Here is a 43,390-nt window from a genome sequence, read left to right on the forward strand (position 1 = left end):
GGTGCATCTGGAGAAAAGAGTGTTGTCTATACCGAGATGATCCCTCTTCTTATCGAGGCTGTCAAGGAACAGCAGAAGACCATTGAAAAGCAGAATAAAGAGATAGAGGAACTGAAAGCAGGCGTTAAGAAAGCCCTGTCACCCAATCTGACGGCAGAACAACGCTGGCAGTAGGAAAGTTGCAAGGGAGTAAATAACTGTTGTGAATGAGCAAATGGAAGGCCTTTCTTGATTATATAGAAGGGCCTTCCATATTTTTTTGCAGCATCAAATTTCCCATAGCCTTCTTGCAAAATCTGTCATATTCGGATAGTATTTTATACATTCGCAATTAAAAATAATTGATATGAAAATTAGTTTACAAAATCTCCTCTTACCCCTGAAGGGTAAATAAATATCCCAGGGAGAAAGAGAGATTTTTGCAGGAGATATTAATTGAAGGCATCATATAAATGGCTTAAGGAATTTGTTGATTTTAAATTATCACCTGATGAACTGGCCCATGCCCTTACAATGTCCGGGTTTGAAGTTGAGGGCATGGAGGAGATCGAGGGCGATGCCATTCTTGATATCAACGTCACTCCTAACAGGCCTGACTGTCTCAGTATCACCGGCATTGCGCGCGAGATATCCGCGATCTTAGAAATTCCTTTAAATATAAAATCTGTTGAGATCCGGGAGCAGGAGGGCAGGGGGCCTGAAGTTGAGATCAAAGATCCTCACCTTTGTCAGAGATACGCATCAAGATTAATTCACGGTGTGAAGATCGCACCTTCACCTGAATGGCTTACAAAGCGTCTTGAGTCTCATGGGGTTAAAGTAATCTGTAATGTTGTGGACATTACAAACTATGTTCTTATGGAAATGGGGCAGCCCCTTCACGCGTTTGATCTTGATAAATTAGCAGGTGGGAAAATAGTCGTCAAGACAGCGGGCACTGAGAAAAGTTTCCGGACTCTCGATAGCGAAGATAGGAATTTAAAGGAAGATATGCTTTTGATATGGGACGCTGAAAAGCCGGTTGCTTTAGCCGGGATCATGGGCGGATTGAATACCGAGGTGTCTTCCGAAACAGTTAATGTACTTCTTGAAAGCGCCCATTTTGATCCTGCGTCAATAAGACCTACTGCCAAGGGTGCTAATCTCACAACCGAATCCTCTTACAGGTTTGCCAGGGGAGTGGATATAAACAATATTACAAAAGCCCTTGACAGGGCTGTAAAGATGATCGCTGAAATTGCGGGAGGACGAGTTTCACAATTGACTGATGTTTATCCTGAACCATATGTTCCCAGGCAGGTTCCGGTAAACTTTAAAAAGATAAATTCCCTGCTTGGAATTCAAATTGATGAAACGATTATCCAAAACATCTTAAACAATATCGGTCTTGGCATTAAAAGAGAAGGGGATGTTCTTCTCGTTACTCCTCCAAGTTTCAGGCAGGACATTCAGAGAGATGTTGATATCGTAGAAGAGATAGCGCGATTGTACGGATACGACAAAATTCCTGTAACGCTGCCGAGTATCAAAATGCGTCCCGCCCCTGTGAACAAGAGGCAGGACCTCATCAGGACCATAAAAAATTCCATGTCCAAATCAGGATTGTCTGAGGTGATCAATTACAGCTTTCTTAATCCGGACACTCTCGATAAACTGAATATTCCATTTGGGGATAAAAGAAGAAATTTGATATTAGTAAAAAACCCGCTAAAAAAAGAAGAGGCGGCGATGAGGACCACACTTTTGCCTTCGCTGCTGAATAACGTGAGACTGAACCTGAACCGGGGTGAAAAAGCTCTACGCTTTTTTGAAGTGTCAAAGGTCTTCCTTCCCTCAGACAATAAGCTGCCGGATGAAGTCATTCAGTTAGCTGCTATATACAACAAAGACATGTCCGCATCTTTATACGGAAACAAACATGACGGGTTTTATGATTTAAAAGGCGCTCTTGAAAACCTACTTCGGGATATAAATATAACAGGCTACCGTTTTGAACAGGGCTTAACACCAGTTGAGCCATATCTGCATCCTGGAAAATCTTGTTCCATATCGATAGGCAGTGAAACCATGGGCTCTCTTGGCACAATCCATCCACGTGTCCTTGAGTCATTCGACATTAAAGGCAATTTAATCATGTTTGAAATTTATAACGTTGAGAAGTTACTGGAATATATTTCATACAAAACAACGTTTATATCATTGCCCAAATTTCCATATGTTGAGAGAGATGTTGCCATAATCGTCTCAAAGGACATAACCGCTGAGCAGGCACAAGAAGAAATATTGAATGTGGATTCGGACCTCATTGAGTCTGTTACTCTATTCGATATATACACGGGCAAGCCGATTCCCGATGATAAAAAGAGCCTCGCTTTTTCCATCCGCTACAGGATGGCTGACAAAACCCTCACAGACGAGGAAGTTGATTCACTGCATTCAGTTATTGTAGAGAGACTTAAAAACATCCTTAACGCAGAGATGCGCAGCTAAAATTACTTCTTCCTTGCATCTTCCATTCAGAATCTTGTATCGTTTTGTATGGATATCACAAAAAAAATCCTGTCTGACCCTGTTAATAAATGGATATTCAGTAATTTTAAAAAAGATATCTATCTTGTTGGTGGATACATACGCGATCTATTACTCGGTTACAAGTCTAAAGATAAGGATTTTGTTTTAAAAGGCAACGTAGAAAATATCGCAAAGAAAACTGCAAAGAACTTTACTGGCACCTTTATTGTTCTGAAAAGGAATCAGACCTATCGAGTAGCTTTAAAAAATAGTAGTTTCATAGACTTCTCGTATTTTTCCAATAGTATTCTTGAGGACTTATCCAAGCGTGATTTTACGATAAATGCAATAGCATGGTCGCCTGAATCAGGAATTATTGCGCCATTTGGGAGCATCAAAGATATTGAAAATAAATTAATCAGGATGATCAATCCCAAAAATCTCGAAGATGATCCGCTGAGGATTCTCAGAGCTTACAGGCTTGCAGCGCAATTGAGTTTTACAATAGATAAAAACACAAGGAAGTTTCTCAAAGAATATTCTCCACTAATTACTAAGGCCGCTCCCGAAAGGATTACTGAGGAAATAATAAAACTTTTAAACAGTGGCATTTCTCATTATGCGCTTAGATTGTGTATTAAAGATAAAGTTCTAATTAATATCTTTAAGTTAAGCCAACACATCTTAACAACTAATATAAATTTCATAGATAACTTTAACGTTCATCTGGACAGGATGCATAAGGAAAAAAAACTATATCGCTTTCTCGATACTGAAATTAGCCAGGGCTTAAAATCAGCCGGACTTATTCGGATTGCCTTGCTTCTGCTCAAAGAAAATAGTGGAGATCTACAAGAAATTACTCAGAGACTAAGATTGAGCAACTTAATAAAAAAGAAACTGAAGGGCATTTATGAAAGTAATCAATACTGTGGGGGAAGCCCTACAGATAAAAAGTTATTCAATATATTTGACATAGCAAATGACAGCGTTTACGAGATAGCTATCATATTAGCTATCCGCAATAAGAAAAAAATGTTACCTCTACTTGAAAGGGCACGTTATTTTATGAAAATAAAAACTCAACCTCTTATAAGAGGAAATGAAATACTAGGACTTATGAATATCGAATCCGGGCCAATCGTAGGAGAAATTCAGCAGAAGATACGAGAAAGACAGTTCCTTAACTTTATAAGAACAAAGGCAGATGCAAAGAAATGGATAGCATCTAACTTTACATAATATATCTTGTCAAGCAAAATCTTCACCTCCACAACAAATATTTTCCCCGAGATAAAATATTTCAGCGCCAAAATATCTTAAACGCGAAGGTGTCTGTGTCTGATACCGCGCCTTTCAGGAGCTAAAAAATCCCGCCAGACTTGATTGCATCTTTAATTGACCCCTGAAGCAAACATAAATCTATATCTTCTTTTTCCGTCTGTCATGATTTTTTTACCTGGACGACACAGACAGAAAATTTGTCACAGTTCAATTTTTACTTACCTTAGTGAAAGTAAAAATTTGAAAGGAGATTTAAAGATGAAAAAATGTGTGATTTGCGGAAAGCCTCACAACAACGAAGGCCAGCTTTGCACCGACTGTCTACTTGGACCAGTCAGAAAGGAGTTCTACAGATGATAATCTTTAAAGTCAAACGTTACCAAAAATCTTTAATACAGTGCGACGCTTGCAAAGAGATATTAAAAGTAAGAAGTAAATATGTATACGTTTCTTTCAAACCATACCGCTACGAAGTTCACAAAAGAGTATGCCTAAAATGCCTACCAACTTACCTTAAAACTAAAGAGGAGGTGGACAGATGAGAACCTTCACGATCAGAACAATTATACCTGAACGTAACTGTGACATTTGCGATCGCATATTAAAGCTCATGGACAGATACACGATTATACAAGTTCAACCATTTGTATATAAGCGTGTATGCGTAAAATGCCTTGAAGATTTCTTGAAGGTATACGGTAAACCTTAACAGGGTTTGCCGTTCAAGTACGGTTCAATTTTTTCTCTCACAGCACCCAAATTATAACCAGACTTTACCTGAAAGCGAACAAGAGGGATTCCAACTGTCTTAAACACCCGGTCTTTTATTTCATCGCTTCTTTTTCTGTCTTCTCTATCATGGCTTGAATCATCAAGCTCGATAGCAAGAATAGGGGACACAGAACTTTTATCACAGACCAAAAAATCTAAATGCTTTGCACTGATTCTATTAAAATAAAAATAATCCCAACTTACAGTTTTGACAATATCCTTTATTCCTACCTTGCAAAAAACTTCAACATTCTTATCTTTCAAAACAATATTCAACACACCATAAAAAGACCTCTCTGAATTCGTCAAAATAGAATCTCTTTTTACATAGGGGAATTTTGATTTATCATCAAGACGCTTCTTAAAATTAGCAGCATAATAAAGCAGAGCAACAATGAAGAACACCAACACGACAGAAATCCACAAAACCAAATTCAGCACAACCCCTCCAAATATTTTAGACCTAAATTGTATATCGGAAGGAAAACAAAAATACTTTAGAAAGCATCACCAGAATACCTTGTAACAACTTCCCAACGCTTAGGCTTTCGATAAATATAAATCCGACCTCGTTTATATTTGTCGTCTTCATACAAAAAAGCATTTCCACGATACCAGTAAAAGTCATCTAATTCAGCCCCCATATTCGCAAAAGAGATGATAGCATCACACAAAAGGTTAAACCCCTGCCTAAGATATGCCTTTATCTGTGATGAGCCTATACGACGCACTTTATCGTAACCATCACCAAGAGACTTTGTTATATATTTCATCAAATAAGACATTGACGGTTTACGAACTGGTCGGATATCAACGTTTCCATACTTCCAGTATCTTTGTATACGAAGAACATCTTCTTTCCCAAACTCAATATCAATAGGAAACCCAATGATCACATGCCAATGAAGAACCGCCTCACCTGTACTTTCAAGACGCTTTTCTTGTATTTCAGCAGTCCAGATATAAACTATCTTTCCATAGTAACAACGCATATTACTAAAAAAAAGATTAAGAAATTTAGGTTGATAATTTTCTTTTGCTTGAGTAAGAGTAATATGCTTTAAAAAATACGGCTCAATTCTGACTTTATTTAAAAAACCTTGAGCAAGTCTTTTTTGATTGCCGGCAGTAATGTCAAGAATGACTTCTTCACCTGTTTCTTTGTGACGCAGATGAACATAATCACCCTTTGTACTACTCTCATAAGTATCATATTTATATCCATTTATATCCAATCTTGCCCTCTACTTTCTTTAACTAACTTTGACTTGATATACATAATATACTAAATCCCCAGGGGAGCACGGTTTCCGAATCCTATCGGATTTTCGGAACCCGTGCTCCTTTCCTGTTTTTATCCTTTCTATGCCTTTTAGCATTCTTTTTAGTAACCTTACTTTTAGACACCACAGACTGAAAAGAAAATAAGCTTAATTGTTCCATATTCATGAACCTAACAACGCCTTTTAATTTTCCCATGTCCTACCATTGCCCCTTTCCTTAAAATCGATTACACGCAATCCTACGCATCCACTTTTTCGCTGAATCGACCTAAAAACGTCATGATCATCACAAGCAACAGAATAATCAAAAATAAAATCAAACACATTTAAACCACCTTTTCCTATTCAACATTAACTGAGTATCAACCTTCTTAATCCAATCAGCGTTATCTTTAAAAGGCCCCTTACAAAAATATCGTCTCTGATGTTCTGTCAACAAACATTCATAGACACGATGACACTTATTACATTTGCACTCATAAACATTCGGCATTAATCCCCCCTTTTACATAGACCAAAATCAAAGTCTTTATTTTGCGGCCCATACTCTTTGATAAAGTTTCCGTACTTCAAACGAAACTCATAATGCAAACACCGGGAGCACAAGCCTGATTGCTTTTGACCAGACCAGAGGACAGGCGTATTATTATTGATCTCTGAAACGAGCTGCTTTGTATCATAGAATTGTCCTATTTCAGCAGAGTAACGAACAAGACCAGCACCAATAAAAACTGTCTTACTATCTGATGACTCAAACCCCTTATTAGCCCAGCGCTTAGTCAGTAGACCTGCATTAATAGGGAATACAGGAATACCCATCGGACGGAAGTGTTTAAGATTCTTGAATTCAAAACCAACATCCGCAAGCTCTCTCATTTGTCGATCTACAGCCCCCCTTAGTTGTGAGGTCATGAGGATATCAAAGCCGAGCTTTCGAGACATAGAGAAAAACTGTATATTGCTTTGTGTTGTGGTTTTCCACATCCGAGCATTTAAATCCAAGTGTATTTCATCCCACACAAAGAGGCGCGAAGACTCAGGAGCAGTACCAAGCTCAAAGCAAATTTTTATTGCTTCTGACAAGTCCGGTATATAGTGATACCGAGCAGAGGCATTGACAGCAACCCACAAACGATAGTCATACATTGTATTGAAAGGCAGAATAAAAAAGCGCAGGAAAGAAAGAGCACCACGTGTTTTAAACTTTGCAAAAAGATGATCCCAACAATCCACAAACCTGATATTAGTATAGATATGCTTATCAGTATACAGAAGGGTATCAATTATTTTGTTCACACAGTAAAGAGTTTTCCCGGAGCCAAGACGGCCGGCTACATGATAGACCATTTTATAGCAACCTCCGTATAAGAGAATTTACAATCATGAATATAACGAACACCAAAATCAAAACACGAAACCACGCCATGTCAGGGAAAGTAAGAACGACCGGGCCGACATAGGGAAAATTTATCTCTGATGACGCTTGCTGAAACCCAGAGATATCAAAAAAACTATAAGCCGCAGACAAAAGAGAAAAAGGAGCACGAGACACAAGATCAGAGATAAACAAATCATAAGACGTAGAATCAAACGAGGCATCAGAGCAAGCACCCTCACTATAACAAAGATTAACTATTTCAGACTTATTTAAAGTAGCCGCACCATCACCACATTCAGAGTCAACATTAAGACTAAAACTCCAGAAATAATATCCGGGAGTAAGCCTATACATTGTATTGACATAAAACCTGTCATGGCCCCACTGATAAGGAATTATTTCTTTTCCAACACATTCTGAATCATCACATTTATAAATCATAAGATTATATCCAGGCTTGTAAAAAACAGCATCGAAAGCAACATAAAGGGCAGGTGTAAATTCTTCTTGAGCATAAGCAACAGACACAAAGGGATTAATATTATAAGTAGGAAGAATATCAGGCTCGCATTGCATATAAGTATAAGGCTCATATTCAGAACCTATAATCGAAGGGCAGGGCGCACAATCACAAGAGTTTTCATCCCAATGATAATTACCTTCATCACATACAGGACAATTCAGAGGCCAAGACAAACCAGAACTATTTGTTAACACCATTAAAAAACGAGCCTGAACATAGTTAGTATAAATCCACTCAGTACAAACCAAAGCCCCGCCAATATATTCCTGATTACCACAGTGACGAAATTCAGTAGCATAACCAATAATATCCCCTGTAGGGCAGTATTCCCACCAATCATTAGCACGGTAAAAAGTTTCACAAGGAGGCGAAGAAACCAAACTTGCATCTTGACAAGTATAAGGCCCAGGACTACCAACAGTTTCTCTTGTAGTAAACCCAGTATTCCAATAATAATAAAGATGATCAACTTCAGTTATTGAAGGAAAATGACTCGATAGCCAAGAGAGAACAGCACCCTGATAATCCCAAGAATCACCTTCACAATGAACCAAAGCAAATGAAGAGGAAGGAAACAAAAAGAGGAGAACAAAAAATATTATCTGATAACTTTTAGCCATCGAAGGACTATCCTTCCAAACCAAAAAGTAAGATAAAAAGAAATCAGATATCCCATGAGAGTTGCGATTTCAACGATAGGAAGGAAGTACGCCGCATATTGAAAAAACTCATACTGCGACAAAGAAGGTATATTGACCGTATACACAGGAAGGACACTAACAAGACCTAACGCCATAGCTAAAAAGAAATCAACAAGCATTTGAATGAAGCCCATAAAAATTGTATAGAACCAACAAATAATCGGTTGTAAATAAGTCTCAATGAGACTGGCAAACCACAACCAGACATCATCAATAGTATCAGTGAGGGAACAAGATTGAAGTAAGAAAACAAATGGGACATACAAAAATACTTTCTTTCTCATAGCACATACTCCAAAAGATGCCGAACAATCTGCAAACACACAAGAGCCAACAACACCCATCGAAACGAGATCATAAAGGCATCAACAACAGGATTATCCATAAAAGCAAGAGGAACATAAGTTGACCCAAAAAAAGTAAAGGTAAAATCAGTTGGAGACTTTTGAGAGACACCCTGAATATCTACAAAAATATCAACAGCCGCCATAAGTAGAGAAAGAGGAAAATATTGAGTAGCAGAATCCTTCCAAGCATTAAAAGAAGTATCATCAAACGTGACAAGTGAAGAATCACACTCGGCATATGACACGGACGAAATAAGAACCAAAAAAATTACTATTAAAACTGCTTTCATAAAATATTTCCTTTCTGTGAATTTTTAGAATCTTGAACAGGTTGGCCAGACCCATCCAAGTTAAGTCCACTGCTTACCTTGCAATTCTACGGACAACCTTAAACGCAAGCGGAACGCCCACGATAAGGCCAACCAGCGTAACAAACGCAGGGATAGCAGTGTTAATCTCTGAGGTTATCGCGTCAGCTACGCCAGCGTAATCAACAACAGCAAAAGCCATTGAAGACATGGCAAGCATGGCAACGAGAACCAAACCAAGACTTAACTTTTTCATTTTGACACCCCCTTTCATTTTGAATTTCTTCCAGCTAAGCCAGAAGATTTTTGATAATACGTATGACAAAATAAAAAGCAAGCATAGGAGCAACAACTTTAACAAAAACCTGAAAACCTTCAACCACAATATCCACAGCTTCACCTCACCGCCAAAAGAAATAAACCAAGGAACACAAAACCAAAAAAAATACCTAAAGCTAACTTACTATCATTCTGAGTAGTTACAGCCATAGAGCAATCATAAAAAGAAGGAAACAGAAGCTCAACTGAAGAAACACCCCTGACAATAATGCGGCCAAGTTCATCAGATGTACCCCTATAAAAAAACCTCATATCAGAAGCTACAGGCATTGTCTGATTGCTACCATCACGGCCATTAAAATTTATCTCCCCGGAAGATAATGTAGAAGCTTCAAAACCGCAGTTATATTCAACTCCATTTCTCAACCCTGTAACAGTAAAAATATAAACCCAAGCACTACCGGGGCTTAAAGGCGCGTAACTTTGATTATCATAAAGAACAACAGAACCCGTACCCTCTGCATAACAAAAAGACACAGAAACAAAAAGAGCAAAAAGAACGCCGAGGATTTGAACAAACAAATCCTTGACGTTCTTTTCCGGGGAGAGGGTAGTGACGCTTAAACAAGCCCCAAGCATACGTTTAGCACTACCTCGCAACATTGTGAATATCCTGTTCTTCATTTAAACCTCAAAAGCCATCTTTACAAGAGCACTGCATTTGAATTTCTTCACTTCACCAGGCCTTTGACCCGGTTGTTTTGCAAAAACCATGATGACATCTTTCCCGGACTTATCAGGCCTCGAAACCAGAAGATTAACCCAATTTTTACCCTTTTGACTTATTCCTGCACTAATTACCTCACCTTCTACATCAAAGACCATTCTTCAGTACCTCCATTTAAATTAATTTTTATTAACTAAGGGTGAACAGGACACCACATCTTTGTAAGAACCTCGAATCTCATAACCACGCTTTTCAAGAACTTTGATAACCTCTTGAATTTCAAGGTCATCATTGCGTTTTTTGACCTTAAAACCATAAAACTGAAGAAATTCAATAAGAGCACCATCATTGTATTTATCTTCAACGCTAAGCTTAAACTGAGACACTTCAATAGGGTAGCGTTTATCAAGAAGCCTTAAAATGCAACCAACACGCTTGGAGGAAAAGCCGATATCTTCTAACAATTCACGGAAGGTTTGACGGGTAAAGGTTACATCAATGTCTTCATCCTTATGGATAAGACGGAACCTTGATTTAAGATTGCAGAGCTGTTCGTCTAACTTGATAATTAAGAAAGCCATTCCCGATAAGAACCTTTCGGACAAATCTTAAAAGACTTAAGTTAGAGACAGTATAAGTTTACATAATATATCTTATCGGACATTGGAGATGTCAAACTTTTGTTGAGAAGATGTGAAAACCCTTCGCGACCCTCCTTTTGAAATGGCTTTTAGAACAGGGTTTCCGGTGATTGCATAATTATTAGGCACATTAAAAATGATTAAAAAACAGGAGGTTGGTTTAATTTCAGTGTTTTTTATAGGGGTTCTGATAATAATCCGGAATCAGTCAAGGAAATGACTTTTACTTTTAGTCTATGCCCCCTCGCAAGGTTATCAGCTTTTATGAAGACTTTCATATAATTACTTGATATTCCTTTATAGATACCATGAGTTTCAGTTTTATTCTCAACTATTACATCCAATATATTCTCTAACTTATTATTTATATATGCATTCTTCTTTTTGGTTGATATATCCAATAAAATATTTACCCTTCTGTGTTTTATGTGAGGATCAACTTGAGAAGCTAATAATGAAGCGCTTGTGTCAGGTCGCCTTGAATAAGGAAATACATGTAAATAACTGAGTGATAAATGCTCGATAAATTTTACAGTGTCATTAAAATCCATTTCACTTTCTCCGGGGAAACCAACTATAACATCTGTTCCAATTGAAATATACGGGCAAGCTGATATAATTTTGTCGATAATATTTTTGAAGAATGTAGTGGAATAACTTCGATTCATTTCCTTAAGTATCTTGTCAGATCCGCTTTGAAGAGGAATATGCAGGTGAGCACAGACTGATCCGTCCTTTATGAATGTCAAGAACTCTTCTTTGAATTCGTGTGGTTCAATGGAGCTCAACCTGAAACGAATATGGGGATAAGATGTTATCAACATTTGCACAATGCTTAGCAAAGAACATTTAGGCTGGATATCTAACCCATAAGAACCAATATGAATTCCTGTTAACACAATTTCATTGTAACCGTCATTACTTAATTTGCCTGCAGACACTAAAACATCCTCAGGACTTAGACTGCGGCTTTTTCCTCTTGCCAATGGCACTGAACAATATGAGCAGCGGTTATTGCAGCCATCCTGTATCTTAAGGAATGCCCTTGACTTGGTTGAATAGTATGGCTGAGGCGATAATAACGTATTTGGCGAATCAATAGCTATTGATGGTTTGTTGTTTGTTTGCAATTTCTCAATATAATTTAAAATTTGCCCCTTTGCAGAATTTCCAGTAATTAACCCAATTCCATCTAATCCCGATAACTCATCAGGTCTTAATTGCGCATAACACCCCGTGGCAATTACCTTAGCCCCGGATCTTGCAGCTTTTCTTATAAGTTGTCTTGACTGATAGTCACTCTTTGCCGTTACCGTGCAAGTGTTCACAATGCATATATCCGGATTGTCAGCATAGGCTACAATTTCATAGTTGTTATTTCGAAGCATTCCCTCCATTGAAGCGCTTTCCGACTGGTTAACTTTACATCCCAATGTAGCAATGGCTATTCTCATTTTAATGCAAAGATTTTTCTCCATACAATGAGTGCTGCTTAGCTTTCAGGATTTTAATTTTTACAATTTTGCCTATCTCCTGGATATCACCCTGAAAGTTCACTATCTTGTTGGAGCTTGTCCGTCCAGTTAGTTTGTCGTTATTTGTTTCACTTGAACCTTCAATCAAAACTTCAAGTATTTGTCCTTCAAGTCTTTTATTTATATTAAAAGTTATTGCCTCTTGTAAATCCAGAACCTCGGAAAGTCTTTTTGACTTTTTCATTTCATCAATATGAGCTGGGAGATTGATGGCCGCGGTGCCGGGCCTTTTTGAATATTTAAATGCGAAGACCCCATCGAATTCAATTTCCTTCAATGCATTCATCGTACATCGAAAATCCTCTTCGCCTTCACCAGGGAACCCGACGATAATATCAGTTGTAAGCGCAATATCATTCAAGCCCTTTCTCAACATAGTGATCTTCTCTCTGTATTGTTCGTAAGTGTATCCTCTGTTCATCTGCGATAAAACCTTATCAGACCCGGACTGGACTGGTAAATGAAGGTGATTGCATATCTTCGGCAGGCTGCTCATTGTCTCAACGAGTTTTTCCGAGAGGTCCCTCGGATGAGAGGTCACAAATCTGATCCGCTGTATTCCATCGATTTCATGAATCGACCTTAGGAGATCTGCGAAGTCTGTGGCTTCCGGCAAGTTCTTGCCGTATGAATTTACATTTTGCCCAAGAAGGGTAATTTCCTTAAAGCCATCGTTTGAAAGAGCTAATACTTCATTGTAGATATCCTTGGCGGGCCTGCTTCTCTCCCTGCCTCTTGTATACGGCACTACACAATACGCGCAAAAATTATCACAGCCGTACATTATGGATACCCACGCCCTAACCTGCCCTTCCCTTTTCATTGGAAAATTTTTGAAATGGTATTCAGGATTATGTTCTAATGCTGAGCCGTTTGTATTTCCATCTATCAATGCTTGCAGGTTGTCAATGTTGTCGGGCCCGAATACAAGATCAACATACGGGAATCTCTTAAACAGGGACCTTCCTTCCTGCTGTGCAATACATCCTGCAACCACGATTTTCAGATCGGGATTATTTTTCTTTATCATCGCAAGCCTGCCTAATTCACTGTAAAATTTATGTTCCGCCTTTTCCCTGATGCTGCATGTATTTAAAACGATCACATCTGCTTCTTCAATAGAATTAGTATTCCCGTAACCTGATTCCGACAAAGTGCCTGCGATCTTCTCAGAATCATGGACATTCATCTGACAACCGAAAGTATGGATGTGATATTTCTTCATATATTCAAAAAATTACAATTAAAGACTTATATTATTTCTTTCAATCAGATTGCCGCAGGATGTTTTATCAATCTGAATCAATTATTTTAATGAATTAGCGTTTACAAAATAAAGTAGCGGGTTATTCTTTCTTCTCACTTTACAGTTCTTCTCGAATTTCACTGAAGGAATTCCAGGATGTTAAACAAAACTCGAAAGCATTATCTGTATCAGATTGATCAGGGGCGCGGGATAAACGCCGATCCAGATCAGAAGCAGCGCAAGAAAGGTCATGACAATATTTCCCGTCAATGCTACTGGCGACTCCAGCGGCCTGGTTTTTTCTCCTGCCGGGTGTGAATACAAAGCGATGAGGACCCTTAGATAATAATACAGGCCGATGGCGCTGTTTATCACAAGGACAACCAATAGCGCCCACAACGATGAATTAACGCCTGCGGTAACGATATAAAACTTGCCAAGAAAACCGGCAGTCAGCGGAACGCCCGCGAGAGACAAAAGCATGGCTGTGAAAACTCCTGCCAGCCAGGGGCGTTTCCATGCCATGCCATGATAATCTTCCAGAGCGTCCGCGTCTTTCTCCTTGCCTGACAAGACAGTAATAATTCCAAATGCGCCGAGTGTGGTAATAAAATATGCGACAAGATAAAAACTTACCGCGGTAATTGCAAGTGCGCCGGAAGCGAGAAATGCCACAAGGAGATAGCCCATATGCGCTATCGATGAATATGCGAGAATGCGTTTTATATTGGTTTGCTGCAATGCAAGCAGGTTGCCCACGAACATTGAGGCTACTGCTATGATGGCGAAGATGGAAAAAAGGGCTGTATGGCCGCGGAAATCTATTAACGTAAAATATCGAAGGAGAAGGGCAAACACCGCGCCCTTTGACACAGTAGCAATAAACGCGGTAACCGGCGCGGGAGCGCCTTCATAAACATCAGACGTCCACATGTGAAAGGGGACTACCGCAAGCTTAAAACCTACCCCGGCTATTATCAGTGTCAGTCCGGAAAAGAGCAGAAGGTTTTTCCCCTCACCAAATTTTTCTGCGATCTGAGCGAATTCCATAGCGCCGAGCTGTGCATAAACAAGGGCCATTCCCATGAGCAGAAACGCTGATGAAGCCCCGGCAAGCACAAGGTATTTTATTCCTGCCTCATTGCCGCGTTCACTTGCGCGAAGATAAGCAATAAGGGCATAGAGGGAAACGCTGAGTATCTCAAGGCCGAGGAAGAAGGACGCGAAATGGCTGCTCGCGACAAGCACCGCTGAACCGAGCAATGCCATAAGCAGGAGAAGGTAATATTCTTCGAGATTGCCTTTATGTCCCTTGAGATAATCAAATGATAAGAGCGAAACAACAAAACCTGCGGCGAGAATAAGCCCGATGTAAAAAAGCGCATAGCCGTCAATGATCATGAGCGCTGTCACCTTGCGTGGAATCAATGAAGCCGCAAGCGGGACAGTTATTAGCGAGACAGCAAGACCTGAAAGCGTCAATACAAGTGTCAATAAATGATTGCGAAAAAAAGCGATTGTCATCATGACAATAACCGCGGTCAGAGAAATTATAATGAGAGGAAAGATCACCAAAAGGTCAGAGAGATCCATCGACTGCCTCCTTTGCATTTTTCATCTTTTTCTCAACTTCAAAACCTCTTATCTTCGTAACTTCTATTTTATTGTCTCTCAATCTCTGCTCACTTTGCGCATTCAGCAGGTGATGAAATGCGTCACGGCTTTTTTCAAACACAGGCTGCGGATAGAGTCCCAGCCACACAAGCGGAAAGATCATTACCGACATTAACAGCATTTCACGGATGGAGAAATCGTGTATCTTCAATTTCTCCCTTTGCTCACCATGAAAGGCGCGTTGTATAATCCACAGAGCGTAGACTGTTGCGATGATGATCCCTGTTGTCGCCAATACCGTCATTACCGCGCTCTTTTGATACGAGCCAAGCAGAACGAGAAATTCGCCGACAAAATTCCCGAGGCCCGGAAGTCCCAGTGACGCAAGGGCGAAAAACAACGCCACTGCGCCCATGCGCGGGGCTACTGTCCATAACCCGCCCATGCGTTCCATGTCGCGGGTATGTATGCGCTCCTGCAAAGCCCCGGCGATCATGAAGAGAGCGCCGGTTGCGATGCCGTGGCAGATCATCTGCATAAGCGCGCCCTGCAAGGCGAGCTCATTCCAGGCAAAGATGCCGAGAAGGACAAACCCCATGTGGCTGACGCTCGTATATGCGACAAGACGTTTGAGATCGGTCTGTGAAAAAGCGAGGACAGCGCCGTAGAGAATGCCGATGAAGCCAAGTGTTATTGCAGCGGGTGCAAAATCAAAGGCGGCTTGCGGAAATAACGGCACAACGAAGCGGATAAGCCCATACGCCCCGGTCTTCAAAAGAAGTCCCGCAAGTATGACGCTCCCGGCAGTCGGCGCCTCGGTATGAGCATCAGGCAGCCATGTGTGAAAAGGCACGGCAGGCAGCTTCACCGCAAAGGCGATGAAAAACCCCAGCATCAGCCACGCTGCTTCACTGCTTGTCAATGAAGTCCCCAGCAGGTCCATGTAATTGAATGTATAAACCCCGGTATTGTGCCCGTGGATAAAGTACAGGCCGATAATTGATATCAGCATGAGCAGGCCGCTGAGCTGGGTGAACAGGAAAAATTTAAATGACGCGTAACGCCGGTTTTCATGTCCCCACAATGCGATCAAAAAGTACATTGGCACAAGCATCAATTCCCAGAAGAAGTAAAAGAGGAAGAGGTCAAGCGCAGTAAATACCCCGATGATCCCGGCCAATATCCAGAGGAGATTGAGATGAAAGAACCCTACTCTCTCCTTGATCTCAGTCCATGAAATCCCAACCGACATGATGCCTAAAAATAAGGTAAGCATGATGAGCGGGAGGCTCAGACCGTCCAGCGCGAGATGGAACCTGACGCCTAATTGCGGTATCCATTCCTTGTTCATTTCAACAAGCCACATGGTTTTCATAGGAACAGTCCGGGAAGGTAACTGCATCCATAAAAGCAGCACGAGTGCGAAGACAAAGATCAGGCTGATGAGCGATATAACGCGTGGCCATACAGGATTGAAGCGTTCCGAATACCATGCGGCAAGACCGCTGATTAAAAGAATTATGATCAACCAGCCGAGTATCATAAAAACATCACCATCGCAAGAGTTATCATTACCCCGATAACAATTCCCATTGCATACAGCCGTACTTTTCCTGTTTGAGTTAAAACGAGAGAGCGGTGCAGTCCACGGCTGACCCACGCGATCCCGAGGTAAAAGAGGTCAATGAAATCGTCTTTGTTAATTCGCGCCATCCAGACAAAAGGACGCACGAACAATGTGTCGTATATCCGGTCGAAGCCCCAGCCTGATAACAAGAAGCGATGCAATAGAGCCGCCGCAGGTTTCAGCATCAGGCTATTAACGTATCGCGGATTTCGCATGAAAAACAGATACGCCAGATATATTCCCGCCAATGAGACCACGGATGAAATAATAAGCAGGAGCGTTCCAGCGCCTGCTCCTTCGCGTGTCCCGCTCATTTCAGGCAATGCGGTTTGAATGAAATTTGAAAAGACCGGCACGTTCGGCAATTCGACAAAACCACCGGTCACGGACAAAAAGGCCAATATAACGAGAGGGATTGTCATACGTTTACCCGGAGATTTGCTTATCTGCTGCTTTGCTTCCCCGAAAAAAGTGATAAACACCATGCGGAAAGAATATACAGATGTAAGCAGCGCGCCTGACAGTCCTGCTGCCCACAGCCAGGTGTTCCCAATGTTTGATGACCATGTTTGAGAGAGTATCATGTCTTTGCTGTAAAAACCCGCGGTGATCAGCGGAAGGGCGGACAAAGAAGACGCGCCGACAAGAAAGGTCCAGAAAGTAAGCGGCAGTTGTTTGCGAAGCCCTCCCATTTTAAACATGTCGTGTTCATGATGAAGTGAATGGATGATAACGCCTGCGCCGAGAAAGAGGAGGGCCTTGAAAAAAGCGTGGGTCATAAAGTGAAAGATCGCTGCTGACCACGCGCCGACACCGAGCGCGAGGAACATGTAGCCTATCTGGCTTATGGTTGAGTACGCGAGTACGCGCTTGATGTCTCTTTGTACTAACGCGCTGAAACCCGATATCAATAATGTTGCCGCGCCAATCACTGCGACAGAGGTTTGCACCACGGGGGCCAAAGTAAAAAGCGTGTTGGTGCGCGCGATGAGATAGACTCCAGCCGTTACCATTGTGGCGGCGTGAATGAGTGCGCTTACGGGAGTGGGACCAGCCATTGCATCCGGCAGCCAGGTTTGCAGCGGCAGCTGCGCTGATTTCCCAAGCGCGCCGCCAAGCAGAAGCGTTGCTGCCATAATAGCGATTCCTGAACCGGCAGCCCACTGCTGTCCCGCACGGTGCATTAGCTCCTGTATCTGTAACGTGCCGAGATTAGTGAAAAGCAAAAAGAGCCCGACAGTCATCGCTGTATCGCCGATGCGCGTGACCACAAAAGCCTTTCGCGCGGCAAAACCGTTTGCAGGGTCTTTGTACCAGAAGCCGATGAGGAGATAACTGCACAGCCCTACCCCTTCCCATCCAAGATAAAGCAGCAGGAGATTGTCCGCAAGCACGAGCGTCAGCATGGAGCCGACAAAGAGATTCATATACGCAAAGAACCGCGCGTATCCTTCCTTGTCGATCATGAACTCCGAGGAATAAAGATGGATCAGGAAGGCGACAAAAGAAATTACGAGCACCATGACCAACGAAAGCGCATCAAGGTAAAGGGCGATCTCCGGTTTAAACCCCGCGACATCCATCCATGTCCAGAGTGTCTGCGTAAAAGAATGGTCTTGCGGCGGAGCGCTGATAAAACTGATGCCTATAAGAATTGTGACGAGAGCGGAAAGCCCCACAGAGCCAACGCCGATCATTGCCGCTGTATTTCGCGATAGCCTGCCGCCTGCCAATGCCAGGACAATAAATCCGGCAAAAGGCAAAGCAGGGACCAGCCACAAAAGCTCAAACATACTATCCTTTCATCTGACTTGCTTCATCAGTGTCGAGTGTTTTATGCGAATGATAAAACTGAAGCGCGAGCGCAAGGCCCACCGCAACCTCAGCTCCGGCCATCGCAAGTATAAAGATAAACATCACCTGTCCGTCAGGCTGAGCCCATCGCGCACCCGCTATTACAAAGGCAAGACCCGCGGCATTGAGCATGATCTCTATGGACAGCAGAATGAAAATAATATTCCTGCGCACAAGAACACCTGTCAGTCCGATTAAAAAAAGGACGACAGACAAAATAAGGCCGTGCTCCATCACCATCGCAGGCATCATAATTCTCTCCCTGCTTTTTCTTCCGGCATATACCGCCTTCCAAGATGATACGCGCCCACAAGCCCGGCAAGAAGCAGCATTGACGCAAGCTCAACGCCAAGAAGATATTTGCCGAGGAGACTGATCGCAACCTGTTTTGGCGCGATGGCGCTGACCTCTGATATTTCCTTCGGGCCTTGAGTGAGCAGATAAATGAATTCGGCAAATAAAATTGCTATCAGGACCGCGGGCCCGGTCCATATCTCAGGGCTGATAAGCTGTCTCTCCTTTTTTACAGTTTGCGGCCCCATGTTCAGCATCATAATGACGAATACAAAAAGCACCATGATGGCCCCTGCATAAATAATCAATTCCAGCACGGCGGCAAACGGAGCCCCGAGGATAAAGAAGATCACCGCTACCGACATCAGGGACACGATCAGATACAGAAGCGCGTGCACCGCGTTGCTTTTCACGATCACCATAATGGTTGCTATTACGGCCACTGCCGCGGATATGTAAAAAACTGTATTCATAATAAATACCTCACGGCATGATGTCCCTTACATCAACTGGCGGCGTTTCATTTTCGGCCTCGCCTTTGTCCTTGCCTTCAATTGATGACCCGGCCACCCGGTAAAAATTATAATCATGATATTTCCCCGGCCCGTTTATCAGGAGGTCTTCTTTTTCATAGACAAGTTCCTGCCTCTTGTATTCACCCATTTCAAAATCAGGTGTAAGCTGTATCGCGTATGTCGGACATGCCTCCTCGCAAAACCCGCAGAAGATGCACCTTGAAAAATTAATGCGGAAAAATTCAGGATAGCGCCTGCCGTGTCCGTCTTCAGTTGCCTGAAGGGAAATACAATCAACAGGACACGCGGCCGCGCAGAGATAGCACGCCACGCAGCGTTCTTTTCCGTCCGGGTCGCGCGACAAAATTATGCGCCCCCTCCATCTCGGCGGCACATAAGGCTTTTCTTCAGGATACTGGACCGTCTCTCTCCGCCTGAACATGTGCAGGAACACCAGCCACATTGATCTCAATAAACTGAACATTGCTTCTCCTCTGATGCCCATAGGTTGAAGGGCGGATGCTGAATAAATACAATGACGACACCTTTAAAAAATAGAACAAGAACATGCCGAACATACGTTTGAATATTTTGCAAAAGCGGTTTCTCTTGCAAAATATTTATTGGTATCTCAACTTCCTGTCGATTCAGAGTGTTTATGAAGTATTCGCCCTTCAAAGATTTATCATTTTGGTACAGACAGATATCTATCATTTTTAATTTCCTGTTGCAAGCAAAATAGCCGCTGTCACCATCAGGTTCGCCAATGAAAGCGGCAGCATCACTTTCCATCCGAACGCCATCAACTGGTCATAACGGGGACGAGGAAGCGAAGCCCTGAGCAGGATGAACCCGCATATAAAAATAAAGGTCTTTATGAAAAACCAGACAGCAGGCGGAAGCACCGGCCCGAGCCAGCCTCCAAAAAACAGCGTTGCGATAAGCGCGGATATCAGGGTGATGCCCAGATATTCCCCGACAAAGAACAGGCCGAACTTGATCCCGGAGTATTCGGCATGGTAACCCGCGACCAATTCGCTTTCAGCCTCAGGCAGATCAAAGGGCAGCCTGTGTGTTTCCGCAACACCGGAGATGATGAATATTATCAATCCCAAAAACTGCGGGATGCAGAACCACCACCTTTTTTGCGCCTCGACAATGTCAACGAGATTGAATGAACCGGAAAGCATCACGACGCCCATGAGCGACAGTCCCATGAATATTTCATAGCTCAGCATCTGTGCTGCCGACCTTAAGCCGCCAAGCAGGGAATACTTGCCTCCTGACGACCAACCGGCAAGCGCGATACTGTATACTCCGAGGGAAGACATTGCGAGGAAGAACAGGAGTCCAATATTTAAATTCACCACTTCAAATCCCGGCGCAAGCGGCACGATCGCAAAAGACATCAGCACGCTGACCATTATTATCACCGGGGCAAATACAAAAACCGGCTTGTCCGAAAATGGAGGAATCCAGTCTTCCTTGGCGAATATCTTTATCATGTCCGCAAGCACCTGAAGAAGTCCGAACGGGCCAACACGGTTTGGGCCATACCTGTCCTGCCAGAGGGCCAGCAGCCTGCGCTCAACCCAGATGAGTCCTCCTGCGATTGTAAGAAAGACAAATAGAACGACCGCAATGATTACGAGATGTCCGGCGATTTCATTCATCATTTATCTCTATTTTCGCATCTGTCATCCCGAACTTGTTTCGGGATCTCAGGATAAGATGCTGAAACAAGTTCAGCATGACACTTTTGGGACTTAGCATGACACTTTTGCGTTCAGCATGAAAAACATTTAAATAAAGTGCTCCTTGCGTCATTTCAATTTCCCCCATGCGGGAAGTTCAATTCCGTGCAGTCCCGGCAGTCCGTAAGGCAGTCCGGCGATCCCGCGCGGCAAATAAGGCATGGCCTTAACTGAAAGATCATATTTCCTGTTCAGTAAATTCAGCTCTATTGTTTCTCCTTCTTTTTTCCCGATACTCCTCAGGTCTTCGGGGTTCAATCCCAGATACAGCTTTGGGACAAGTTCTAATATCCCGCCTGAAATGGCGCTTAATTCCTCTGAGCCGAATATATGATACAGAGGAACAATGAGCCATTCACCGTGATGAAGAATAAATGCCCCCGGCAGATCGTAGAAATAATCAGGTCTTCCACTTTGCAATTGCGGCTCTATCAGACGCTTCCCCGGATCACCGCCCCGCAGCGGCCCTGCTATCTCTTCCTGAAATTTATTAACTGACTGCACAGAATTCCAGCCCGGAGACCAGAATCTTGAAATGAGCGAAGACTGCGGCTGCCCTTCATGTCCTTCCATTGAAAAAGAAAGCGGAGAATCCGGATCATCAGGGAGTTCAGGCTCATGCACATTTACATTAGCGAGGATGGCTGTCCTTCCGCTGTAGCGGTGCGGCTGCCTCGGGATCTTCATTCCGTGAACTCTGTATGAAGAAGGCGGGGTGAGCTCACGCACAGAATTGAAAACCGGTAATGCATCGATCATTGCATTTGTAACATCGTCAAAGCCTTGCCATTTTTCAGCGAAGGTTTCACCGGATGAGATCATAACCTCTCTCAGCCAGCGCCAGCTCGCTTGAATATCAGAGCCGGGTTTAAGCACCTGGTAAAAACGCTGTGCCCGTCCCTCATTGTTTACAATAGTCCCTGTTGATTCGGCGAATGTGCAAGCAGGAAAAATCAGGTCAGCCATTGCAGTTGTCTTTGTGAATGTGTGATCAATTGCTATAATATGCTTCACCTTTTTAAAGAAGCTATCGAGCAGTTCAGCGTCAAAGCGACGGTAAAGGTCATTCTCAAGGACAATAACCGCATCCGCATCCCCTGCCCTGACAGCGCTGAATGCCTCATTTATTTTTTTGGCATCCATAAGTCCCAATCCCATGCTGTTACAATCAGGAACGGTATAACAAAGCTGCGCGTTGATATCTTTTTCACATAAGGCCCATGCGATATTAGCCGCGGCATGAATGACTGTTTCGCTGACGCATCCTATGCCGGAAACAATTACCGGCCTCTTTGCCTCACTTAACGCGCGCGCTATGCTTTTAACCAGCAAAAGTGTGTCAGTATTCAATTCCGTTACCTGGGGCAATGCGGGATCTAATTCATGCGCAACCGCAAATCCCAGTCTTGCAAGATCATCAGGCGCGGCGCGGTATGTTTGTTCAGCGATATCGTCAATTCCGGTACTGCAGGGTGTTGCGATGAAGAGCGGGCTTCTTTCATTCTGAGCGGCATTTCTGACGGCATCGTTATGCCATTCGGGTATCCTCAGCTTTTTCGCGATATCAAGCGATCTTTGCTTCACTGCCTGCCTGAGTGAAAGCGCCAGCATTGGAGCGGTGTTTAAAACATCTTCACCGAGGACCAACACCGCATCCGCATTCCTCACATCGTGCAATGACGGAGCGCGGGCCGGTCCTTTTCGCAATATGCTGATGATTGTTGAAACAAGGCCATGCTCTTTGCCGGACATGCCTGAATAAAAATTTTCAGGGCCGATGAGCGAACGAAGCGCGAAATTCGCCTCAAGCGACGCGCGCGGCGAGCCTATTCCGATGACATTTGCGCCGAAATGGATGGCGTCAGTCATATGTTTAAGCGCGTTCTCTTTTGAAGCCGGAACAGCGTCACTTTTTTTTCCGGGCCTGATAAAGATCTGTTTAATGCGTTTATCGCTGTTGACGAATTCATAACCGAACCTTCCCCTGTCGCAAAGGAAATAACCGTTGACCTCACTGTTATAACGGTTTAATATGCGCCTCAGTTTGCCATAGCGTTCTCCGGGTATGGTGTTGCATCCAAGTCCGCAATGAACGCATACGGACGGCGCGCTCTGCAGGTCCCATTTGCGGGTGTAATGCTTCTTTAAAGTTTTGTCAGTGAACACGCCAGTCGGGCAGACCTCCACAAGGTTGCCGCTGAATTGGTTTTCAAGCACACCTCCCTTATGTCGTCCGAAATAAACGTGGTCATGACACGCGAATACATTGAAGTCCCGGCCTCCGGCGTAGTCGCGGTAAAAACGGACACAGCGGTAACACTGGATGCACCTGTTCATTTCATGATTAACAAGCGGGCCGAGATACTGGTTGCGGTGCGTCCGTTTTTTAAACCGGTATCTCCTGTACACATGGCCCGCCATCACGGTCATGTCCTGCAGATGACATTCACCGCCTTCATCACAGACAGGGCAGTCATGGGGATGGTTTATCATCAGCCATTCAATGATGCTTGCCCTGAATTTCCTTGCGTCAGGATCATCAATTGAAATACGGGCGCCGTCAGTTGCGGGAGTCATGCATGACATGACGATCCTGCCGCGCGTGTCGTTCTCGTCCTTGAACTGTTTCACAGCGCACTGGCGGCAGGCCCCTACCGAATGCATCGCTGGATGCCAGCAGAAGTAGGGAATATTAAATCCCAGCGAAAGACATGCATTGAGCAGATTCTGCCCGTCCTTCACTTCGTAAGGTTTGTTGTCAATGTAAATGGTCGCCATAGTTTTAGCTCATTTATAAAGTTCAAAAGAGCAAAAGTGCAAAAGAGCAGAAGTAGAGGTTCTGTCCGGCAACTTTTGCACTATTGCACTTTTGTTCTATCTGTACGAACACCTCTTCTCTCTGATATGTCTCTCAAAATCTTCTCTGAAAAACTTCAGCGCGCTTTGAAGCGGCTCGACCGCGCCTGGCGCAAAGGCGCAAAAGGTATTTCCGGGGCCGAGCAGTCGGCAATGATGCTCAAGCAGTTCAATGTCTCCGGTTTCCCCATGTCCATTCTCAATCGCCTCAAGGACCTTTTTTATCCACGGTATCCCTTCCCTGCATGGTGTGCACCAGCCGCAGGATTCGCGCGCGAAGAACTTTTCCAGATTGTGGACCATGCCCACCGGACATGTCTTATCGTCAAGGATGATCATGGTGCCTGTGCCGAGACGGCTTCCCGCTTTTTGCACTGAGTCGAAATCCATTTTCACATCGAGATGTTCTTTAACAAGGAAATCCGTGGACGCGCCGCCCGGTATCACACCGCGAAAGGAATGTCCTTCTTGCATCCCGCCGGCGTGTTCTTCGATCAGTTCGCGTATCGTTACTCCCATTGGCAATTCCCACACGCCGGGTTTTTTCACACGACCGCTCACGCCATATAATTTTGTTCCACAGTCATTTGACAGGCTCAATCCTTTGAACCAGTCCGCGCCGTTCTTTATGATGTGCGGGATGTTGCAGACCGTCTCAACACTGTTTACAACCGCGGGCCTGCCCCATAACCCGCTGACCTGCGGGAAAGGAGGCTTTGAACGCGGCACAGGACGCCTGCCTTCCATGGCATTTAAAAGAGCGGTCTCTTCACCGCATATGTAGCGGCCCGCGCTGACATGGAGATCAAGCTCAAGGCTGTAACCGGAGCCGAGGATGTTTTTGCCTAAATATTTTTTTTCATAAGCCTCGGCGATCGCGCGCCTCAGACGTTTCCCGGCAAGCTTGTAAGCCCATCTTAGAAAAATATACGCGATATCTGCCTGAATAGCGTAAGCGCAAATGATCGCGCCTTCGAGCATCTGATGAGGATCGCCTTCAAGTAGAAAACGGTCTTTAAAAGCGCCGGGCTCCATCTCGTCCGCGTTAACAAGAAAATATTTCGGACGCGGCGCATCATCGCCCATTGGGACAAAGCCCCATTTCGCCCCGGTGGGAAATCCCGCCCCGCCCCTTCCGCGCAGGTTGGAAGCCTTAATTTCTTCCTGGACCTGTTGGGGCGACATTTTAAGCGCCTTGCGCAACGCCTCATAGCCTCCCCTTTTTTCATACTCATCAATGGCAAGAGGTCCTCCGCCGGGCTGGATGTTCTTTGTCAGCGGCCTTTCAGGATTCATTTATATCTCTCCAGTATCTCATCGATCTTCCCAGCCGTCAAATCTCCATAAAGCTCATCATCGATCATCATCGCCGGCGCGCGGTCGCACGCGCCGAGGCATGATACCGGCAGGAGCGTGAACTGGCCGTCAGGCGTGGTTTCGCCCTCATTAATTCCGAGGCTGACCTTTAGATGTTCAAGCACAGGTCCATGTCCCGTTACCCAGCAGCTTACGCCGTCGCAAATGCGGATGACGTGTTTGCCGACCGGTTTCAGGAATATCTGGTTGTAAAATGTGGCAACGCCGTCCAGTTCGTCAGTCGTCATCTCAAGGAATTCAGAGATGTCCTTTATCTCATCGGACACCCAGCCCCTGTGACGCTGCACGATCTTCAATGCCTCAACACAAGCAGCCTGCTTGTGCGAATGCCTCTTTAATTCATTCTGAATTTCTTTTCTCTCTTCCTCAGTCAACACAATTTTATCCTTTGAATTTTTTTAGCTGTCATTCCGGCAGTCTTTTAGCGGGTATGACGTAAACTTTCATCTTTATTCCTTGTCTTAACTCCTAACTACCGACTACTAACTACTATCTTATATTTCTATACTCGTTGCTCACCTGTCCACGTCCGCCAGCACAAAATCTATGCTCCCGAGGATCGCCAGTAAATCCGAAACCATCATTCCCCTGCTTATCAAAGGCACCATCTGCATATGTGCAAAGGACGGTGTGCGTATGCGCGTGCGGTACGACATTGTATTGCCGTCGCTGATGAGATAGTAGCCGTTGCTTCCCTTGGAATTTTCAATGGCGTAAAATGATTCGCCTGCTGGAATGACCGGCCCCCAGCTTACATTAAGAAAGTGCGTTATAAGCGTTTCGATGTCATGCATGGTGCGCTCCTTACGCGGCGGGGTCGTTAGCGGGTGGTCGGATTTGTATTTACCGGAAGGCATGTTGTTTATGCACTGTTCGATGATGCGGAGGCTCTGCCTCATCTCCTGTACCCGGACGAAGCAGCGGTCGTAACAATCGCCGTTTGACGCTGTCGGTATTTCAAACTCGAACTGGTCATAACCTGAATAGGGACGCTTCTTTCTCCAGTCCCATTCCATGCCGCAGGCGCGAAGCCCCGGGCCTGTGACGCCCCAGTCAATTGCCTCTTCAAGAGTGTATTTTCCAACGTCCTTTGTGCGTCCTTTCAGGATGCTGTTTTGCAATACGATCTTGTCGTACTCGTTCAAACGCTCCGGGAAATAATTTATAAAATCCTGCACGAGCCTGTCCCATCCCTTCGGTAAATCCTGCGCAACGCCCCCGATGCGGAACCAGCCCGGATGCATCCTGCCTCCGCAGATCGCCATTACAATGTCGAAGACGCGCTCCCTGTCGTTGAATGTATAAAACACCGGAGACATGGCGCCGATGTCCTGGGCAAAGGTTCCGTAGAATACCAGGTGGCTTGAAATGCGGAAGAACTCCGACATCATGACACGAATCACTTTCGCCCTGTCAGGAACATCTATTCCCGCCAGCCTTTCAACTGCCAGAATATAAGGGAGATTGTTCAGCACGCCGCTGAGATAATCGATGCGGTCTGTATATGGGATGAAAGTATGCCATGACTGGCGTTCTCCCATTTTCTCAGCTCCCCTGTGGTGAAATCCTATATCGACAACCGAATTGACAATGTCCTCTCCGTCAAGTTCGAGGATGACCCGGAGAAGCCCGTGTGTGCCGGGATGATGCGGACCGAGATTGAGAAACATATAATCGGTGTCTTCTCCCCTGCGTTTCATTCCCCAGTCTTCGGGCCGGAATTGCAGGGCCTTCTGTTCTTTTATCTCTTTCGCCTCAGGAAGCCTGAACGGCTCCATGTCTGTCGCCCTCGCCGGATGGTCCTTCCTAAGGGGATGTCCTTCCCATGTGACCGGCAGTAATATCCTTCTCATGTGCGGATGACCATCAACCTTAATGCCGAACATGTCCCACATCTCGCGCTCGTACCAGTTGGCTGAAGGCCAGATGCCTGTGATGGAATTTATCGCTGGATATTCGCCTTTGAGCGCCACTTTGATACGGACGTCCTCATTGCGTTCAAATGACAGCAGATGATACACGACGGTAAAATCACTGTCCGGCTGTCCACTCCTGTTCTTGCGCACGCGCTCATCAACGGCCGTAAGATCGTAGAGCATCCGGAAAGGTTTCTCAGCCTCGTTCTTGAGATAAAGCAGCACATCTCCTACCCTGTCTTTACTGACCCAGAGCGTAGGGATGTTGTCAGAGGTACCCTGAGTTGAAATAAAACCTTCGCCGAACCTTTCCTGAAGTTCGCTATAAATATTCATGGCAAACTCCGTTCCAATTATTGCAGGCATGGAAGGCTGTGGAAGAATTTCTATACGACACCTCTTGAAAAAGGCCAGGGGCATGGAGCAAAGAGCATAGGGTCAAGAGAACAACTTGAATAGCATTAAACATAAATTTAAATATCATGTCGATTATAGAAATTCTGGAACAGGCTTCCATGCCTTCAGACTTCATCTGGAGGGCGCAGTATCGTGGCGCGCTGCCGTTCCGCCCGTTTGAGATCACGCATCGAGGGCATGTCCGCCTTTTCAACCTTCTGAGGACCAACGGTCCAGCTCAAAGGCCGTCTCTCTTTCCCGACTGAATCACGCAGAAGCAGCAATCCTTCCATGAAGGCGTCAGGCCTTGGAGGGCATCCCGGCACATAGACATCAACGGGCAGGAATTTATCCACGCCCTGAACAACGCTGTATATGTCATACATGCCTCCGGAATTCGCGCATGAGCCCATTGAGATGACCCAGCGCGGCTCCATCATCTGCTCATACAATTGTTTAATGACAGGCGCAACCTTGACGAATACCGTTCCGGCAATGACCATGAGGTCCGCTTCACGCGGAGTGCCGCGGATGACCTCGGAGCCGAAACGCGCGACATCGTACCTGCTGGTGAGGCTCGTGGCCATCTCTACAAAACAGCATGAAAGACCGAAGTGAAAAGGCCAGATGGAATTCTTGCGTCCCCACGCGATAAGGTCATGAAGGTTCGTCAACAAAACGCTCCGTGAGACAACTTCCTCAACTGGAAGACTTTCCGACGATAGATCCGCTTTCTGCAATGACCAGTTCATATTATCTCCAATTACATATAAGTAAGAAGTTGGAAGTAAGAAGTTGGAAGTAAAATGAAAAGCATGTTCTCTTTAAGATACTTTTCACTTCTTACCTCTCACTTCTTACTTCTCTGCACGTGTCTGTTTTTTTGCAGCCCCATTCAAGCGCGCCAAGCTTCCAGAGATATATAAGCGCAGATGTCAGGACGCCTACAAAGATAAGCATTTCAATGTATCCGGTCCAGCCGAGTTCGCGTACCGTGACTGCCCACGAGAAAATAAAGACGGCCTCAATATCAAAGATGACGAAGAACATCGCTACGAGATAAAACTTGACATCAAAGCGCATGCGCGCACTTCCCGTTGAGGAGATACCAGATTCATAAGGAACTCCTGTAGCGCGCTCCTTATGACGCTGGCCAAGGAAGTAAGATACAAAAAGCATGAAAAAAGGAATTGCGAGTGCCGCCGTGAAATATACTGCCAGCGGCCAGAGAGTGTCCGTATGTGCTGCCGAAGAATCCAAATTGAAATTTCTCCTCTTAGTAAAAAGATATCATACGGTATTACATTGTCAAGAACAGTTCTGCTTTTTTCTTCAGAAGATTAAGCCTTAAAAGCAATTCTTATTTATCTGTGTTTATCTGTGAAATCTGCGGCTGATCCTCTTTTTTCTTTTTACTACCGCGTGGCCGCCGAATTCATTTCTCAGGGCCGCGAGGAGTTTTACGGAAAAGGAAGCGCTCTGTCTTGACGAGAACCTGTTGAACAGCGAAAGCGCTGTGATGGGCGCGGGCACTGACGTATCAATGGCCTGCTGCACTGTCCACCTTCCCTCGCCTGAATCTTCCACGTATCCTTCAATTCCGGAAAGGTCCTTGTCTTTCCTGAAGGCGTCCTCTGCGAGTTCAAGAAGCCACGAGCGCACAACACTGCCCCGGTTCCAGAGATGAGCTACGTCAGCCGGATTCAGGTCCTTTCCGTATGAGGAGGAATGTAAAATCTCAAACCCCTCGCCGTAGGCAGCCATCAAACCGTATTCGATCCCGTTATGCACCATCTTCACAAAATGTCCGGCTCCCGCTGTCCCGCAGTAAAGATATCCGTCCTTCAGCGCGAGTGTTTTCAGGACGGGCTCAATTTTCTTATACACTTTTTTGTCGCCGCCTGCCATGAGACAGTAGCCTTCCTTCAATCCCCAGACCCCGCCGCTGACGCCGATGTCCAGGTAATTTATACCTGATGCTTGAAGCTGCCGCTCATGACGGATATCGTCTTTATAGAAACTGTTCCCCCCGTCAATGATCGTGTCACCTTTTTGCAGGATGTTTTGCAGTTGATCAATGGTCTCATCAACGGCTTTTCCAGCGGGAATCATCAGCCACACCACCCTCGGAGGTTTCAAAAGTTTGGCAAGATCATCAAGAGAGTAAGCGGTGGCTGCTTTGTATTTCTTGATCTCTTTCAGCTTCTCTTTTGATCTGTCATAGGCAACTATCGAGTGCCCGCCCTGTATCAAACGCCTCGACATATTCATCCCCATTTTGCCCATGCCGACCATGCCTATCTTCATACTATCCTCCATTAAAGTTCAAAAGCACAAAAGAGCAGAAGTGCGGAAGCACCCTGCTTCCAGCTTCAGGATATATTTTTCCTGATCCTTAATCCACCCTGGACAAGAAGAATAATAACATAGATAACCAGTACCACAATGAAAAAATTTGCGGGTTCCATGCCGGGGTCGATCAATTGCGCGCGGTCAACGCCGTTCAGTTTTAATACATAAGCCTCAATGTTTGAGATCTGCTCCTGCGTAAGCGAATTGGTGTCTCCAAATGCAGGCATACTGAAAGCGGGCTTAGGGCCTTCCGGCACAGAGCCGTGCTGGATAAATTTGTCGATGGTTATGGTGAAGGTCTGGAGGTCCGGGGCGAATATTTCCCTGTCGATAGGATTAAGCGGCGGCACTGTGCCGTCCTCTGATCCGAGATTTGGAGTGCCGCCTTTTCCGTCAGCGCCGTGGCATGACATGCATTGCTGCTTGAATAATTCAGCGCCGTTTTCAGCGCCTCCGATTATGAACGCCGCGCGTCCCGGCATTTTTCCGGCAGCGGCTTCAGTCTCTGAAGTTTTTTCTGCCGGAGATTGTGATGATGAAGCATCGGGAGGCGCGGTCTCTGGCTTTACAGGCAATGAACTTAAAACGCCGGGGGGCAACTGGGCGAATCCAGTACTCAGATAACCCTTTACGGTAAACGTCAGGAGGAACCCGACATACAGCACGAGACAGGCCATTGCTATCGGGCGTTTAAACGGATTTCTTTCCGGCCCCCTGTCAATAAAGGGCAGCAGTATCAGCAGGGCGATCAATACATTTGGAACACCCACAGTGCCGACCGGTTCAAGCGGGCCTTCGAAATATTTAAGACTCTCGTAGAGGAACAGAAAATTCCATTCCGGCTTCGGCAGATACGTGGTATTCAAAGGGTCTGCGGCCCCGGTAAAGGGCGGCGGCGCAAATACGCACAAGGCAATGAGAATAAAAACCACCAGAGATGCCGTCACAGCATCCTTGTATGCCTGGTCTGGCCAGAACAGGCCGGTGACCTTTCTCTTCTTTTCGTCCCACGGGCCCGCTATCCCGGAGGTGCGGAATGATATAATGTGCGCAGCTATCAGCAAAACGATTACTGAGGGAAGAAGCCAGATATGTATCGCGAAAAAACGCGAGATGGACAATTGTCCCATAGCTTCACCGCCTCTTAAAAGTATCTTCATTAGATCGCCCAGCACAGGGACCGTGCTTGTAACGCCGGAGGAAACTTCTCCGCCCCAGTAACCTTTCTGGTCCCAGATCAGGGTCCCGCCTGTTAAAGTCATGGCCATTGTGGTGAGGACAAGCCCCACACCTAAAAGCCAGGTAAGCTGTGTCTTGTAAGCGGCCCATATGTAAACCCTTATCATGTGCGTAACGACAAGCACAACCATAGCGTTCGCGCCCCAGTAATGCAGGTTGTGTACCAGCCAGCCGAACGGCACCCGCGTCCGCAAATAACTGACGCTGTCGTACGCGTGGTCCGCGGCGGGCACATAATAAAAAAGCTGCACGATGCCTGAGATCACCTGTATCGTAAAGACAGTAATGATCGCGGAGCCAAGGGTGTAAGCGAATTTCGCCCCTCCGGGAAGCTCTTCATCAAGCAGTAAATGCCCGATCTTTTCGATAGGCCATTTCCCCTTTAACCAGTCCCACGCGAGCTTTATCATGTGTCCTTTTATACCCTCACCTTTTGAGTTGTCCCGACCTTAAACTGTTCCCACTGAACATACACCGCCCCATTTTCAACTTTATGACCGAGCGTGTCCAGTGGCCGGGGGGCCGGACCCGCGATAATACTGCCGTCAATGGAGAACGCGCTCGCATGGCAGGGGCAGGCGAAGACCCCTGCTTCGTCTTTCCACGTGTAATGACACCCGAGATGCGTGCAAATCGGCGAGAAGACCGTAACTTTGTTCTGTGAATGTTTTATTATCCACACCGACCTTACGCTTTGCCCGATTATATAGGCGTCTTCGGTGCGAGTAAGAAAATTTATGTTCCGGGGTATTCCCACAGGCAATGAATTTATCTCAGCGACCCTGACCCAGTCTGATCTTTGCGGGGGCGCGGCGCGGATCACCGTTCTCAGGAAAGGGACGCCGATCACAAGTGCGTTTACCGCGTAAAGGACGCCGATCAGCCACTTTAGAAATGAGCGGCGCGAAGTTTCCGTTTGTTCCGTTATTTCAGCTTGAGGCGCGGCATGTTTCATTTAAAAAATCCTATCACTTATTTTTTCAAAGTCAAGCAAACCTCGTTGAAAGTTGACGCGTTCTGTGATAAATAAATATTAGAACAAATACAAAATGCCCGACCCTATCAACATATGCAGCCTCGATTATCTCACAGGGACCCTCGCCACAGCTTATAAAGGCCTCATTACCTCGCTTGTAGTCAAAGATTTTTGCATAACAGAGGAAAACAACTCGGCCGTCGTGAAAGGCGCCATACTGTCTATGCCGGCGGGTGAATACCATGCATCTCTTATGCACGAAGGCGCGGAGCTCGCAAGGGAAAAGGTCCGCGACGGATATTTTGAGTTGAGAACGGACAGCGCGACCGTAAGGGAAGTGAAGAACCTTCAGATCGACATCATTCAGAGAGGCAGGCATATCGGGACTTTCCTGCTTAAGAGCGATAAAAAAGGAGATTTCTTTGTCCCCGCTGTTGATCTCTCACGAGAGCTTTCGGGCGTCAACTTTAAAAGTCTCACCTCGTTCCTGCAGGAAAACACCGGGCTGTTAAGAAATGCCGAGGGCCTTGTTTCAAAAATACTTTCATCTAAAAAAGACTGGACCAGGTTGTCCGAAGACATAAACAGTTTTTCAAAAGACATCTTCTGGACAAGCAAAGACGCCCATGCCGCGTGGTTCCGCGTATTGGTCAGGTATGCGATTAAGGCGTGCGAAAACACAGGCGCCGCTGCGTCTTATAAGCCGGTGTCGAATTTACTTTCGTTAATTGAGCTGCCGCTTGAAAATGGACCCGGCCTTCAGAGATTGCGCAGCCTTACGGATATATGGCTGGATGAGTTGAAAGGGAAATCACTGTCCCTCTCCTGTCAGTTCAGGCAGACGGTGAGGATTATAAAGGCCATACACGAAAAGTTCCCTGACGCTGAAATCGGCCCTGTGCTAAGGTCAATTATAAACTCGGTAAAGGACAGGCTATCGGAGACCCCGGTCATCAGCAATGAAATGTTTAATGCGATGAAAGGTCTTTTGACCGGAGACGATCTCCATCTTCTATTTAAGTATGGGACCAGCAACAGTGAAAATATACTTCGTGAATTATCAGTCTCTGAGGAGATGCTGGAGAAAAAAAACCATGCCGGGGTCCTCGATAAATTGGGAAGCCTCGAACTTTCACTTCTTAATGATACTGTCATGGTTGACGAATTGTTCAGCGTTATTGAGCCTCGTCTTAATGAGCAATCCTCGGAAAAACTGTCCGGTGTTATATCTGAATTATTCCCTTTCCTGAAACGGTTGTCCGCAGACGCACACAATAAGGCCCTAAAAAACATTGCCGGACTTTTAAAGAAATTGATCGGTCTGAATATGACGGAGCTGTGTGAAACCCTGATGGCGCGTATTGAAACCTTCCCCGCGTCAAGGGAAGATATTTTCCTTGACCCTGAAGTCGCCCGGTCCATGCTCAGCGCCGGAGGCGGCAGGCTTTTGAAAATGTACAAAGATATTCTCAAAAAGACGGTGATACCCTCTTCCCGCGTCACCGGATTTTCAACCGATACATGGACTGAGATGGTGGACCCGCAGCACCTGTTGCGGCTGTCGAAATTCTTACGCATTATAAGCCTTGACAGCGGCCGTTTCCGGGACGTGCTTGTGCATGTCATCTGCAACCTGCATATCAGCGGCGTGTTCATACCTGACGATAAGCTCTTTCAGCGGGAGGTCTCGACGTATATGAACGCGGACGGCTTTATGAATAATTTCCTTCTCAACTATATGCTTCTGAAAAAACTGCCGGTCTATTTTAACGAAGTCGGAGCTACAGGGAGGATAAGGGATTACACGACTGAAATAGATTCCTGGGGCAATGACCAGGTCCTCTACTTTTTAAGAAAACAGGTCCATGCAAATGCAAGCAATTACAATATCAGGCTTGTTGAGGGTATCATCAGCGCCTGGGTCTACGATGACCCGGAACTCATGAAGGGGTCTGTGCCGGAGGACGTAATTCAAAGACTGGACAGGCGTCTCTCAGCAGAGTACTCCTCCGCAATAAGGCCCCTGTTTGAATCTTCCGGCATACTCGACAAAGAAGGCCTGCATTTTGACAGGCTTTTTTTAATTGATGAAGATGACCTTCGATCAAAATTAAATACCAAGAACATCCGCGATGAAATACATTTAAAGATCTTCCTGCTTTGCAAGATCTACCGGGAGCTCTGTAAAAAATATTCTTCAGCCTCCACGCATATTGAAATCCCTGATGTTAACCGCGCGTTATCTGAAGATATAGAAAAGATGGAAGGTCTGATGGAGATAATCGGGGCGGTGGAGAAGACACTGCCCGTGGAATCACTGTTTTTCAAAAGGCATATCGCGTTCGGCATCCCCTCGGTAATGGGGTCTTTTCACGAGGCGAAGTTTGACGCGTTCAGCGGGCTCTTGCGGATTGAAGAGAGGCTGAGGACCATAATTGAAGGAATTATCACTGACGCGGACAGGGGAAAAGAAAGCCTGTCTTCGGATAAAGCAATTGAGCGGGTCCGCTGTCTTGAATATGCTGAACGTATTTTCAGGCTGCACGGCCTGAGCAATTTCCAGGTAGACGAACTTGTTACCATCTTAAAGACAAACAAAATGCGTGTATCACAGGTGATCGATTCGCTCAGGATGTGGCAGAAGGAACTTGCATGGATGGTAGACTCTTTGCACCGGACCTTTCACGGGCCTCTCCTCGGGATACTGAAGATATTACCTGAAAGCGATCTGCCCGAATATCTTAAAGTGTTAACAGAGAATAAAGATGATTTCGCGGACAAGGCAGCGGACATAATTTTCAGGGACATCATGAGCAGCATAACAGGATTCCTTGAGCTCGACAGGCTCCTTGACAGCCTGCTGACGTCGCTGAATTTAATGCTCCAATCAGGCAGCGATCCGGTCTTATCGTTTTCTGAGGGTGAGGTCCTATCAGCGGATTTCTATGTAGTCAGCGGACTGAGTGAAGCGGACGCAATGAGACTCGCTCCGGCCATAGGCGGGAAAATGAAGAACCTCGTTTATCTTTATCACAAGGGAATCCCTGTCCCCCCTGCCGTTGTCTTCCCGGCGGCATGGACGCAAAATTGTCTGGAACAAACAGAGGACGCGGACTTTGAATCAACATTGAGGCTGGCGGTAAAGGAGATCGAATCCCGGTCGTGCCTGACATTCGGGGGCGATAAAACTCCGCTGTTTTTGTCCGTAAGGAGCGGCTCATATATTTCAATGCCGGGAATACTGTCATCAATCCTGTACTGCGGGATGAACAGAAAGACTGTGGAAGCGTTCATCATGGAAAGGGGAAACGCGCTTCTTGCCTGGGATTCTTACAGGAGGTCCATCGAGGATTTCGCAACTGTTGTTTACCGCATCGAGATGAAATTCTTTGACGACATAACAGCCGGATTCATGAGATCAAGGGGCGGCCCATCCGGGCCGGATGCATCCGATATGGAAAAGTTATGCGCCATTTATTCTGCCGAACTGGCAAAGGTTGGAATTAAAATTCCCGATGACGTGTATGAGCAATTGAAGCAATCGGTAAAGGCAATTTACGCTTCCTGGTACTCTGAACGCTCCGTGCAGTTCAGGAAGGTGATGAACGTTTCAGACTACTGGGGAACTTCAGTGGCGCTTATGCAGATGGTCTACGGCAATGAGGCCGGGGCCGGGGCCTCGGTGTTTTTTACCCGAAACCCCTTTTCGCTTGAGAAGGGAATTCATGGAGACACAAGGGAGGCAGCAACAGGCAGCGATATTGTTTATGGAAAATTCACAAACCGGCCGCTTGCAAAAGGACAGGCGATGGAAGGCATCCGGAGTCTCGAAGAAATTGATAACGCGCTTTTCATGCAGCACAATGAGCTTGCAGAAAAAATCGAAGAAGCAATGGGCGGGCTACCCCAGGAGGTGGAAGTCACTTACACAAAAAATCCTGACGGCAGGAGGGTGCTCCATGTGCTTCAGACAAGACGCATGGAAACCCACAGGGGCTTCACAAAGACGTTCCATGATGTTTGCGATATGGGATCGAAAATAATCGGCAGGGGCGCTGGTGTGCACGGCGGCGCCTTAAGCGGTTTCGCGGTTTTTTCGGTCCAGCCGGGATCTATAGAAAGACTGAAGAAAGAGCTTAACCTTCCGGCTATACTTTTAAGAGAAATGGCCAGCACTGACGATGTTTCCCTTATGCCTTATATCGATGGGATCATCACTGCTGCCGGAGGGGTCGCATCACACGCCTCTGTTCTTGCCCAGAAATTCGGGCTCACCGCAGTTGTCGGCTGTTCCATTATGGAATTTATAACAAACGAGAGTGGAGAGACTTATGCCGTGCTCGGAGACAATACCGTAAAAGAAGGCACGCATATAAGCCTTGACGGCTCTACCGGACTTGTCTATTCCGGCCTGTGCCTGCCGGTTTTATAAAAACCGTGATGCGTAATCCGTAATGCGTTATGGGTAAAAAGTTATGGGTAATGCGTTATGCGTCATGAGTTGTTTTTCCACCCATCACGCTTTACGCATCACGCATTACGGTTTATTTATTCCGTAATCCATTGGCGGCCATCCTGTTCGATCAGGTCCACGGCTTCCGGAGGGCCCCAGGTGCCTGCCTCATAATTCGGGAAATTTGCCGCGGGAAGGCTTTCCCATATTTCAAGGATCGGGTCGACAACTCTCCACATCTCTTCAATGCCGTCTTCCCTGACGAAGAGCGTAAGGTCCCCTTTTATGCAATCGGTGAGCAGTAATTCATACGGCGGGGTGAAGTTTGTCTTAAACGTCTCACGGTAATTGAAGACCATATTCACTGGATAGAGCTGGTTATGCGAATACGGATATTTCACTCCAAGGCGCAGCGATATCTTTTCATCAGGCTGAATGGTCAGGACAAGGATATTCGGGTCAAGCGCGTCGCAGTCGCGTCCCAAAAGCCTCAGCGGCAGGCGCTTGAACTGGATGCATATTTCAGTTACGCGTTTCGGCAGGCGTTTCCCGGTGCGCACATAAAACGGGACCCTGCCCCAGCGGAGGTTGTCGATATAGAATTTCCCAGCAAAAAATGTCGGCATGTTCGAGTCCGCGGACACATGGTTTTCCTGCCTGTACGGGAGGACGTCTTCCCCCTGTATCTTTCCCTGTCCGTACTGTCCTCTTACGAAAGAGACGTCTATATAATTGCTGTCCATCTCCCGGATGGAACGCAGCACTTTGACCTTTTCGTCGCGGATGAAATCCGCCCTGAACCCTATGGGAAGCTCCATAGCCACAAGGCCCATGAGCTGCATAATATGGTTTTGGACGATGTCCCTGATCACACCTGATTGCTCGTAGAATGCGCCCCTGTGCGCAATGCCGATGTCTTCAGCAACTGTTATCTGGACATTGTCTATATAACGGTGGTTCCAGCACTGCTCGAATATGGCGTTGGAGGAACGGAAAAAAAGTATGTTCTGGACCGTCTCTTTCCCGAGGTAATGGTCGATGCGGTAAATCCGGTCTTCGTTAAAAGCCGTGGTCAGTACCCTGTTGAGTTCCGAGGCCGACCTCCTGTCGCGGCCAAAAGGTTTTTCAACAATGACCTTTGTGTTGAAATCTTTGTTCAGGCCGTGCTGATTCAGTTTGCCGACAACGAGCGGACTGATCCGGGGAGGCACCGCGAGATAGTAAATGACGTCTTTTGTCCCGCCAGATGAGGGTATTGTGATGTGCCTGATCTTATCAGCGACATTCGTGTAGATGTCATCGGCTTCGAACCTGCCGCTCAGGTAAAAAAGATGTCCGCTGAATTCATCCCATTTTTTTTCATCCGGGGGCCCGCCTGTAAATGTCTGAAACGCCGCTTTCATCACGGCCCGGTACTGTACGTCGGTCATTTCCTGCATGTCCAGGCCGATCACCGAAAAAGGCTTTTTGAGTTCTTCCCTGCAGAAAAGATAAAAGATCGAGGGCAGGAGTTTCCTTCTGCTTAGATCGCCCGCACCGCCGAATATCACCATGGTGAACGGTTCGGGCCTTAACTCCTCGACAGGGATGTCACAAGTCTGTAAGAACTTGCTGAATATGATCTCTTCGTTCTTTGCGGTCATGGGAACTAAAGCAGTGCCTTTACTTTTTTAACAATAGCATTCTTCGATATGTTTTCGTAGTCGAGAAGTTCAGCGGGCTTTCCGCTCTTCGGGACCTTTTCTACGGCAAGAGAGTGTACCGGTATGTCAAAATCAGCAAGCGCGGTCCTGACAGCTTCACCCATTCCGCCCTCGATATGATGGTCCTCTACGGTAATTATCGCACTGGTGATTCTTCCGGCTTTCTTGAGGGTTTTTACGTCAATGGGCTTGATGCTGTAAAGGTCGATCACCCGTATAAAAATATTGTCATTCTGTAATTCCTCATACGCGGCAAGCGCCTCGTGCAGTGTTATGCCTGCTGCTGCTACGGTGATCACATCATTGTCCGACTGCTTTAATACCTTGCTTCCGCCGATAGGGAATTCCTCATCAGGGTTATAGATAACAGGTGTGTCTTTCCTCGTGGTGCGGATATAGACCATCCCTTCACGCGCGGCCGCCTCTTCAACGAGCTTATCAGTGGATACCGCGTCTGAGGGATAGAGCACGACACTGTTTATGATAGAGCGGAACATGGCGATGTCCTCAAGCCCCATCTGAGAGGGGCCGTCCTCGCCGATGGACACCCCCGCGTGTGAACCGCAGAATTTTATATTAGCGCCGGAATACTGGCACATCCTTATCTGGTCATAGGCCCTGCTGAAAAACGCGGCGAAGGTTGAGACAAAGGGGAGCTTTCCGACCCGCTGAAGCCCGAGCGCTGCGCCGACCATATTCTGTTCAGCTATATACATTTCAAAGTATCTTTCTGGATATGCGTCCCTGAAAATTTCTGAATAAGTGGAATTGCTCACCTCGCCGTCCAGCACGACCATGTCCGGGAATTGCGGGAATATCCGTTTTAACGCCAAGCCGTATGCCTTCCTTGTGGCAACCGCCTTGCCTGTGTCATAAGACGGCTTTTCAGCTTTTTGAGACGGGCGCTTTTCAACTGTCCTGTTTTCCGGTTTCGGGACATCACCGCGTATAGCTTTATCCACCCCGGCGAATTCCTTCATAGCCTCCGCGAATCTTTCCTTGTCGAGCGGCTTGCCGTGCCAGCCGTTCTGGTCTTCAACGCTCAAAACACCCTTGCCCTTTATCGTCTTTGCGATGATCATTACCGGCTTGTCTTTGACCTCGATGGCCCTTTCATACGCGTTTGTAATTTCATCCATATTGTGTCCGTCGATCAGGATGGTCTCCCATCCGAAGGCGGACACCCTCTTTTCATAAACGGAAAGGTCGTGCCCGTACATTGTCTCGCCGCGCTGGCCGAGGCGGTTTACGTCCAGGATGCCGACAAGATTATCGAGCTTGTAAAAAGACGCTATCTCCAGCGCTTCCCATTGCGAGCCTTCGGCCATCTCGCTGTCGCCGATCAAAACATAAGACCTGCACGGAAGCCTGTCAACATATTTCGCACCCAGCGCCAGTCCAACTCCAATGGAAAGCCCCTGCCCCAGAGAGCCTGTGGCAGCCTCGGCATATGGAAATGATGCGGTGGGATGGCCTTCAAGCGGGCTTCCGAATTTCCGGTAAGTGAGCAGTTCCTGTTCCGTTAATTTCCCCGCTGCCGTCCACAGAGAATATAGAAGCGGGGTCGCGTGACCTTTTGAAAAGATCATCCGGTCGTTGTAAGGGGACAAAGGATTTTCGGCGTCATATCTGAAAGTCCCGCCGAACATCAGCCCGGTCATAAGGTCGGTTGCAGAAAGAGCCGAGGTTGGATGACCGGACCCGGCTTCATTTGTGGATATGAGAATATAATAACGTATCAGCTTTGCGAGCTTGTCGAGGTCGTTCCTGGCAGACATTTTCTCTCCTTAAAAAATCATTTCTTCTGTAAAGGTCTTTTGTAAAAAGGAACCGCGATACCTTCTTATAATACTGATGAAATCTAATTAAATCTTAGCAGAGTATTCAGTGTTGTCAAGTTTTCAGCGGTCAGGCTTATTGTTCATGAAAGCGGAAATAAAAAACCGGCTGATAAGGTCAGCCGGTCATGAGATATTGTAAAACAGGCGAAGTCGTGTTAAGCCGATACCTCGGTTTCTTCATTGTAACTCTCCTGGACTACCTCGGCAGGCTGCAGGACCCCTCCCATGTCAGTGTTTGCAAGCTGATAATCTTCAATGTCCTGATGTGTGGCCCTGATATAATAAGTGACAGCTTCTTCCTCGTGTTCAAAGTTTTCCCGGTACCAGCGGGTATAGTGATGTTTGGCCCACTGACGGTCGACAAAGCCCGAGATCATGCCTGAAAGCCCCACGCGAGTGTCAGGGTTGAGTGTTGCCATAAAGATGTGCCCGGACAAAAGCGGAGTGGCGATCAGCGCCATGCCGAAATGAATGAGCCATGCCAGTAATGCGCCGTTCGTGAACCATATGAATATACCTGTCAGGATGTAAAGGGGATATGTCGACATGAGCGTCATAAAATTTATCTTCTCGGCCGCGTTGAATTTTCCCTGCTCGGGCAGATGGATCTTCTTGCTGACCGCGGCAAGTCCCATAAGACCAAGCCATTTAATATCTTCAAAGGTCCATAACCATGCCTGCTTGATGTTGTTCAGGTAGACCCTGTAATCACCCCGGCTTTTCAATATGGACAACATGGGAAGGGTGATCAGACAGATGCCTGATATGCGGTGGACCCATGAGAAGACAGCGCGGTATGGACGAAGGGGATCAGGGTTATAAATGAACACCAGTATAAGGGCGGTTGAATAACATACCATGAATGGGACCGCTATCGCCCAGTGAACGGTCCTCTCGGATTTCCTGAAACGCAATATCTTTGCGGGCGAAGTCTTTTTATTATTTTCCGGGTCTTTTATTCTTTCATGTACACTCATTGTTACCTCCTTGTTTTGTATCCTTATAATCCTTTATGTTCTTCGTTTATTATTAATCGGCCCATTTCGCTCATTTTTAAAACCTGTATCCCGCCTGGGTAAACAGCGAAGTATTGTGATAATCGTCTCCTTCATAACGCTCGGCAAACATTGAGAGAAAATAATTCTTGTTGATCTGCCAGTAAACAGAAGAGCCGTATGTGAGCGTGCCTGCTGTAAAGCCATTCTCGACTTCAAGCTTCTCCCTCTCCTTGCTCGCGTATACGGACACGTCGACTTTATTAAGGAAGTTGCGGGAAACCTCGACATTGAATTCATCGTTTTTCGAGGTAAAGTTATCTATGTGGGTATACCTGCCTGATAAGTCAAAACCGAAAAGGCCGTGCTTTGTGAAACCGCCAGTGTATCTAACGGCATGATCATGATCAATGCTTCTGGTCTGATAAGCCGCTGATGCATATACATTGACCCCCTTTGGAAGCCTGTAATCCACCCTGCCCCCTGCCCTTGACTGGGAACTGGTATCCAGAAAATAGTTGTCCCTGTAATCAAAGTTGTTAAAGAACTTCTTTGAGGACTCAAAGTATTTGATGGCCTTGTAATAATCATAGAAGACCTGAACACGGAGGTCCCTTGTAATTGCATAGGACACATTCCCGGCAGCGTTCTCAAGCTCGAATTTATTTGTCACCTGGTTTCTGCTGACTGACGAGAGACCGTCCAATCTTACCTTGTCGCTTAAGGCAGCATTCAATCTCGCGGAGCAGTACTGCCTGTCAACTTCACCCTTGTACATAAGATTTTCGCAGCCGTAATATAACTGATATTTTTCCTGGTCTGCATATCCGTAAGCTCCGAAGGACTTGAATTTGCCGTCAATGGAATTGTCGTAGAGGTCAGGAGCAAGACCGCCGAAGATGCCGAACCCTACGCCCTTACTTATCTCATACTTTAAATTCAGGCCGTCAACATATGTGTTGAAAAGCTGATATATATATTGCCTGCCGATAATGACATTGAAATTCTGCTGGAACTTGTAGCCAAGCCATAATTCATTTAGTCTCTTATTGAGAATATTGTCTCCGCCGGTTATTTTTTTCCTCAGCTCCCCATCAAGGTTAAAATAGAAACCCGGCTTTTCATCCTCATGTTTAAATAACCTGAGCTTTGATGACACGACTTGAAGATCGTTATTGCTGCTGTCTTTGGAATAAAAGTTGCTGACATAAAACCTGCCTTTAACGTTGCTCGCATGGATCATCAGAGGTACAGGTATTAACAGGATCAGCAAAAAGAGGACCTTCTTCAGCCGGGGAGAAGCGCTCCTTCTTATCCTCTTGCTCCAGTGGTGACGTGAAAGCCTCATTTCGGATCTTGTTTCTGCCTGTTTGTTTTCACTTTCCATTCTAACCTCTATATTCATAGTCTTATTAGTTACAGCCGTTCTTGCTCTTCGGGTTGTCCCAGTTATTTCCGTTATGGCACAGGGTGCAGGTATGAGAGCATGTTGTATGTTCTTCTCTGTAGTCACTCGCGTGACAAGCGTAGCAGTCAGTCTCAATAACCCCTGCATACTGTCCCGGATATCCGCTCTGGTGACATGAGTTGCAGGAGAGAGTGCCATGCCTGTATAAGAACTGAAAGCTCTGATGAACATGCGCACCTGCCCATGAAGATGTTGTATGACATGATGTGCAGGTATGAGGATAACCCGCTGATACATGGCTTGGCGCTGACTGAAAGTCGCTTGCGTGACAGGCGTAACAATTGTCGCTTGTTATACCGGCTATTGAACCGGGGTATCCAGTCGTATGGCACGTTGTACATGCAGTTGTGGCATGTATGCCTGAAAGCACGAATGTCTTGTGAGTGTACTTCGCAGGCGACCATGTTGTGTTTGTATGACAGTCCGCGCAGGTCTTGCTGAAGTTATTTGTAACATGCGAAGGAGATGTGACACTCTCGAATTTAGTAGTTGCAACTCCGGCAGTCGAATGACAGTTGTAACAGGCGCTGTCCGTTGTACCGGCAGGTATGGTCTTACCGGTGATATGGCATTCCGAACAGGTTGTCTTTATCGCGGAATGCGCCCCGCTGAATGAGAACGTGGGA

The 43,390-nt window shown here is 45.9% G+C and carries 37 protein-coding genes; 4 read left to right on the plus strand and 33 right to left on the minus strand.

Going from position 1 to position 43,390, the window contains the following annotated elements; translation table 11 throughout:
• From HZB61_10765 to HZB61_10775, 3 genes are all read left to right on the plus strand, one after another.
• The coding region (locus HZB61_10765; GenBank protein ID MBI5057083.1) for a hypothetical protein at positions 1 to 174 on the plus strand (174 nt) is incomplete at its 5' end.
• Positions 175 to 435: 261 nt separating this feature from the next.
• The gene (locus HZB61_10770) at positions 436 to 2,490 is read left to right on the plus strand and encodes a phenylalanine--tRNA ligase subunit beta (protein ID MBI5057084.1); all 2,055 of its coding nucleotides are present in this window, start codon (positions 436 to 438) and stop codon (positions 2,488 to 2,490) included.
• 48 nt (positions 2,491 to 2,538) lie between these two features.
• Complete coding sequence (locus tag HZB61_10775) at positions 2,539 to 3,753, plus strand: CCA tRNA nucleotidyltransferase (GenBank protein MBI5057085.1); 1,215 nt, start codon at positions 2,539 to 2,541, stop codon at positions 3,751 to 3,753.
• 747 nt (positions 3,754 to 4,500) lie between these two features.
• Here the strand turns inward: HZB61_10775 and HZB61_10780 are convergent.
• From HZB61_10780 to HZB61_10915, 28 genes are all read right to left on the minus strand, one after another.
• Positions 4,501 to 5,007, minus strand: coding sequence for a DUF2726 domain-containing protein (locus HZB61_10780; GenBank protein ID MBI5057086.1), 507 nt, complete (start codon positions 5,005 to 5,007; stop codon positions 4,501 to 4,503).
• A 56-nt stretch (positions 5,008 to 5,063) separates the two neighbouring features.
• Positions 5,064 to 5,801 (minus strand): hypothetical protein, encoded by a 738-nt coding sequence (locus tag HZB61_10785; protein ID MBI5057087.1) that lies wholly within the window; start codon positions 5,799 to 5,801, stop codon positions 5,064 to 5,066.
• Between the two features lie 540 nt (positions 5,802 to 6,341).
• The gene (locus tag HZB61_10790; GenBank protein ID MBI5057088.1) at positions 6,342 to 7,196 is read right to left on the minus strand and encodes a hypothetical protein; all 855 of its coding nucleotides are present in this window, start codon (positions 7,194 to 7,196) and stop codon (positions 6,342 to 6,344) included.
• 1 nt (position 7,197) lies between these two features.
• Positions 7,198 to 8,370, minus strand: coding sequence for a hypothetical protein (locus HZB61_10795; protein MBI5057089.1), 1,173 nt, complete (start codon positions 8,368 to 8,370; stop codon positions 7,198 to 7,200).
• Entirely contained in the window at positions 8,349 to 8,735 is a 387-nt protein-coding gene (locus HZB61_10800) for a hypothetical protein (protein MBI5057090.1), read from the minus strand. The genes HZB61_10795 and HZB61_10800 overlap by 22 nt, the downstream gene beginning before the upstream one ends.
• On the minus strand, positions 8,732 to 9,088 hold the full coding sequence (locus HZB61_10805; GenBank protein ID MBI5057091.1) for a hypothetical protein: 357 nt from the start codon (positions 9,086 to 9,088) through the stop codon (positions 8,732 to 8,734). The genes HZB61_10800 and HZB61_10805 overlap by 4 nt, the downstream gene beginning before the upstream one ends.
• A gap of 73 nt (positions 9,089 to 9,161) precedes the next feature.
• Entirely contained in the window at positions 9,162 to 9,362 is a 201-nt protein-coding gene (locus HZB61_10810) for a hypothetical protein (protein MBI5057092.1), read from the minus strand.
• A gap of 140 nt (positions 9,363 to 9,502) precedes the next feature.
• Positions 9,503 to 10,069, minus strand: a complete 567-nt coding sequence (locus HZB61_10815) for a hypothetical protein (protein ID MBI5057093.1) — start codon at positions 10,067 to 10,069, stop codon at positions 9,503 to 9,505.
• On the minus strand, positions 10,070 to 10,270 hold the full coding sequence (locus tag HZB61_10820) for a hypothetical protein (GenBank protein MBI5057094.1): 201 nt from the start codon (positions 10,268 to 10,270) through the stop codon (positions 10,070 to 10,072).
• 21 nt (positions 10,271 to 10,291) lie between these two features.
• Positions 10,292 to 10,693 (minus strand): hypothetical protein, encoded by a 402-nt coding sequence (locus HZB61_10825; protein ID MBI5057095.1) that lies wholly within the window; start codon positions 10,691 to 10,693, stop codon positions 10,292 to 10,294.
• Positions 10,694 to 10,929: 236 nt separating this feature from the next.
• The gene (mtaB, locus tag HZB61_10830) at positions 10,930 to 12,231 is read right to left on the minus strand and encodes a tRNA (N(6)-L-threonylcarbamoyladenosine(37)-C(2))-methylthiotransferase MtaB (GenBank protein ID MBI5057096.1); all 1,302 of its coding nucleotides are present in this window, start codon (positions 12,229 to 12,231) and stop codon (positions 10,930 to 10,932) included.
• On the minus strand, positions 12,209 to 13,513 hold the full coding sequence (gene miaB / locus HZB61_10835) for a tRNA (N6-isopentenyl adenosine(37)-C2)-methylthiotransferase MiaB (GenBank protein ID MBI5057097.1): 1,305 nt from the start codon (positions 13,511 to 13,513) through the stop codon (positions 12,209 to 12,211). Before miaB ends, mtaB begins: the two co-directional genes overlap by 23 nt.
• Before the next feature lie 180 nt (positions 13,514 to 13,693).
• Positions 13,694 to 15,127 carry an NADH-quinone oxidoreductase subunit N gene (locus HZB61_10840; protein ID MBI5057098.1) on the minus strand — a complete coding sequence of 478 codons (1,434 nt, stop codon included), beginning with the start codon at positions 15,125 to 15,127 and terminating at the stop codon, positions 13,694 to 13,696.
• Positions 15,114 to 16,691, minus strand: coding sequence for an NADH-quinone oxidoreductase subunit M (gene nuoM / locus HZB61_10845; protein ID MBI5057099.1), 1,578 nt, complete (start codon positions 16,689 to 16,691; stop codon positions 15,114 to 15,116). Before nuoM ends, HZB61_10840 begins: the two co-directional genes overlap by 14 nt.
• A complete protein-coding gene (gene nuoL / locus HZB61_10850) occupies positions 16,688 to 18,568 on the minus strand; it encodes an NADH-quinone oxidoreductase subunit L (GenBank protein ID MBI5057100.1) in 1,881 nt (626 codons plus the stop codon). Before nuoL ends, nuoM begins: the two co-directional genes overlap by 4 nt.
• Position 18,569: 1 nt before the next feature.
• Positions 18,570 to 18,878 (minus strand): NADH-quinone oxidoreductase subunit NuoK, encoded by a 309-nt coding sequence (nuoK, locus tag HZB61_10855; GenBank protein MBI5057101.1) that lies wholly within the window; start codon positions 18,876 to 18,878, stop codon positions 18,570 to 18,572.
• Complete coding sequence (gene nuoJ / locus HZB61_10860) at positions 18,878 to 19,396, minus strand: NADH-quinone oxidoreductase subunit J (protein ID MBI5057102.1); 519 nt, start codon at positions 19,394 to 19,396, stop codon at positions 18,878 to 18,880. The genes nuoK and nuoJ overlap by 1 nt, the downstream gene beginning before the upstream one ends.
• Before the next feature lie 10 nt (positions 19,397 to 19,406).
• Positions 19,407 to 19,943, minus strand: a complete 537-nt coding sequence (gene nuoI / locus HZB61_10865; GenBank protein MBI5057103.1) for an NADH-quinone oxidoreductase subunit NuoI — start codon at positions 19,941 to 19,943, stop codon at positions 19,407 to 19,409.
• Positions 19,944 to 20,154: 211 nt separating this feature from the next.
• A complete protein-coding gene (gene nuoH, locus HZB61_10870) occupies positions 20,155 to 21,111 on the minus strand; it encodes an NADH-quinone oxidoreductase subunit NuoH (protein MBI5057104.1) in 957 nt (318 codons plus the stop codon).
• A gap of 150 nt (positions 21,112 to 21,261) precedes the next feature.
• Positions 21,262 to 23,970 (minus strand): NADH-quinone oxidoreductase subunit NuoG, encoded by a 2,709-nt coding sequence (gene nuoG / locus HZB61_10875; protein MBI5057105.1) that lies wholly within the window; start codon positions 23,968 to 23,970, stop codon positions 21,262 to 21,264.
• 96 nt (positions 23,971 to 24,066) lie between these two features.
• Positions 24,067 to 25,344, minus strand: coding sequence for an NADH-quinone oxidoreductase subunit NuoF (nuoF, locus tag HZB61_10880; GenBank protein MBI5057106.1), 1,278 nt, complete (start codon positions 25,342 to 25,344; stop codon positions 24,067 to 24,069).
• Positions 25,341 to 25,802: an NADH-quinone oxidoreductase subunit NuoE gene (nuoE, locus tag HZB61_10885; protein ID MBI5057107.1), complete on the minus strand. Its 462-nt coding sequence runs from the start codon at positions 25,800 to 25,802 to the stop codon at positions 25,341 to 25,343. The genes nuoF and nuoE overlap by 4 nt, the downstream gene beginning before the upstream one ends.
• Positions 25,803 to 25,940: 138 nt before the next feature.
• Complete coding sequence (gene nuoC / locus HZB61_10890; protein ID MBI5057108.1) at positions 25,941 to 27,677, minus strand: NADH-quinone oxidoreductase subunit C/D; 1,737 nt, start codon at positions 27,675 to 27,677, stop codon at positions 25,941 to 25,943.
• Positions 27,678 to 27,862: 185 nt separating this feature from the next.
• A complete protein-coding gene (locus HZB61_10895) occupies positions 27,863 to 28,489 on the minus strand; it encodes an NADH-quinone oxidoreductase subunit B (protein MBI5057109.1) in 627 nt (208 codons plus the stop codon).
• A gap of 91 nt (positions 28,490 to 28,580) precedes the next feature.
• A complete protein-coding gene (ndhC, locus tag HZB61_10900; protein MBI5057110.1) occupies positions 28,581 to 28,916 on the minus strand; it encodes an NADH-quinone oxidoreductase subunit A in 336 nt (111 codons plus the stop codon).
• Positions 28,917 to 29,111: 195 nt separating this feature from the next.
• Positions 29,112 to 30,044: a decarboxylating 6-phosphogluconate dehydrogenase gene (gene gnd / locus HZB61_10905; protein ID MBI5057111.1), complete on the minus strand. Its 933-nt coding sequence runs from the start codon at positions 30,042 to 30,044 to the stop codon at positions 29,112 to 29,114.
• 65 nt (positions 30,045 to 30,109) lie between these two features.
• Complete coding sequence (locus tag HZB61_10910) at positions 30,110 to 31,738, minus strand: cytochrome b N-terminal domain-containing protein (protein MBI5057112.1); 1,629 nt, start codon at positions 31,736 to 31,738, stop codon at positions 30,110 to 30,112.
• 8 nt (positions 31,739 to 31,746) lie between these two features.
• Positions 31,747 to 32,283, minus strand: a complete 537-nt coding sequence (locus HZB61_10915) for a ubiquinol-cytochrome c reductase iron-sulfur subunit (GenBank protein MBI5057113.1) — start codon at positions 32,281 to 32,283, stop codon at positions 31,747 to 31,749.
• Between the two features lie 94 nt (positions 32,284 to 32,377).
• Here HZB61_10915 and HZB61_10920 point away from each other — a divergent pair, with 94 nt between their 5' ends.
• Positions 32,378 to 36,736 carry a hypothetical protein gene (locus HZB61_10920; GenBank protein MBI5057114.1) on the plus strand — a complete coding sequence of 1,453 codons (4,359 nt, stop codon included), beginning with the start codon at positions 32,378 to 32,380 and terminating at the stop codon, positions 36,734 to 36,736.
• A gap of 116 nt (positions 36,737 to 36,852) precedes the next feature.
• Here HZB61_10920 and zwf read toward each other — a convergent pair whose 3' ends face one another.
• The 5 genes from zwf to HZB61_10945 all read right to left on the minus strand — a co-directional run.
• Complete coding sequence (gene zwf / locus HZB61_10925) at positions 36,853 to 38,400, minus strand: glucose-6-phosphate dehydrogenase (GenBank protein MBI5057115.1); 1,548 nt, start codon at positions 38,398 to 38,400, stop codon at positions 36,853 to 36,855.
• A gap of 5 nt (positions 38,401 to 38,405) precedes the next feature.
• A complete protein-coding gene (locus HZB61_10930; GenBank protein MBI5057116.1) occupies positions 38,406 to 40,238 on the minus strand; it encodes a transketolase in 1,833 nt (610 codons plus the stop codon).
• A gap of 218 nt (positions 40,239 to 40,456) precedes the next feature.
• Positions 40,457 to 41,278: a cytochrome b/b6 domain-containing protein gene (locus HZB61_10935; GenBank protein ID MBI5057117.1), complete on the minus strand. Its 822-nt coding sequence runs from the start codon at positions 41,276 to 41,278 to the stop codon at positions 40,457 to 40,459.
• A gap of 76 nt (positions 41,279 to 41,354) precedes the next feature.
• A complete protein-coding gene (locus tag HZB61_10940; protein ID MBI5057118.1) occupies positions 41,355 to 42,683 on the minus strand; it encodes a hypothetical protein in 1,329 nt (442 codons plus the stop codon).
• A 25-nt stretch (positions 42,684 to 42,708) separates the two neighbouring features.
• Positions 42,709 to 43,390, minus strand: a 682-nt coding sequence (locus HZB61_10945; GenBank protein ID MBI5057119.1) for a hypothetical protein, incomplete at its 5' end; no start/stop codon positions are given.

The organism is Nitrospirota bacterium, from assembly GCA_016214845.1.
GTDB lineage: Bacteria > Nitrospirota > Thermodesulfovibrionia > UBA6902 > UBA6902 > SURF-23.

Excerpts from the sequence above, each read along its gene's own strand:
- miaB (MBI5057097.1), bottom strand. The coding sequence starts at position 13,513 with ATGAAGAAATATCACATCCATACTTTCGGTTGTCAGATGAATGTCCAT.
- nuoJ (MBI5057102.1), bottom strand. The coding sequence starts at position 19,396 with ATGAATACAGTTTTTTACATATCCGCGGCAGTGGCCGTAATAGCAACC.
- HZB61_10825 (MBI5057095.1), bottom strand. The coding sequence starts at position 10,693 with ATGGCTTTCTTAATTATCAAGTTAGACGAACAGCTCTGCAATCTTAAA.
- nuoG (MBI5057105.1), bottom strand. The coding sequence starts at position 23,970 with ATGGCGACCATTTACATTGACAACAAACCTTACGAAGTGAAGGACGGG.
- nuoH (MBI5057104.1), bottom strand. The coding sequence starts at position 21,111 with ATGAATGAAATCGCCGGACATCTCGTAATCATTGCGGTCGTTCTATTT.
- nuoI (MBI5057103.1), bottom strand. The coding sequence starts at position 19,943 with ATGGGCATCAGAGGAGAAGCAATGTTCAGTTTATTGAGATCAATGTGG.
- HZB61_10935 (MBI5057117.1), bottom strand. The coding sequence starts at position 41,278 with ATGAGTGTACATGAAAGAATAAAAGACCCGGAAAATAATAAAAAGACT.
- HZB61_10775 (MBI5057085.1), top strand. The coding sequence starts at position 2,539 with ATGGATATCACAAAAAAAATCCTGTCTGACCCTGTTAATAAATGGATA.
- HZB61_10915 (MBI5057113.1), bottom strand. The coding sequence starts at position 32,283 with ATGAAACATGCCGCGCCTCAAGCTGAAATAACGGAACAAACGGAAACT.
- gnd (MBI5057111.1), bottom strand. The coding sequence starts at position 30,044 with ATGAAGATAGGCATGGTCGGCATGGGCAAAATGGGGATGAATATGTCG.
- HZB61_10795 (MBI5057089.1), bottom strand. The coding sequence starts at position 8,370 with ATGGCTAAAAGTTATCAGATAATATTTTTTGTTCTCCTCTTTTTGTTT.
- nuoK (MBI5057101.1), bottom strand. The coding sequence starts at position 18,878 with ATGCCTGCGATGGTGATGGAGCACGGCCTTATTTTGTCTGTCGTCCTT.
- HZB61_10810 (MBI5057092.1), bottom strand. The coding sequence starts at position 9,362 with ATGAAAAAGTTAAGTCTTGGTTTGGTTCTCGTTGCCATGCTTGCCATG.
- HZB61_10800 (MBI5057090.1), bottom strand. The coding sequence starts at position 8,735 with ATGAGAAAGAAAGTATTTTTGTATGTCCCATTTGTTTTCTTACTTCAA.
- HZB61_10910 (MBI5057112.1), bottom strand. The coding sequence starts at position 31,738 with ATGATAAAGCTCGCGTGGGACTGGTTAAAGGGGAAATGGCCTATCGAA.
- HZB61_10895 (MBI5057109.1), bottom strand. The coding sequence starts at position 28,489 with ATGAACTGGTCATTGCAGAAAGCGGATCTATCGTCGGAAAGTCTTCCA.
- ndhC (MBI5057110.1), bottom strand. The coding sequence starts at position 28,916 with ATGCTTTTTGTATCTTACTTCCTTGGCCAGCGTCATAAGGAGCGCGCT.
- nuoC (MBI5057108.1), bottom strand. The coding sequence starts at position 27,677 with ATGAATATTTATAGCGAACTTCAGGAAAGGTTCGGCGAAGGTTTTATT.
- HZB61_10815 (MBI5057093.1), bottom strand. The coding sequence starts at position 10,069 with ATGAAGAACAGGATATTCACAATGTTGCGAGGTAGTGCTAAACGTATG.
- zwf (MBI5057115.1), bottom strand. The coding sequence starts at position 38,400 with ATGACCGCAAAGAACGAAGAGATCATATTCAGCAAGTTCTTACAGACT.
- nuoF (MBI5057106.1), bottom strand. The coding sequence starts at position 25,344 with ATGAATCCTGAAAGGCCGCTGACAAAGAACATCCAGCCCGGCGGAGGA.
- HZB61_10930 (MBI5057116.1), bottom strand. The coding sequence starts at position 40,238 with ATGTCTGCCAGGAACGACCTCGACAAGCTCGCAAAGCTGATACGTTAT.
- HZB61_10820 (MBI5057094.1), bottom strand. The coding sequence starts at position 10,270 with ATGGTCTTTGATGTAGAAGGTGAGGTAATTAGTGCAGGAATAAGTCAA.
- nuoM (MBI5057099.1), bottom strand. The coding sequence starts at position 16,691 with ATGATACTCGGCTGGTTGATCATAATTCTTTTAATCAGCGGTCTTGCC.
- HZB61_10920 (MBI5057114.1), top strand. The coding sequence starts at position 32,378 with ATGCCCGACCCTATCAACATATGCAGCCTCGATTATCTCACAGGGACC.
- nuoL (MBI5057100.1), bottom strand. The coding sequence starts at position 18,568 with ATGTTTGAGCTTTTGTGGCTGGTCCCTGCTTTGCCTTTTGCCGGATTT.
- HZB61_10805 (MBI5057091.1), bottom strand. The coding sequence starts at position 9,088 with ATGAAAGCAGTTTTAATAGTAATTTTTTTGGTTCTTATTTCGTCCGTG.
- HZB61_10940 (MBI5057118.1), bottom strand. The coding sequence starts at position 42,683 with ATGGAAAGTGAAAACAAACAGGCAGAAACAAGATCCGAAATGAGGCTT.
- HZB61_10840 (MBI5057098.1), bottom strand. The coding sequence starts at position 15,127 with ATGGATCTCTCTGACCTTTTGGTGATCTTTCCTCTCATTATAATTTCT.
- HZB61_10790 (MBI5057088.1), bottom strand. The coding sequence starts at position 7,196 with ATGGTCTATCATGTAGCCGGCCGTCTTGGCTCCGGGAAAACTCTTTAC.
- mtaB (MBI5057096.1), bottom strand. The coding sequence starts at position 12,231 with ATGGAGAAAAATCTTTGCATTAAAATGAGAATAGCCATTGCTACATTG.